Below are 54,680 nucleotides of genomic sequence, written 5' to 3' on the forward strand. Positions count from 1 at the left end.
GGAAAAGCCTGCTCCGGTACGGCGGGAGCCACCGCACCCCCGAGCCGTGCCCGCCGCGCGGCGAGGGCGCCCAGCAGGTGGGTGATCTCGGCCTGCGGCACCCCGGCGCGAATGCAGGCCCGCCGCAGCGGCGCGTCCAGCACGCCGGCCCCGGGCGCGATGCCCCGCACGGCCGGCCCGGCACCGAGCACCGCGGCGAGCACGTTCTCCCGCCGAACCGGCACCGGCGCACCACCGTCACCTCCGTCACCACCGGCCCCGGCGGCAACGGCGGCTTGCCATTGGCGCAGCCGCCGCACGAGCAGGGCGCCCGCGACCGTGAGCCCGGCGAGGACCGCGAGCGTGGCGACCGGCGGGCCGATGTGGCCGCCGGCCAGGCGCGCGCAGGCGAGCACCGCCAGTGTCGCTGCCACGGCCCCGGTCCCGGCCCGTGGCAGCGCCGCGACGGCGATCGGCGCGACGGACGCCGGTGGCCGCACCTGGGCGAGGGTGAACAGCAGCGGCGCGGCGTGCGGCGGCCAGCCCCACGGGCGAGTGAGGACGTCGTCGAGCAGCCGGCCGTACACCGTCCCCCGCGTCATGGCGAGCCCCCGCCACCGGCCCGCGGCGACCGGCCCGGCGTCGCGGTCGCGCTCGGCCAGCAGGGCGGTGGCCACGCCGCGGTCGAGCTGGGCCCGGTACACCAGCGCCGGCTCCCACCCGGGCACCGCCGCGCAGCGGCCCAGCACGGCGCGGGCCACGGCCGGCTCGTCTGCGGCGCCGGCCACCGCGTCGAGGGCGAGCGGATCCCCGCTACGCTCGGCGGCCGCGATGGCCGCCGCCGGGTCGCGCCGCGCGAGGAGGGTCAGCGGCGCCGACCAGGGCCGCCCGGTCGCCGCCATCCGCAGCAGCACCGCCCGGGCGGCGGGCGACGTGCTGGGATCCCTGGGCGACGGGGCCGGGTTGTCGCTCGCCGTGGCCGCGGGGGCGCCGGCGTCCAGTACCGGCAGCAGGGCCAGCAGGCGGGACAGCCAGCGCGCGTCGCGGGCGGCGGGTGCGGTACCGGCGAGGGACTCTATCTCGGTGCGGGCGGCGCGGCGCACGCCGTCGTCGTCGCACGCGCCGGCGGCGAGGGCGGCGCGGAACAGCAGCCGGCGGTCGGCGAGCATGGTGAGGTCGTCGATGATCCGCCAGCGCAGCGGCTCCGGTGCGGCGGCGCAGGCGGCCACGGCGTCGGCGAGCAGGCCCGCGGGCCAGGGCTGCTGGGTGCGCAGGCGGCCGGCGAGCCCGTCCCAGACCCCGTCGTCGACGGGAGCCTCGCGGTGGGGCGGGGCATCCTGGAGTACCACCGCGGGAATGTGAAAACCGGGCACCGGCTCGGCGTGGGAGAGCGTGACGATCGTCGACGCCGGCGCGGCGCGCGCGAGCGGGGCGGGCAGCCCGGCCACGGCCGCCCGGACCGCGCCGCCGGCGTCGTCGAGGCCGGCGAGCAGGACCAGGCACCCGTGCTCGGTGGCCGGCCCGGTGACGGCCCGCAGCACCTCCGCGGCGGTCACCGGCCCTTCGGCCGCGAGGCGCGCCAGGTCGACGAGGACCGGCCGCTGCGCGACGGCCGGGTCGGCGGCGGCCCGCGCCCACGCGGCGCGCAGCAGCCACGGCAGCGGCCCCGGCCCGCCGGTGCCGGGCGCGGTGAGCAGCCACAGCCGCTCGCCGCGGCGGTCCAGCAGCGCGGCCGGGTCGAGGCGCTCGCCGCCCGGGCCGAGCAGCGCCGGCGGCTCGGCCGGATCGCCGCCGTCGGCGGGGTCCGTGTCGAGATGTTCGCGTGCGTGCCGGCGCAGCGTGCGCTCCGCCGCGCGCCGCATCCGGTTCGGCATCGGCCTCTGGCTCCGAACGGTGGGGGACGATTGCACCGTCATGGTCCCGCCCGCCGTCACTGCGCGTAGCCGGTTCGGCGCGCGGTCCATCAATCGGGCGACCGCGGCTCAGCGCCCCTCACCCTCCAGGGTGGCGATGCGGTTCGCGGCGGCGAGCATGTCGTGCGCCACCGGCTGCACGGCCAGCTCGGTGAGCAGCAGGCCCGTCGAGACGCGCTCGGCGACGCCCACTCCCAGATCGCCCGCGCCGTCGCCGACGCCCGGCCGGCGAGCCACACCTGCCGCGTCCCGGCGCCGACGGTGGCAACCGCGCCGGAACTTTTGTGCCCTCCGCGCCGACTATCCTGGTCGTCGCCGTCTCCCGGGAGGATCCGTTCCGTGCTGATTCGCCGTATTCTGGGCGCGCTGTCGGGCGCCGTCGCCGTGACCGCGGCCGTCGTGCTGTGCACCGCCGGTCCCGCCTCCGCCCACGTCGAGATCAAGGCCGACAAGGCCCAGGCGGGCGCGACCGACGTGACGATCACGTTCGACGCGGAAAACGAGTCCTCGAAGGCCTCGATCGTGTCGGTCCGCGTCGCCCTGCCGGCCGGCATCGCCCCGGCCGATGTCGCGTACGTCTCGGGCCCGGCCGGCTGGGCGCTGACCCCGGCCGCGGACGGGTACACGGTCGCCGGCCCGGCGCTGGCCGCGAAGCAGAACGCGAAGTACGCGGTGAAGGTCGCCCAGCTGCCGGCCGACGCCAAGACGCTGTCGTTCAAGACGCTGGTGACGTACAGCGACGGCCGCGTCGACCGGTGGATCGACATCCCGCAGAACGGCGCGCAGTCGGACAACCCGGCGCCGACGCTGACCCTCGCCCCGGCCGCCGCGGCCCCGTCCTCGGACGCCCCGCCGTCCCCGACGCCGGCGGCGACGGCACCGGACTCGCCGACCCCGGCCGCCGCGGCGACCACGGCCGGCGCGACGAGCGGCGACGGCGGCGGCTCGGCCGCGCCGTGGATCATCGGCGCGGTCGTGGTCGTGCTGCTCGCCGGCGGCGCGGGCGCCTGGCGGCTGCGCGGGCGCCGCGGGCCCGCCGCATGACACGCCGCTTGACACCCTGGGCTACATGACATCTGTCACGGGGGTGCGGGTGACGCCATGCAGCCCGCACCGGATCGACCGGCCGCCATGCTGTTCGCATGACGAACGAAGCAGTCCAGCTGACCGCGCTCACGAAGCGGTTCGGTGCGGTGACCGCCGTGGACGGCCTGGACCTCACGATCCGGCGTGGTGAGGTAGTCGCGCTGCTCGGCCCGAACGGGGCGGGCAAGTCGACCACCATCGACATGCTGCTCGGGCTGCAGCGGCCCGACACCGGCGAGGTGCGCCTCTACGGCGACGCGCCGGCGAAGGCCATCGCCCGCGGCGCGGTCGGCGCCCTCATGCAGTCCGGCGGGCTGCTGCCCGACCTGACCGCCGAGGAGACGGTACGCCTGGCCGCCGGCCTGCAGCGCAACCCGCGCCCGGTCGACGAGGTGCTCGAGCGGGCCGGCGTGGCCGAGTTCGCCAAGCAGCGCGTGGCCGGGCTCTCCGGCGGCCAGCAGCAGCGGATCCGCTTCGCGATGGCCCTCGTGGTCGACCCCGACCTGCTGGTCCTCGACGAGCCCACGACCGGCATGGACGTGGAGACCCGGCGCGCCTTCTGGGCGTCGATGCGCGAGGAGACGGCCCGCGGGCGCACGGTCCTCTTCGCCACGCACTACCTGGAGGAGGCCGACGACTACGCCGACCGCATCGTGCTGCTGCGCTCCGGCCGGGTCATCGCCGACGGTACCTCCGCCCAGATCAAGGCCGCGGTGTCCGGCCGCACCATCCGTGCCACGATTCCCGGCGCCGACCTGGCCGGCCTCGCCGCGCTGCCCGGCGTCGAGCGGGTCGAGTCCCGCGGCGACACGGTGCTGCTGCACTGCGACGACTCCGACGCGGCCCTGCGGGCGCTGCTGGCCGCCACGCCCGCCCACGACATCGAGGTCACCAGCCGCAACCTCGAAGACGCCTTCATCGCCCTCACCGTTGCCGGGAGCATCCAGTGAACCCCACGTACATGCGGCTGGAAGCCGTCCGCCTGTTCCGCAACAAGCGCGTCGTGATCTTCTCGACGCTCATGCCGGCGCTGCTCGTGCTCATCATCGGCGGCGTCTCCGTCGGCGGCAACGCCGACGCGAAGAAGTACGTGATGGTCAGCATGGCGCTGTTCGGCGCGATGACGGCCGCGATCTCCAGCGGCGGCACCATCGCCGTGGAGCGCGGCCTCGGCTGGAACCGCACCCTGCGCCTCACGCCCCTGTCCCCGGCCGCGTACGTGCTCAACAAGGTGCTGCTCGCCCTGCTCGTCGGCGTGCTGCCGGTGGTCATCACCTTCCTCGTCGGCGCTGTCGGCCTGCACGTTCGGCTCACCGCCGCCGAGTGGGTGCTGTGCTTCGTCGGCGCGTGGCTGTCGTCGCTGCCGTTCGCGGCGCTGGGCGTGGTCATCGGGTACCTCGCCAAGCCCGACAGCGTCCAGCAGGTCTCCGCGTTGATCAACCTGACCCTGGCCGCGCTCGGCGGGCTGTGGGTGCCGGTCGACCTGATGCCCGACGCGATGCGGTACATCGCGAAGCTGACCCCGTCCTACTGGACCGGCCAGGTCGCGCGCAGCCCGCTCGACAACGGCCACGTCGACGGCCAGGCGATCGCGGTGCTGGCCGGCTGGACCGTGGTGCTCGCGCTCATCGCGCTGCGCCGGTTCCGCGTGGACACGGCTCGCGCCTAAGCCTCGACTACCGTGTTCGACATGCAGCAGGGCCCGCCCGACCGCCGCCAGCGATTCCGGTTCTTCTGGATCTGGGCGGCGGTCTGGCTGTTCTACATGGTGGGCCCGATCATCGACGCCTGGCACCGGCCCGAGCCGCTGCAGCGCGCCACCGGCCTCGCCGCCGCGTTCGCCTTCTGCGCGATCTACATCGCCGGGTTCCTGTCGGTGCGGCAGCACTTCCGCCGCACCAGCCGGTCGCCGGCGCTGAGCGGGGCCCTGCTGCGCCTCGGGACGATGACCGCGCTGGCCGCGGTACTGACGCTGATCGTCGGGGAGTCCGGCCTCACGTCGCTGGTGTACCTGGCGGTCACGGGGGTGTTCACCCTCCCCACCCGGGGCGCGTGGAGCTTCGTGCTGGCCTGCGCGGCGTGCGCGTTCGTGCTGCCGCGCACGGTGCCCGGCTGGGACGTCGACATCGGCCTCCCGTTCGCGGTCATGGTCGCGGCGCTGGCGGTGTGGGGCGTGACCCGCCTCGTGCAGCGCAACGCGCAGCTCGCCGAGGCCCGCGAGGAGATCACCCAGCTGGCCGTCGCCGCCGAGCGCAACCGGTTTGCCCGCGACCTGCACGACCTGCTCGGCCACTCCCTCACTGTGGTGTCGGTGAAGAGCGAGCTGGCGGGCCGGCTGGTGCAGCTCGCCCCGGAGCGCGCCGAGGCCGAGCTCGCCGACATCCAGCGGCTGGTCCGCCAGGCGCTCGCCGACGTGCGCGCCGCCGTGGCCGGGTATCGCGAGATGTCCCTGGCGACCGAGCTCGCCTTGGCGCGCAGCGCACTCGACGCGGCCGGCATCGAGGCCGACGTGCCGGTCACCGGCGAGGAGGTCGACCCGCAGCGGCAGGAGCTGTTCGCCTGGGTGGTCCGCGAGGGCGTCACCAACGTCGTGCGGCACAGCGACGCCAAGCACTGCTGGATCCGCCTCGGCCACGCCACCGTGGAGATCAGCGACGACGGGCGCGGCCCGACCGGCGACGGTCCGGGTGCCGGCCATGGTCTCGACGGCCTGCGCGAGCGTCTCGACGCCGCGGGCGGCGCGCTCAGCGTCGGCCGGCGCGAGGGCGGCGGGTTCCTGCTGCGCGCCACCGCTTCGGCGTCGTGAGCGCGCGCGGTGTCCGGGGTATTCTTGCCCTGCCGTACAGAAGGGACCCCATTGCCTGCTGAGGACGACGGCGGCACCGCCCGGCGGGCACCGGCCAAGTCCGGCTCTGCGGCCGGCAACGCCCGTGACGCGTTACGCGAGGCGATCCTCGCCGGGGCGTACCTGCCCGGCGAGCGGCTCGTCGAGGCCCAGCTGAGCGAGCGGTTCCAGGCCAGCCGGTTCAACGTGCGCATCGCGCTGCAGGACCTGGCCGGCGAGGGCCTGGTCGAGATCCAGCGCAACCGCGGCGCCCAGGTGCGCAAGGTCTCGCTGGACGAGGCGATCGAGATCACCGAGGTGCGGATGGTGCTGGAGGGGCTCGTCGCCGCCCGCGCCGCCACGCTTGTCACCGCCGAGCAGGCCAGCGAGCTCGACGAGATCGGCCTGCTCATGCGCCGGGCCGTGACGGCGGGGGAGTACCGCCGCTACAGCGACCTCAACCAGCGCCTGCACGCGCTGATCCGCGCGATCGCCGGGCACCGCACCGCCGACGGCATCATCGAGACGCTGCGCGGCCAGCTGGTGCGCCACCAGTTCATGCTCTCCCTGCTGCCGGGCCGCCCACAGGTGTCGCTGCCACAGCACGAGGCCGTCATCGCCGCCATCCGCGACCGCGACCCGAAGGCGGCGGAGGACGCGATGCGCGAACACATCGCGAGCGTCATCGAGGCGCTGCGCTCCATCGACGCCCTCGGCGCGCCGGCCCCCTAGCGACCCTTGCCCCGGCAGCCGCGGCACGAGCCGAGCCGCGCGATGCGGGCCGCTGCTGGACATGAGCGTCTCACTCGCGGCCGGTGCGACGCGACTTGGTTTTTCGACTCATCGCGGAGTGAACGTTCTGCTCCTTGTACATGTTGACTCCGTGATCACGGCGAACCCCGCACGCCGGTCGGCGCGGACCGCACGCCCGCGGCCGGGCCGTTTCGTGAGCCGGTGCCGCCGAACGGCGCACACGTTCCAGGCCCTGCGAGCCGCGTCGCCCACCTTGCTCAGGCGATGCTGTACTCCGCGCCCGCACGGGCCTGCCATTGCACGCGGTGGCGGTCTTGCGCGGCGCCCGGTGCCGGGGCCGCGTCGACCGGGGTGCCGGCCGCGTCGCGTACCGAGGTCGGTGGTTCCGGCAGGTCCAGTACCAGCGGGCCGTCCGCGCCGGCGATGATGCGGGCCTCGGCCAGGCGGCGCGCGGACCAGGACACGGCGGCCTCGTGGCCGCCGCGGCAGCGTACGCCGCGGATGTGGCCGGTGTCCCAGCCCGGCGGCAGGGTCTTGAGCAGGGCGACGGCGCCCTCGTGGCTCTGGACCAGCAGCTCGGTGATCCCGGCGACGACGCCCAGGTTGCCGTCGATCTGGAAGATCCAGCCGGTCGGGCGGGCGGCGTCGGGGTGCAGGGTCAGCAGGGAGGGCGAGCAGAGGTCGTCGAGCAGGGCGGCGATCGTGTGGGCCGCCAGGTCGGCGTCGCGCAGGCGGGCGGCCAGGCACAGGATCCACGCGCGGCTCCAGCCGGTGTGGCCGGAGCCGTGGGCGAGCCGGGTCCGCAGGGCGCGGGCCGCGGCGGCGAAGTGCTCGGGGGTACCGGTCTCGGTGATGCGGGTGCCCGGGTACAGGCCGTAGAGGTGGGACAGGTGGCGGTGGCCGGGTTCGCGCGGCGGGCGGTCGTCGTACCACTCCAGCAGGGTGCCGTCGGGGCCGACCTGGACGGGGCGCAGGGCGGCGAGCGCGGCGGCGGCCTCGCGGGCCAGGACGGCGTCGGCCGCATCGCCCCGAGCCGACAGCGCCACGAATCGCGCCAGGACCTCCCGGGCGAGTTCCTGGTCCAGCGCGCAGCCCCACGACGTGGCGGCGTGTCCGGCGGTACCGAAGCGGAAATGGTGCTCCGGCGAGGTCGACGGGCTGAGGACGAGCGCGCCGGCGGGGTCGGGGACCAGCATGTCCAGGGTGAACCGGGCGGCGGCCCGCAGCACCGGCAGGGCCACGCGGCGGCCGAAGTCCGGGCCGGCGCCGTGGTCGAGGTGGTCCCAAACGTGGGCGGACAGCCACAGCAGCGCGGAGGGCCAGTTGGCCCACTGCGGGTCGCCCGGGACCGGGGCGGTGAACCGCCACAGGTCGGTGTTGTGGTGCACGGCGGCGCCGCGGGCGGCGTAGTACCGCGCCGCGGTCCGCTCGCCGGCGGTGGCGAGGTCGCGGGCCAGGGTGAGCAGCGGCTCGTGCAGGCCGGGCGCGCCGGTGCTCTCGGCGGCCCAGTAGTTCATCTGCGCGTTGATGTTGGTGGTCCAGTTGCTGCTCCAGCCGGGGCGCACGTCGGCGTTCCAGATGCCCTGCAGGTTGGCCGGCTGGGTGCCCGGGCGGGAGGACGCGATCAGCAGGTACCGCCCCAGGTGGAACAGCAGCTCGGCGCCGGGTTTGGCCCCGGCGAGCTCCAGGTCGGCGCGGTCGAAGTGGCGGCGGTGCTCGGCGGTGTGCCGGGCGCGCAGCCGGTCGGTCGGGACGGGCAGGGCGCGGGTGACGCGGGCGGCGGCCTCGGCGGCGATGGCGTCGAGGTCGGCGCTCGGGTGCCGGTCCGGGCCCCGGAACCCGGTGGCGGCCGCGGCGATCAGCCGCACCTCGTCGCCGGTGCGGCGGACCGCGACCGCGACGGCGAAGCCCATGCCGGCCGGGACGGTACCGTCGGCGCCCGGCGCGTCGGTGGCGTAGGTGACGGCCGGCTCGCGGTCGACGACGTAGTTGGGCAGCACGTGGGCCGGGGCGCGGCCGGTCCAGACCAGGCAGCCGGCCCGCTCGGCGACGGACACGCCGGGGTGCGGGGTGTGCAGCTCGGGCTCGGCGGTCGCGGCGGGGCCGCCGGTCGCGGAGAGGACGAGGACGCCGTCGGGCGCCGAGACGAACGCGGTCAGGCGCACCGGGCCGTACGCGGTCTCCGCGACGGCCTCGGCGAGGTCCAGCCGGCGGCGGTACCCGGTGACGGCGCACGGCTCGGCGTAGCGCCACTCGAGGCGGCCGAGCGGCTGGTACGACTGGGTCCAGGCGGTGCCCTGCAGCCGCCGGGCGAGCGCCTCGGCCCGCTCGTGGTCGCCGGCGGCGACGGCCTCGCGCAGCTCGGGCAGCAGCCGGGCCGGGGGCGGGCCGCTCTCCTCGAGCGCCGGGTCCGGCGGGCCGCCGGACCACAGCGTGTCGGCGTTGAGGTCCACCAGCTCGACGCCGGGGTTGCCATGGAGCATGGCGCCGAGGCTGCCGTTGCCCAGCGGGAAGCCGTCGTGGAAGTCCCCGGCGGGCTCGGTCAGCTCGATGCGGTACCGCCGGCTCATCGCAGCTCGACCCGGCCGTCGTCGTGGTGCAGCAGGAAGATCCGGTCGCCGCGGCGCACCGCCTCCACGCCCGGCGGCAGCCCGGGCAGGACCGGCCGGACGGCCGCGTCGGCGCACACGCGGTCGAGCAGGCGGCGCAGCGCCTCGGGCTCCGGCAGCGTGGCCACGTACCAGGCGGTGCCGGTGCCGTACCGGTGGCGCAGCACGGCCGGGCGCCCGTCCAGGGTGCCGCCGCGAATCCGCGCGACGACCTGTGCGCCCCGGGCCTCGGTCCACTCGGCCCAGGTGGCCGCGGCGAAGTCGCCGAGCTCGGCGGAGGCGACGTCGAGCCGCTCACCGTCGGGCAGCGGCCAGTGCTCCTCGACGCGCACGCCGAGCAGGTCCTGCCAGGGGCCGGGCCAGCCGCCGGTGAACACCCGCTCGCCGGGGTCGGCGACGCCGCTGAACGGGCCCATGACGAGGGTGCCGCCGGCCTGTACGTAGGCGGTGAGGTTGGCCGCGGCGGCCGCGCTCACCTGGTACAGGTTGGGCACGAGGACCAGCCGGTATCCGCCGAGCGGGCCGTCGGCGCGGGCGAAGTCGCAGGTGACGTTCGCCCGCCACAGCGGCGCGTAGTACTCGGTGAGCCGGTCGACGTAGCGGAACCCGTGGTGCGGCTGATGGTCGAGCTCCACCGCCCGCCAGGCGTCCCAGTCCAGCACGATCGCCACGTCGGCCGGCACGCCCGCGCCGAGCACCCCGGGCACCCCGGGCATCCCGGACAGCTCGGCGAGCTCGCGGCCCAGCGCGCAGATCTCGCGGAACACGCGGGAGTCGTGGCCGGCGTGCGGCACCATCGCGCCGTGCGCCCGCTCCGCGCCCTGCCGGGAGGCCCGCCACTGGAAGTGCAGCACCCCGTCCGCGCCGCGGGCGACGGCCTGCATGGACCACAGCCGGTTGAGGCCGGGCCGCTTGGGCGTGGCCACCGGCCGCCAGCTGGCCGCGCCCGGCGACTGCTCCATGAGCAGCCAGGGGCGCCCGCCGCCGAGGGAGCGCATGACGTCCTTGGACATCGCGGCGCGCATCGCCGCGTCCGGGTCGTTGGGGTCGGGGTAGGTGTCCAGCGACACGAAGTCCTCGGCGGCCGCCCACCTCCAGCCGTCGGTGTGGCGGTAGAAGTCCATGAAGTTGGTGGTGATCGGCACGGCGGGGTTGTGCGCGCGGACCGCGTCGCGCTCGGCGGTGAAGCACTCCAGCAGTACGTCGGAGACGAACCGCTGGTAGTCCAGGTCCTGCAGCGGGTTGCCGACGTACTGCATCCGCCGCGGCGGCAGCACCTCGGCCCAGTCGCCGTAGCGCTGCGACCACACGGCGGTGCCCCAGGCGGCGTTGAGGCCGTCGAGGTCGCCGTAGCGGCGGCTCAGCCAGCCCCGGAACCGCTGGGCGCAGTGGTCGCAGTGGCAGGCGGTGCCGTACTCGTTGCCGATGTGCCACATGCGCAGCGCTGGGTGGTGGGCGTAGCGGGCGGCGAGCGCGTCGCTGACGACTCGGGCGGCCCGCCGGTACGCCGGCGCGCTCGGGCAGTACTGGTTGCGCGAGCCGTAGAGCCGCCGCACCCCGTCCGGCCCCTGCGGCAGGGTGTCCGGGTGCCGATGCCCGAGCCACGGCGGCGGGGACGCGGTGGGCGTCGCCAGCGCCACCCCGATGCCGCCCTCGTCGAGCAGGCCGAGCACGGTGTCGAGCCAGCCGAAGGTGAAGCGGCCCGGCTCCGGCTGCAGGGCCGCCCACGCGAACACGCCGACCGTGACCAGGTTGACCCCGGCCTCGCGCATCAGCCGTACGTCCTCGGCCCACACCTCGGGCGGCCACTGCTCGGGGTTGTAGTCCCCGCCGAACAGCAGCCGCCCCCTGGTGGCGTCCTCCAGCCCCGGCACGCGCCCTCCCTCAGCCCTTGATCGCGCCGATGAGCATGCCCTTGGTGAAGTGGCGCTGCACGAACGGGTAGACGATGAGGATCGGGATGAGCGTGAGGGTGACCACCGCCATCTGCAGCGACAGGTGCGCGATCTCCTGATGGCCGGCGTACTGGCCGGTGCCGGTGGTCCCGGTGCCGGGCATGTTGCCGCCCTGGAGGGTGTACGTGTAGATGATCATCTGTAGCGGCCACTGTTGGTTGTCGGGCAGGTAGAGCAGCGCGTTGAAGAACGAGTTCCAGTAGCCGACCGCGTAGAACAGCGTGATGACCGCGGTGACCGCCCGCGACGTGGGCAGCACCACGGACCACAGGATGCGCCACTCCCCCGCGCCGTCCATCCGGGCGGCGTCGATGAGCTCCGGTGCGGTACTGCTGAAGAAGCCGCGCATCACCAGGATGTTGAACACCGACACCGCGCCGGGCAGGATCAGCGTCCAGTACTGGCCGTACCCGCCCAGCGCGGCCACCACGAGGAACGACGGGATCAGCCCGCCGCTGAAGAACATCGTGACGACCAGGAACATGAGCAGCGTCCGGTGCGCGAACGACCCGCTGCGGGACAGCCCGTACGCGCACAGCACCGTCACCACCATCGACACCGCGGTGCCCACGGCCGTGACCACGAGGCTGACCAGCAGCGAGTGGGTGATGAGCTGGTTGGTGAAGATCTGCCGGTACGCCTCCAGGGTCAGCCCTCGGGGCACGGTGACCAGGCCGCCGGCCTCGTTGATCGCGGCCTGGGTGGAGAAGCTGGTCAGCACGATCGTGTACAGCGGCACAAGGATCACCGCCACGACGGCGACCAGGACGACGCCCTTGGCGGCGCTGCCGGCCGGGGTGGGCGGCTCCTCCCACACGGGGGTGTCCGGGCGTCGGCGCGGCCGGGCGGCCTGCGTGGTGGTCGCGGTCATCTGCGGTACAACCCGTCCTCGCCGAAGGCGTGCGCCAGCTTGTTGGCGGCCAGCACGAGGATCAGCGACAGGATCCCCTTGAACAGGCCGGAGGCGGCGCCGTAGCTGAAGTTGTTGTTGACGACGCCGTAGTAGTAGGCGAACGTGTCGAGCACCTCGGAGGCGTCCCGGCCGACCGCGTTGCGCTGGATGAGCATCTGCTCGAAGCCGACGGTCAGCGCGTTGCCCAGCCGCAGCACCAGCATGAGGACAATCACCCCGCGCATGCCGGGCAGGGTGATGTGCCACAGCCGGCGCCACCGCCCGGCGCCGTCCGCGGCCGCGGCCTCGTACAGGGTCTGGTCGATGGCGGCCAGCGCGGCGAGGAACACGATGATCCCCCAGCCGGCCTCCTTCCACACCGCCTGGGCTGTGACGAGGTACTTGAACGTGTCCGGGTTGGTCATGATGTCCCAGGTGTCCAGGTGGTGGCGGCGCAGCAGCATGTTCAGCGCACCGGCCCCACCGAGCATCTCCTGGAACACGGTGACCACGAGCACCCAGGAGAAGAAGTGCGGCAGGTACACCACCGACTGCACGAACGTGCGCACCTTGGCGCTGGCGACGGCGTTGAGCAGCAGCGCCAGCGCGATCGGCACCGGGAAGTACAGCACGAGCTGCACCGCGCTGATCACCAGGGTGTTCTCCAGCGCGTGCCAGAAGATCGGGTCCTGGAGCAGCCGCGTGAAGTTGTCCAGCCCGACGAGCGGGCTGTACCAGAAGCCGGAGTAGATGTCGTAGCTCTGGAACGCGGTGATCAGCCCGAACATCGGCGCGTAGCTGAACACAGCCAGCAGCGCCACCGCGGGCAGCGTCATGATCAGCAAGGACCGGTCGCGGCTCAGCCGCAGCCGCCACCCCCGGCGGGGGGTGGCGGCCGCGACCGCGCCGGCGGTGGGGGCCGGTGTGGAAGGGGTCACCGGCCCCCCGCGGTCACTTGCCGGTGCCGTACTTGTCACGGATGCCGTCGTAGAACTTGCGCAAGTCGTCGCCGCCCTGCTTGCGCCAGGAGTCGACCGCCTCGGTCCACGCCGAGATCGGCTTGCGGCCGACCTTCACGTCGGCGATGGTGTCCTGCATGGGCCGGGTGAGCGAGGCGAACTGCTGCGGCTCGCTGACGTTCATGCCGTAGAACAGCGGCTTGGTGGTGGCCTTGACCAGCTCCGCCTGCCAGGTGGCGTAGTCCTTGGTCACCTGCGTGTTGCCCGACTGCACGGTGGTGACCGACGGCGGGCAGGCGAGGAACTGGAACGTGGTGGCGACCTCCTTGCTGCCCCGCTCGGTCAGCAGCGGGTTGCCGTCGGTCATCGTGTAGTCGGTGCCCTGCTCGCCGAAGTTGACGGTCAGCCACTCCGCGGAGCCGTACGGCGCGGCCAGGTAGTTGGCGATCGCCAGGCACTCGCGGATCTGCTTGTCCGACAGCTTCTTGTTGAGATAGCTGAACATCGCCGCGCCGTTGCCCAGCGGGATGGCCGGCTGGCCGCCGCCCGCGGCGAACGGCTTGAACGCCTGCCGGTTGTAGGACGGGTTGGCCGCGGAGCCGGACTTGGCGTCGTCGCCGTTCCACGCGCCGGTGCCGTCGACGCACACGGCGACCTTGCCGCTCCAGAAACGCTGCTTGGCGTCCTGGCCGTTGGCGGCGACCGCGTCGGGGTGCATGTAGCCGGCCTTGACCAGCTTGGCGTGCCAGTCCAGCGCCGCGGCGATCTCCTGCGTCTCGTAGCGGTGCACGAGCTTGCCGGAGGCGTCGGTGGTCCACGGGTAGTCGGTCCGCGGGAAGCCGAAGATCTGGCAGATGTAGCCGGCGTTGTCGCCGAACAGGTCGTCGAACGCCCACTGCCCGGCCGTGGCGTTGGTCAGCGCCTTGCCGATGGCCTCGAGGTCCGCGGCGCTCTTGACGTCGGCCGACACGCCGGCCTTGTCGAAGAGGTCCTTGCGGTAGTAGTACGCGCCGGCGATGACCACGTTGGACGAGTAGATCGGCAGCCCGTACAGCTTGCCGTTCCACACGCAGGCGGCCCACGCGTTGGTGGAGATCGCGGCGAGGTTCGGATACTGCTTGATCTTGTCGCCGGCGAGATAGGGGGTGAGGTCGGCGAACTTGGCCTGCACCGCGTCGCCGAAGCTCAGCGCGGAGACGTTCCAGCTCGGGATGTCGATCCAGTCGGGCAGCTTGTCCGAGGCGAGCAGCGGCGCCAGCTTGTCGCCGTAGGTGTTGCCGTCGGCCGGCTGCATCTTCAGGGTGGCGCCGATCTCCTTGTTGACCGCGTCGTAGTACGCGTTGCCGCTGGACGGCGGGATCGCGCCCCACAGCGGCGTCATGCCCACGTACGTCCCGCCGGAGCCGACCGGGCCGGTGACCGTGCGGGGCGGGCTGGCGGGGTAGGACAGGAAGGCCGGGTCGGTCGCGGCGCCGCCGGCCCCGGTGACGACCGGAAAGTCCGGCTTGACCAGGCTGCTGGGCGCATAGTCCGGCAGGACCTTCGACAGGTCGCCCTGGCTGGTCGTGCCGGTATTGTCTTGCTTCGGGCCGCCGCAGGCGTCCAGTAACGGAGCGGCGGCGACGACGGCGATGGAGGCGAGCAGGCCGCGCCGGCTCAGCCCGGTGCTTCCCATGGCGGTACCACCCTTCGGGTGATCGAGGTGCGCGAGTGCCGGATCGGCGGAGTGTCGAAGCGCTTCGAGTGAGAGACGGTAGGACATCGACGAACGCGCTACAAGGACATCGAGGACTCTCGCCGGCGTACCGGGCAATCGGCGGTGTTGCGGATGAAAGTTGCACCGCCGCCCCGGCCGGCCGGCCGAGACGGTTGACAGCCGAGGAACCGGCACCGATCATCGAAGCGCTTCGAAAGCCCCCGACGCGACAGAGGTGAGAACCCGTGACGGACATTGTCGCGGACCTGCTGGACCGGCTCACCACGGCCGAGAAGGTGGCGATGCTCCACCAGGCGCAGCCGGCCGTGCCCCGGCTCGGCCTGGCCGCCTTCCACACCGGCTGCGAGGCGCTGCACGGCGTGGCCTGGCTCGGCCGGGCCACCGTCTTCCCGCAGGCGGTCGGGCTCGGCGCGAGCTGGGACCGGGCGCTGCTGCGAGCTGTCGGCGAGGCGGTCGGCGCCGAGGTGCGCGGGCTGCACCACGACCCGCCGGACGAGGCCTCGCGCGCCTCGCTCAACGTCTGGGCGCCCGTGGTCAACCCGCTGCGCGACCCGCGCTGGGGCCGCAACGAGGAGGGGTACAGCGAGGACCCGTACGCCACCGCGCAGCTCGCCATCGCCTACTGCACCGGCCTGCGCGGCGACCACCCCGACGTGTGGCGCACCACGCCGGTGCTCAAGCACTTCCTCGCCTACAACGTCGAGACCGCGCGGGACGTCGCCGACATCGCCGTGCCCGCCCGGGTGCTGCACGAGTACGAGCTGCCCGCGTTCCTCGGCCCGCTGCGCGCCGGGGTCGCGGCCGGCGTCATGCCCGCGTACAACCTCGTCAACGGGGTGCCCAACCACGTCCACCCGCTCCTGGCCGAGGCCCTGCGAGCCGCCGCGCCCGGCGTCGTGGTGTGCTCCGACGCCTACGCGCCGTCCAACCTCGTCGAGACCGAGCGGTACTTCCCCACCCACGCCGAGTCGCACGCCGCGGCCCTGCGCGCCGGGGTGGACAGCTACACCGACAACGGCACCGACGCCGGCCCCACGATCGCCCGCTTCACCGAGGCCCTGCAGCGCGGCCTGATCACCGAGGCCGACGTCGACGCCGCGGTCGGCCGTATCCTCGCGATGCGCGCCCGCACCGGCGAGTTCGACCGTGACCTCGACCCCGGCCGCGACCCGTACGCCGGCACCCGCCGCGACGTCGTGGCCTGCGACGCGCACGCCCGGCTGGCCGCCCGCGCCGCCCGCGCCGGGGTCGTGCTGCTCAAGAACGACGCCGCCGCCCTGCCGTGGGATCGCCCGCCGCGCGTCGCGGTGATCGGCCACCTCGGCGACCGGGTGCTGCGCGACTGGTACAGCGGGACCCTGCCGTACGCGGTCACCGTCGCCGACGCGCTGCGCGACCGGCTCGGCGGCGACCGGGTGACCGCGGTCGACGGCGTCGACCTGGTCCGGCTGGCGCTGCCCGACGGCCGGCACGTGGTGGTCAACCCGAACGACCGGACCCTGCGCCTCGGCGACGGGCCCGGCGCGGTCCTCGCCCACCAGGACTGGGGCACCAGCGTCCAGTGCCCGGTGCCGGTGCACACGCTGCACGACATCGGCACCGGGCGGTACGTCACCGCCGGCGAGGGGGGCGTCCTGGCCGCCGACGCGCCGACGCCCGACGGCTGGGAGGTGCGCGAGCTGTGGGAGCTGCACCCCGCCGCGCCCGGCGGCTTCCTGCTGTGGTCCAACGCCCTGGCCCGGTACGTGACCGAGGGCCCCGACGGCCGGCTGGCCGCCACCGCGACGGCGCCCGGCGACGCCCTGCGCCTCGACCGCGAGCTCGTGGCCTGCGGCGTGGACGAGGCCGCCGCGGCGGCGCGCGCGGCCGACCGGGTGGTCGTGGTGCTGGGCAACGACCCGCACATCAACGGCCGGGAGACCGTCGACCGGGACGGGCTGGCCCTGCCGGCCGAGCAGGAGCGGCTGCTGCGGGCCGTGCACGAGGCCAACCCCCGCAGCGTGCTCGCCCTGGTCTCCAGCTACCCGTACGCGATCGACTGGGCGCAGCGGCACGTCCCGGCGATCCTGTGGACGTCGCACGCCGGGCAGGAGCTGGGCTCCGCGCTGGCGGACACGCTGCTCGGCACGGCCAACCCGGGCGGCCGGCTGCCGCAGACGTGGTACGGCGCCGGCGCCGAGCTGCCGGACCCGACCGACTACGACATCATCGGATCGGGCTGGACGTACCAGTACCACCGCGGCGAACCGCTCTTCCCGTTCGGCCACGGCCTGTCGTACACCACCTTCGGCTACGGGGACCTCGCGGTGGACCTCGAGGCCGGCCCTGCCGACGGCGGGCTCACCGCCCGGGTCACCGTGACCAACACCGGCGAGCGCGCCGGCGACGAGGTGGTCCAGCTCTACGCCACCCCGCACGACTGGCCGGTGCCGGCCCCGGCCCGCCGGCTGGTCGGCTTCGAACGGGTCACGCTGGCGCCGGGCGAGTCGCGCGAGGTCCGCTTCGAGGTGCCGGCCGCCGCGCTGGCGTACTGGTCCGCCGAGGAGGGCGGCCTCGTCACGCCCGGGTCGGCGTACACGCTCGCCGCCGGCCCGTCCAGCGCCGTGGCCGCCGCGCGGAGCACGGTCACCGTCAGGCGATGACCCCGAGCGCGGTGATGCCGACATCGCCGCCGCACGGCTGGACCGGCGCCGGCCGCAGCGGGATCGGGGCCGAATCCCCCGGCACGCGGATCTCCACCTCGTAGGGGTCGTCGAACCAGTGGCCGCCTGCCCGCGCGCGAGGTTCACGCTGGCTTCATCAGGCCTTCAGACGGCGGGCTCGCCGCCGCATGGCAGGCTCGTGCAGAGCGGACGGCATCCCGCCGACACGAGTGATGAAGCCGCGATATTCTTGACTCACTCCAGAAAAGTGGGCCAGACTCTCACCCGTGCGCACTGCGCTGCCTGCCGGTAGGCGCTGGTGAGGTGCGTCCACGTCGTCCACCGGGGCCTGTGCCCCGCCTCGGCCGCCAGCCGGCCGACCGCTGCATCCGACTGCGAGCCGTAGGAGAGCAACGTGGCAAGTGATAACAACGGCGTCATCTCGGGCGAAGCTCCCGTCCGCCCGCCGCGGGCCCGGTCCAACCGGGACTGGTGGCCGAACCAGCTGGACCTGGGCGTGCTGCACCAGAACCCGCCCGCGGGCGACCCCATGGGCGCGGACTTCGACTACGCCGAGGAGTTCAACTCCCTCGACCTCGCCGCGGTCAAGGCGGACATCAACACGGTGATGACGACGTCGCAGGACTGGTGGCCGGCCGACTACGGCCACTACGGCCCGCTGTTCATCCGGATGGCCTGGCACAGCGCGGGCACCTACCGCATCACCGACGGCCGCGGCGGCGCGGGCTCCGGCGACCAGCGCTTCGCGCCCCTGAACAGCTGGCCGGACAACGCGAGCCTGGACAAGGCGCGGCGGCTGCTGTGGCCGGTCAAGAAGAAGTACGGCAAGAAGATCTCCTGGGCCGACCTGATGGTTCTGGCCGGCAACTGCGCCCTGGAGTCGATGGGCTTCAAGACGTTCGGCTTCGCCGGCGGGCGCGCGGACGTCTGGGAGCCCGAGCACATCAACTGGGGCAACGAGGACACCTGGCTCGGTGACGAGCGCTACAGCGGCGACCGCGAGCTCGCCAAGCCGCTCGCCGCCGTGCAGATGGGCCTCATCTACGTCAACCCGGAGGGGCCGAACGGCAACCCGGACGCGCTGGCCGCGGCCCGGGACATCCGGGAGACCTTCCGCCGCATGGCGATGAACGACGAGGAGACCGTCGCGCTCATCGCCGGCGGGCACACGTTCGGTAAGGCCCACGGCGCGGCCTCGCCCGACGCCAACGTCGGCCCCGAGCCCGAGGCCGCCCCGATCGAAGAGCAGGGCCTGGGCTGGAAGAACGCGCACGGCTCCGGCAAGGGCGGCGACACCATCACCAGCGGCCTGGAGGGCGCGTGGACGCCCACCCCGACCGCCTGGGACAACAGCTTCTTCGAGACGCTGTTCAGCTTCGAGTGGCAGCAGACGACCAGCCCGGCCGGCGCGAAGCAGTGGACCCCGACGGACGCGGCCGCGGCGGACCTGGTGCCCGACGCGCACGACCCGGCGAAGCGCCACGCGCCAATGATGCTCACCACCGACCTCGCGCTGCGCGTGGACCCGATCTACGAGGAGATCTCGCGCCGCTTCTACGAGAACCCGCAGGAGTTCGCCGACGCGTTCGCCAAGGCGTGGTTCAAGCTCACGCACCGCGACATGGGGCCGATCGCGCGGTACCTCGGCCCGGAGGTCCCGGCCGAGCCGCAGCTGTGGCAGGACCCGGTCCCGCCGGTCACGCACGAGCTGATCGGGGCCGACGACGTCGCCGCGCTCAAGGCCACGATCCTCGCCTCCGGACTGTCGGTCTCCGAGCTGGTCGCGGCCGCCTGGGCGTCGGCGTCGACGTTCCGCGGCACCGACAAGCGCGGCGGGGCGAACGGGGCGCGCATCCGCCTCGCGCCGCAGCGGGAGTGGGAGGTCAACGACCCGGCGCAGCTGGCGCGGGTGCTGGGCACCCTGGAGCGGATCCAGCAGGAGTTCAACGCCGGCGGCAAGCAGGTCTCGCTCGCCGACCTGATCGTCCTGGCCGGTTCCGCGGCCGTCGAGCGGGCCGCGCAGGCCGCCGGCGTCGACGTCGAGGTCCCCTTCACGCCGGGCCGCACCGACGCGGCGCAGGAGCAGACCGACGTGGAGTCCTTCGCCGTGCTGGAGCCCACGCACGACGGGTTCCGCAACTACCTCGGCAAGGGCCACCGCCGCCCGACGGAGCAGCTGCTCGTCGACCGGGCCCAGCTGCTGACGCTGAGCGCCCCCGAGATGACCGTGCTGGTGGGCGGCCTGCGGGTGCTCGACGCGAACACCGGGCAGTCGCAGCACGGCGTGTTCACCGCCCGGCCGGGCGTGCTGAGCAACGACTTCTTCGTCAACCTGCTCGAGTTCGGCACCGCGTGGACGCCGACCTCCGACGAGGAGGAGACGTTCGAGGGCCGCGACGCCGCCACGGGCGAGGCGAAGTGGACCGCCACCCGCGCCGACCTGGTGTTCGGCTCCAACTCGGTGCTGCGCGCGCTGGCCGAGGTTTACGCCGGCGACGACGCGAACGAGAAGTTCGTCCGTGACTTCGTCGCCGCGTGGACCAAGGTCATGGACCTCGACCGGTACGACGTCGCCTGATCCGACCGATTCGCCTGATCCGAACGCACGGGGCGGCGGGGGGGGCCCCCCCCCCCCCGCCCCCCCCGCGCCCCCCCCCCCCCCCCCCCCCCCCCCCCCCCCCCCCCCCGCCCCCGTTGTCCGGTCACGACGCGGTCAGGGTGAACGAGAACGTCGCGCCGCAACCGGGCTCGCCGGCGGCCCAGACGCGCCCGCCGTGCCGGTCGATGATGCGCTGTACCGCACCGGATCGTCCCGCGCCACGTTGTGCTCCACGAACCGCACCCGCGAGCGCAGCCGCCCGTCGACCTCGACCCGGTCGCCGGCCGGCTGGAACCACCGCTGCCGGGCCGGCGCGGGCGTCTCGCGCAGCGACCACGGCGAGTACCGCCCGGCCATCGCCTTGCGCAGCGCCCCGCGGTTCACGTCGAGCCCGACGATTGACGGCAAACGCGGCAAATGATCGTTTTGCGACTACCGCCGCGGAACGTTTCCGACCGCGCATCGAAGGCGCCGCGGGCCGGTCAGCGGGTCTTGCCCGCGATGCGCGGGCCCGGCACGCCGTCGACGGCCGTGCACAGGCCGTAGACGCGGGCGTGGTTCGTCCAGCCGTTGACGTGGCCGTGGTTGTTGCTGATCTGCACGCGGCCGTTCGGGTGGTCGACGGCGCAGACCAGGTGGACGTACACGGTGCCGGCGACCTTCGCCAGGACGATGTCGCCCGGCTCGACCTTCGCCGGGTCGGCCGGTGCGACGGTGACCAGGGCGCGGCTGCGGATCAGCGGCACCATCGAGTGGCCGGTCGGGCGGAACTGCACCGTCGCGCCGGCGGCGACCCGCGTGGCCATCAGATCGAGCATTCCCATCGCCGGACAGCGTCACCCGGAGCCGCCCCCGGGCGTGAGCGGTTTACGGGCGGACCGCCTCGGCGGCCGGAGCCGGGTCCGGGGCCGGGGCGGAAGGGGCCCCGGCAGGAGCGGCAGGAGCGGTGGAGGCCGAGGCCGGCGGGCGGCGGCGGTGCAGCAGCAGCGCGGTCAGGCCGCCCGCCAGCAGGCCCCAGAAGGCCGAGCCGATACCCATGATCGTCATGCCCGAGGCGGTCACCACGAACGTGACCACCGCGGCCTCGCGGCCCTCCGGCTCGGTCACCGCCGTCGCCAGGGACGAGCCCAGGGCCGGCAGGAGGGCCAGGCCGGCCACCGCGATCACGAGCAGCGGCGGGGACAGCAGGACCAGGGCCATCGCCAGGGACGCGCCCAGGCCCAGGGCCAGCTGGCCGCTGCCGAGGGCGACCGTGGCGATCCAGCGGCGGCGCGGGTCGGGGTGGGTGTCGGGGCCGGCGGTCAGGGCGGCGGTGATCGCGGCCAGGTTGACGGCGTGGCCGCCGAACGGGGCCGCGGCCGCGCTGGCGAGGCCGGTCGCCACGAGCATGGGGCGCAGCGGGGGCGTGTACCCGTACGTCGCCATCACCGCCATCCCGGGCACGTTTTGCGCCGCCATGGTGACCAGGAACAGCGGCACCGCGATGCTCACCACCACGGAGAGGTTCAGCGTCGGTACGGTCAGCACCGCCGCCGGGCGCAGCTCGGCGCCGGACAGGCCGCCGCCCGGGCCGTGCACCCCGTGCACGGCGATCGCGATCACGGCGGCGAGCAGGGCGCCCGGGACGGCCCACTGCCTGGCGTACCGGAACAGGACGGCCCAGGCCAGGATCACCGGCGTGGCCAGCAGCGGCAGGTCCACCACCGCGCGCACCGGGGCCGTGCAGAGGCTGAGGATGACGCCGGCGAGCATGGCCCCGGCGATGGGGCGCGGGATGGCGGCGATGGCCCGGGCCAGCCAGGGCAAGAGGCCGGCGAGCACCATGAGCGCCGCGCTGACCAGGAACGCGCCCACCGCGGCGGGGAAGCCTCCGGGGACGTGGCCGGTCGCGACCAGCAGGGCCGCGCCCGGGGTCGACCACGCGATCGAGATCGGCATCCGGTACCGCAGGCCGAGGCCGATCGCCGTCGCCGCGATCCCGAGGCACAGGGCGAGCAGCCCGGAGGCGGCCTGGGCGGGCGTGGCGCCCACCGCGCGCAGGCCGGCCAGCACGACGGTGAACGAGCTGGCGTAGCCGACGACGGCGCTGACCAGGCCGGCCAGGATCGGGGGCAGGATCCCGCGGTAGCGCATGGGCGCCTCTCGACGATCGTTCCGTAAACGGAACGCCACAATAACCGGGTGGACGCAGGCGGGACAAGCCGGATCGATCCGGCGGTGGGCGAGCGGCTGCGCCGGCTGCGCGAGGCGCGCGGGGTGTCACTGTCGGCCCTGGCCCGCTCGGCCGGCATCGGCAAGGCGACGCTGTCGGGGCTGGAGCACGGCACCCGCAACCCGACGCTGGAGACGCTCTACGCGGTCGCGGGGGCCCTGGAGGTACCGCTGACGGCTCTTGTCCTTGCCCCCGGGGATCCGCCGGGGGCGGCCGCGGACGTCCGTGGGGCGGCGGTGACCGCGACCCTGCTGGAGGTCTTCGAGGAGCCGGGCGCCACGTTCGAGCTGTTCTGGATGCGCGTACGCCCCGGCGTCGTCCAGCACTCGCCCGCGCACGCGCCGGGGGTGACCGAGCACGTCACCGTCCACCGGGGCGTGCTGCGCGCCGGCCCCGGCGAGGCGCCGCTGGTCGCGCGGGCCGGGGAGCACATCTCCTGGCGGGCCGACGTGCCGCACGTGTACGCCACGGTCGGCCCCGACGAGGTCGTCGCCAACCTGCTGATCCGCTCGCCGCGCTGAGCTACCGCCCGGGCGCCACGAGCTCGGCGATGACCGCGGCCAGTTGCGGCGGCTCCAGCCGGTCGGGCAGCGCGGCCAGGGCGGCTTGCTCCACCCACGCGTGGTCGTGGAGGTTCTGCTGCTCGTCGGGCAGCAGCCCGGTGCGCACCAGCGCGGGCCGCTCGACGTCGAAACGGGCGAGGAAGAACTGCTCCACGCCGACCCACCGGGCGCCGTTCCACCGCTGGTCCCGCCGCACGTCGACAAACCCGTCGAGGATCGCCGCCGGGTCCAGCCCGGTCTCCTCGACGAGCTCCCGCCGCGCCGCGTCCAGCGGCGTCTCGCCCGGATCGATCCCGCCCCCGGGCGGCTCCCAGAGCCACGACCCGTCGGCCGGATCGCGCCAGTGCAGCAGCAGCACCCGCTGCGCCGCGTCGAGACAGACGATCCGCGCGGCCGGCCGGCTTCTGGTCTCCACGGCCCTGACCCTATCCGGTACCGCCAAGCGCCCGGCGGTCAGCCGAAGGCGACGCCGTTGCGGGCCGCGCGCATCGCGTGGGCGCCGTCGACCGGGTCGGCCGAGGTCCGCCAGCACCGCCACCACTCCTCGTCGGGCAGCTCGCCCGCCGCCCGGACGAAGGCGTGCAGCAGCTCCAGCTGCGCGCCGGTGGCGGCCAGGCCGGCAGCGCGCACCAGCGCCTCGATCTCGTGCCGGCGGGCGGTCATCACCATGCCCACCAGGTCGCGGCCGGCGGGGGTGAGGCCGAGCCAGATCGAGCGGCGGTCGTTGTGCCGGTGGAAGCGCTGCACCAGCGACTTGCGCACCAGCCGGTCGCACATCCGGGTCAGCGTCGACGGGGCCACGCCCAGCTCCTTGGCCAGCGCGGCGCTGCGCTGCGGGCCGCCGCCGGCCAGCAGGACCAGCGTGCGGTACTGCGACAGCGTGACGTCCGCATCGACCGCCGCGAGGTTGCGGGCCGCGAGGGCGACCATGACGCGGCTGACCGCCAGCAGCGCCTCGACGAGCGGCTCGGTTGTCACGCGGCAATCGTTGCACGTGCCGCGACACGGTGGGTGGCGTGTACTAAGGTGGGGCGAGAATATTGCATAGGTGCAATAAATGGGGAGCACATGGGCGGCCCGCACGAAGCAGAGGCGCTCGGCCTCGCGCACATCCTGCTGGTCGAGGACGACGCGGGCGACGTCGCGTACACGGTCGACGAGTTCCGGGAGCACCGGCTGCGCAACACGCTGACCGTGCTCGGCGACGGCCTCGAGGCGATCGACTACCTGGAGCGGCGCGGCGCCTACGCGGGCGCGCCGACGCCGGACATCCTGCTGCTCGACCTCAACCTGCCGGGCGTCGACGGGCGGGTCGTGCTCGACCGGGTGCTGGGCAACCCGCGGCTGGCCGATCTGACGGTCGTGGTGCTGACCAGCTCGCCGCTGGAGGAGCAGATGCTGCGCGACTTCGGCGTGCCCTCGCAGTTCTACTTCCGCAAGCCGGTGGACTTCGCCCAGCTGGCCCGGCTCATCCGCAGCGTCGACCGGTTCAGCATCGTGGTGGACCGGGCACTCGACTAACCTCACTGGTCCTGGATCAGGCTCCCGTAGTCGCCCTCGGTCAGCATCTCCTGCGTGAGGGCGCCGTCGGCCCGCGGTATCTCCACCGGGCGGCCGTCCTGCACGAACCGCACCCCCACCACGTCGGCGCGGGCGGAGAGGGTGCACACGATCTGGCCGTACGCCACGATCTCGTCGTTGCGGATCGGGTTGTCCCGGGCCAGCCCGACGATCGCGGTGCCGTTGCGCAACTGCACCCCGGTGATGATGTTGGTGCCGATCAGCGCGCTGTCCAGGCCCTCGTCGCGCTCCTCCGGCGTCGGGCCGGCCATCAGGTCATCGAGCTGCTTCTCCGGCGACGGCGCGGCGGCGACGCGGCGGTCGACGGCGATGAGCTGGTTGTCGCGCACCAGGAACAGCCGCTCGATGGCGGCGCCGGCCGAGGGCGGCGGGCCGCCGATCGGGCCCTCGTACGAGCCGATGACCACGGACGGCTCGATCGGCCGCGGTTCGCGGTCGCTGGGGACCCCGCATCCGCCGAGCAGCAGGCACGCGGCGAGGGCGGCGGCGCACAGCAGGCGGGTCCTCACCGTACTCCCGGAAGCTCGATGCGGAACCGGGCGCCGCCGCCGGGCCGGTCCAGCACCCGCACCCGCCCGCCGTGCGCGGCCACGTGCTGCGCCACGAGGGACAGGCCCAGGCCTGTGCCGGCGTCGTTGCCCCGCGCGCCGGACGAGCGACCCCGGACGAACCGGTCGAAGATGACCTCGCGCTCGGCCGGGTTGACGCCGGGGCCCTCGTCGTCGACCTCGATCACGCCGTCCGGGCCGTGCACCTCGACGCGCACCGCGACCGGCCCGCCACCGTGCGTGACCGCGTTGTCGAGGAGGTTGACCAGGACCTGCTCGATCCGGCGCTGGTCCACGGTCCAGCGCAGCCCCTCGCCGTCGGCACCGGCCCATCCACACCGGACGATGTCGGGCGACAGGCGGCGGCGCTGCACCGCGCGGCGGGCGAGCTCGCCCACATCGACGGGCGCGAGCTGGGCCGGCAGGTCGCCCCGGGAGAGCTCCAGCAGGTCGTCGACGAGCGACTGGAAGCGGGCAAGCTCCGCCACGACCAGCCCGGCCGCGGTCGCGGTGCGCTCGTCGAGCCGGTCCCGGCGCCGCTCCAGCACGCTGGCGGACGCGGCGAGGGTCTGCAGCGGCGAGCGCAGCTCATGGCTGACGTCGGCGGCGAAGCGCCGGTCCCGCTCGATGCGCCGGGACAGCTGGTCGACCATCTCGTTGAACGACGTCGAGAGCCGCTCCAGGTCACGGTCGGTGGCCGGGTCGAGCCGGGCGCTGAGGTCGCCGGCGGTGATCCCCTGCGCGGCGTCGGCGACCGAGCGCAGCGGGCGCAGCACGTAGCGGGTGGCGTACCAGCCCAGGCCCGCCCCGGCCGCGGCGACGGCGGTGGCGACCAGGATCAGCACCCAGCCGAGGGTCCGCAGCGTCTGGTCGAGCTCGCGCAGGTAGTCGATCTCGTACAGCGCCGTCGCGGGCGTCAGCAGGATGCCCACGACCACCGCCGGCACGCCGTCGATGTGCACCCGCTGGATGCCCTGGCCGCTGTCGCTCACGAGGCGCTGGAGGCTCTGCGGTACCGCGGTGGCCGCCCCGCCGTCGGCGTTGCGCGCGTACCAGTGGCCGAGGTGCTGCACGAGCACCCGCCGGTTGCCCCCGGTGTCCAGCGTGCGCAGCATCGCGGCGATGTCGGGCCGCTCGGCGTTGAGCCCGGCGGAGACGACCCGCGAGTCGAAGGTCGCCGAGCGCACGGTCGAGCGCTCCCGGCCGTAGATGAGCGAACTGCGGGTGATCTCGTAGGAGATCAGCGCCATCGACGCCGACAGTGTGAGCGCGCCGGCCGCGAAGCCGGCCACGACCCGGGTCCGCAGCCCCGCCCGCCACCTCCTCATTTCTGCAGCTTGTACCCCATGCCGCGCACGGTCACGAGGTACCGCGGCTGCTTGGAGTCCTGCTCGATCTTCTGCCGCAGCCGCCCGACGTGGACGTCAACCAGCCGCTCGTCCCCGATCTCGTACTCCCACACCCGCTGCAGCAGCTGCTGGCGGCTGAGCACCTGCCCGGGGTGCTCGGCCAGCTCGCACAGCAGCCGGAACTCGGTGCGGGTGACCGCGACGGGCGTGCCCTCGATGCGCACCTCGCCGGCCTCCGGGAGGATCTCCATGGCGCCGAAGACCATGGTGGACATCGCCTGCACGGTGCGGCCCCGGCGGCGCAGGGCGCGCAGGCGGGCCGAGAGCTCCTTCACCGCGACCGGCTTGACCAGATAGTCATCGGCGCCGGCCTCGAGCGCGGCGACGATGTCGTGGGTGTCGTCGCGGGCGCTGATCACCACGATCGGCACGTCGTCGCTGCGGCGCAGCTGCCGGATGCACTCAAACCCGTCGACGCCCGGCAGCATCAGGTCGACCAGCACCGTGTCGGCCGGCTCGTCGCGCTGTGCCACCAGGCCCTCCTCCGCGCTCGCCGCGCCCCGGACGACATACCCCTCGTCCTCCAGCGCGAGCGAGAGCGAGAGCCGGATCCGGTCGTCGTCCTCGATCACCAGCACGCCTGCCATAGCACGCATCATGCCGTCCGACCGGGGCCGGCCACCACCGGGTGGGCCCCCCGGCACCGAATTCATACAAGTGTCACAGTTCCGGGAAAGGTTCTCCACATCGACTCCGAACGCTGGAAACGTCGCCGGAAACGACAGGAGACGTGACATGCACAGCGGCACGACCGACCCGGCCTACCCCACGGTGGAGGTCGTGATCACGGAGGAGCTCGACGCCTCCTCGGTACCGCGGTTCACCGCGCTGCTCAACGAGGCAGCCGACATGCGGCCGGAGCATCTCGTCGTCGACCTGGCCCAGTGCCCGTTCATCGACGCCTCGGCGATCGGCATGCTGCTCGACGTGCACCGCCGGATGTGGACCGCGGGCGGCCGGCTCACGCTGCGCTCCCCCGGCCCGCGGGTGGCTCGGACGCTGCAGCTGGCCCGGGTGGAGCACGTGCTGCTCGTGCAGTGACCCGCCGGGCCGCGCCGAGGACGGATCCATATGTCCCATGGCCCGGACGCGCGCATCGGGGTGCGCGCCCGGCCCGGGTGACGCAACGGCGTACTGTCCGCCCGAGGGACGCAACCGCCTTCGAGGGGGATCGCCGTGAGCGCTGGGCGGCAGCAGGTGAGCCTCGCGCTGGTCGTCGGGGCGCTCGGCGTGGTCTTCGGCGACATCGGGACGAGCCCGATCTACACCCTGCAGACCGTGTTCAACCCGGCCGACCCGCACCCGGTCCCGGTCAGCACCGGCAACGTGTACGGGGTCGTCTCACTCGTGTTCTGGTCCGTGATGATCATCGTCACGGTCACGTACGTGCTGCTCGCGATGCGCGCCGACAACGACGGCGAGGGCGGCATCATGGCGCTGATCACGCTGCTCAAGCGCCTTGGCGCCCGGTCTGGGTCGACAAACGCGGAGCCTCGTCGAGCCAGACCGGGCGTAGGCGGGTCGCGGGGGCGGGTCGCGGCGGTGCTGGCCGGGCTGGGCATCTTCGGCGCCGCACTGTTCTTCGGCGACAGCATGATAACCCCGGCGATCTCCGTGCTGTCCGCGGTGGAGGGCCTCAAGGTCGTCCAGCCGTCGCTCGGTGAGCTCGTCGTGCCGATCACCGCGGTGATCATCGTGGTGCTGTTCCTCGTCCAGCGCCGGGGCACCGCGACGGTCGGCCGGATGTTCGGCCCGGTGATGATCCTGTGGTTCGTCACCATCGGCGCGTCCGGCGTGGCCGGCATCGCCAGGCACCCGTCGATCCTCAAGGCGCTGTCGCCGACGTACGCGGTGGGCTTCCTGGCCGGCCACTTCGGCATCGCGTTCTTCTCCCTCGCCGCCGTCGTGCTCGCGGTGACCGGCGCCGAGGCGCTGTACGCCGACATGGGCCACTTCGGCCGCCGGTCCATCACCCGCGCGTGGCTGTTCCTGGTGTTCCCGGCCTGCGTGCTGAGCTACTTCGGCCAGGGCGCGCTCGTCCTCGACGACCCGTCCAACATCAGCAGCCCGTTCTTCCTGCTCGTGCCGGACTGGGGCCGGCTGCCGCTGGTGCTGCTGGCCACCGCCGCGACCGTCATCGCCTCACAGGCGGTGATCACCGGCGCGTACTCGGTGGCGTCGCAGGCGGCGCAGCTGGGGTACCTGCCCCGGCTGCGGGTCGCGCACACCTCGGAGTCGCAGATCGGCCAGATCTACGTGCCGTGGATCAACTGGACGCTCATGGTCTCCGTGCTCACGCTCGTCTTCGCCTTCCGCAGCTCCGCGGCCCTGGCCTTCGCGTTCGGCATGGCGGTGACCGGGACCATCGCGATCACCACCCTGATGTTCTTCTACATCGCCCGGCGCAAGTGGCACACTCCCCGCTGGCTGCTCGCCGCCGGCGCGTCCGTGCTGCTCCTGGTCGACCTGCTCTTCTTCGCGGCCAACCTGACCAAGCTCATCCACGGCGCCTGGCTGCCGCTGCTCATCGGGATCACCGCGTTCACCGTCCTGACCACCTGGCAGCGGGGCCGCGCGATCGTCACCGCGGAGCGCCGCCGGCAGGAGGGCTCGCTGCGCGAGTTCATCGAGCAGCTGCGCAGCGACCCGTCGCTGACCCGGCAGGTCCCGGGCACCGCGGTCTTCCTCAACCGCGGCAAGGAGACCGCGCCGCTGGCCCTGCGGGCCAACGTGAAGCACAACCACGTGCGCCACGAGCACGTGGTGATCATGTCGCTGGAGACCCAGCCGGTCCCCCGCGTCCCGGTCGAGGAGCGGATCACCGTCGACGACCTCGGCTACGCCGACGACGGCATCATCCACGTCACGGTCCGCTTCGGCTACATGGACACCCCGGACGTGCCGTCGACGCTGCGCCTGCTCGACCCGTCCAGGACCGAGGGCGACACCGACCTCGACCGGGCGTCATATTTCCTGTCGAAGATCCAGCTCCGCCGCGGCGACTCGCCCACGATGGCCCCCTGGCGCAAGCGGCTGTTCATCGCCACGTCGTACATCACCGCCGACGCCGCCGAGCACTTCGGCCTGCCCCGCGACCGGACCGTCATCATGGGCTCGCACATCGACGTGTAGGCACGACATCGACACACCGGCGCGCCGATCTTGAGGTTCACGGGGGCGCTCCGGCCGACGGCCTGAACGTCACGGTCGTGGCGGTCTGCGGCCCCCCTCGCCGCGGCAGAGCGCGTCGCCGAGCTCCGTGCGGTAGTACAGCACCGAGCGGCCGGCGCGGCGGCGGTCGGCCAGGCCCGCCTCGCGCAGCACCCGCAGGTGGCCGCCGGCCGAGCCGAGGGTCTGGCCGGTCAGCGCCACCAGCTGCGTGGTGCTCTTCGGCGCGGCGAGCAGGGTCAGGATCCGGGCGCGGGCCGGGCCGACGAGGCGGGCAAGGGCGTCCGGGGGTACGACATCCGGATCCTGAGCGAGCCAGCCCGTGCACGGATAGACGATCGCGTGCACGTCCCCCGGCTCCTCCCAGGCGACCCAGCCGCGGTAGGCGGTGACGGGGACGAACAGCAGCCGGCTGCCGGTCACGTCGCGGGGCGGATAGTCGTATGCGTTGATCTGCAGCCGCCCGTCGCCGAGCCACCGCATGCCGGGGCGCAGCCTGTCGAGCACGGCCGTCCAGCCGCCGCTGCCCAGCCGTTCGGTGCGGGCCACGATGTCGGCCTCGAACACCCGGCGGCGGCGCGGCCAGCCCGGTCGGATCGTGTGCCGCCACACCCAGTCCAGCAGCTCGACGGCCCGCTCGACGAGCCCGTCGCCGCGCAGGACCGGGGCCAGCGGGCGGTCCAGCGTCTCGAGGATGTCGCGGCGGGCCTGCTCGTCGGTGGTGTCGGCGACCCGGGCAAGCTCGTCGGCGAACCGCGGCGCGTCGCCCCGCGGCGGCCTGACGAGGAAGTCGGCGAGCCAGCCGGGCCGGATCGCGTCGCGCAGGAACGGCAGCGCGAACGGGTCGGCCGCCCAGCGCGCCCGGAACGCCGCCCGATGCTCGGCCAGCCAGTCCCGCTGGCTCGGCGACACGCGGTGCTGCCCGTTGAGCGCGGCGAGGCAGCCGACGGTCTCGGCCATCGGCGACACGACGAACCGCCCGCCGGCCAGCACGTCGGCGTCGATCCGCCAGACACCCATGTTTCGCCTCCACGCGAAAGCTTACGGCGCGGCGGGCGCCGACCCGCAGACTGCCGGTCGTGCGCACCTACCGCGAGCTGTTCGCCACGCCCGAGTTCCCGGCCCTGTTCGCCACCGTCTCCGCCCAGGTCGGGGCCGCCACGGTGAGCGGCATCGCGCTGGCGACCCTCGTCTACGGCGCGACCGGGTCGCCGCTGCTGTCCGCGCTGAGCCTGTTCGGCTCGTCGTTCGCTCAGGTCGTCGGGGCCGCGACGCTGCTGTCCGCGGCCGACCGCGTCCCGCCGCGCGCCGCCCTGGCCGGCCTCGCCGCCTTCACCGGCCTCACCACCGCGTGCCTGGCACTGCCTGGCCTGCCGGTCGCCGCGGTCCTCGCGATCGTGCTGGCCCAGGGCCTGGCCGCGTCGATCGGCGGCGGCGTCCGCTTCGGGCTGCTCGCCGAGACCCTGCCGGCCGACGCCTACCTGCTGGGCCGCTCCCTGCTGAACATGTCCGTCGGCGCCGTGCAGATCGCGGGCTTCGCCGCCGGCGGTGCGCTGCTCGCCGCGTTCTCTCCCGCGGCGGTCCTGCTGGCCGGCGCCGCCCTGAGCCTGCTCGCCGCGCTCGTGGCGCGCCTGGGCCTGACCGCCCGCCCGCCGCGCGCCACGGGCCCGGCGTCGATCCGCGCCACCTGGCTGGGCAACCGCGCCCTGCTGTCCTCACCGGCCCGCCGCGCGGTCTACATTGGACTGTGGGTGCCCAACGGCCTGATCGTGGGCTGCGAGGCGCTGTTCGTGCCATACTCGCCCACGGCCGCCGGCGCCCTCTTCGTGGCCGCCGCGGCCGGCATGCTGGTGGGCGACGCCCTGGCCGGCCGCGCCCTCCCCGCGCGCTGGCGCCGCCCGCTCACCACCCCGGCGCAACTGCTCCTCGCGGTCCCCTACCTGGCGCTCCTCGCGCGCCCGCCACTGCCCGCCGCGCTGGCCCTCGTGGCCGTGGCCTCCGTCGGGTACTGCGGCAGCCTCCTGCTGCAGGACCGCCTCGTCGAGCTGACCCCGCCGGACCTGCGCGGGCAGTCCCTGGGCCTGCACAGCGCGGGCATGTTCACGATGCAGGCGGTCGGCGCGACCCTCGCCGGCGCCGTGGCGCAGGCCGTCTCCCCGGCGACCGCGATGGCGGTCATGGCGGCGGCCTCGATCCTGGTGTCCGCGCTGCTGGCGCCCCGGCTGCGGCGCCCGGCTCAGAACCCGGGCCCGGATCTGACGCGCGCGGTGGCCCCGGATCACCGCAAGGTGGTGGCGGGCGGGACGTCGTAGTACTTCTTGTTGGTCCAGCACCGGTCGGCGTCGGCGTGGTGTGGGACAGCCGCAACCGGGTAGGGCACCACGATGCCAGCCACCCGGTCCGCGCTGAGCTACGACGTCTTCGTCGCGCCGGAAAAGCCGTTCGTCGCCCCGGCACCCGCGGTGGGCGATGCTCCGGCCTGGGATCCGACGACATCGACGTTGATCTTCGGCGCTCGCGATGCCGTGCTCGTGGACCCGCTGATGACCGTGCGCGAGGCCACCGCCCTGGCCGACTGGGTGGCGCTGCACGATCGCCGGCTCACGACCGTCTACATCACGCACGGCCATGGCGACCACTATCTCGGCCTGCCGGTCGTTCTCGATCGCTTCCCGGACGCGCGGGCGGTCGCCGCGCCGGGGACGGTACGGCAGATGCGACAGCCGGACGTCCGGGCGCTGGATGACGACCTCAGGGCGCGGTTCCCCGGCCAGATCGCCGACACGATCCCGCTGCCCGAACCACTCGACTCGCCAGAGATCCGGCTCGAGGGTTCCTCCATCGAGGTGATTGAGACCGGGCACACGGACACCCTCGACACGACCTCGCTGCACGTGCCCGACCTGGACCTGGTCGTCTCCGGCGACGTCGCCTACAACCACTGCCACATGTACGTCGGCGCGACGACGGCTCAAAGCCGGGCCGAATGGATCGCCGCACTCGACCGGCTGGCCGAGCTCAACCCCACTGCCGTCGTCGCCGGGCACAAGGACCCGACCCAGGGCAACCCGCCCGCGGTCCTCGCCGAGTCTCGCGCCTACCTCGAGTACTACGGGCAGCTACGCGACGCGGCCATGCCCGATCAGGAGCTGTTCGACGCCATGGTCAACCGCTACCCAGGCTGGGTCAGCCGCCAGCAGTTCCTGATCCTCGAGGCTGTCGCAAACTGGTAGAACCGCACATATCCGGGCAGGCCCCGAGGCGGGGCGGAGCCCGGTTAGGACAAGGGGCGTAGCTCGTCGACGACCCTGGCCGTGGCCGGGGTCGGGATGCCCAGGCGGGCGCCCGCGTTGAGCACCGAGCCGCCGATCGCGTCCAGTTCCAAGGGGCGGCCCGCCTCGGCGTCGCGCAGCATCGACGACTTCATCGTCGCCGGGATCTGCTCCAGTATGCTCAGGATCGCGGCCGGGTCCGTCTGCGTCCCGTTGGCCCTCGCCACCGCCGCGACCTCCGCCACCACCTGCGTCATGTCGTCGCGGCGGGTCTCGCGGGCGGTGCCGATGCTTGCCCGGGCCGCGGTCGTGATCAGCGCCAGCGGGGCCAGCAGTGCGAGCTTGTCCCACAGCAGCGACGCCTCGCTGTCGCGCACAGTGACGTCGAAGCCCGCCCCGCCCAGCAGCCGCGCCACCACGTCCGATCCGTCGCCGGCCACGTCGATGCCGGAGAACGGGCTGGTGTGCTCGATCCGGCCCGCCGCGACGCGGGTGGACTCGACCCGGATGGAGCCCGCGACGACCCGCGCCGACGGGAAGCGGGCGCGCAGCGTCTCCATATGGTCCACGCCGTTGAGCAGGGGCAGGAGCACGCCGCCGAAGGACGGTGGCACGCGGTCGAGGGCCTCGGACAGCGTGGTGGCCTTGGTCGCGACGACGCACAGCTCCGCCGGGGACGACAGCGCCTCCACGGCCGGTGCCGGTACGCTGAAATCCCCGAACTGCACGCTGTGCACGTTCATGCCGCGCTCGTTCAGCAGCGCGGCAGTCTCGGGACGGGCCACGTAGACGACGTCATGGCCGGCGCGGGTCAGCATCCCGCCGAGGAGCCCGCCGACGCCGCCCGGGCCGACGATCGCAACGTTCGACATTCCCACAACGTATCCCCACGGAAATCGACCGCTCAGGAGAGGGCGATGATGCGCAGGTTCGTGCTCACCGGCGCGCCCGGCGCCGGCAAGACCACCATCGCGCAGGCGCTGCGCGGGCTCGGGCACCTCGTGGTCGACGAGGCGGCCACCGACGTCATCGCGGAGACGCCCGCACTGGAGGCGGACGGGCCCGCGTTCCTGGACCGGATCGTCGCGGTACAGCAGGCCCGGCAGCTCGCGGCGCGCGGGCCGGTGCAGGTGTTCGACCGCTCGCCGGTCTGCACCCTGGCCCTGGCCGTCTACAGTGGACTGACGCCGACCCCGGCGCTGGCAAGGGAGGCGGCGCGGATCGAGCGCGAGCGCACCTACGAGCGGCGGGTACTGTTCGTGCGCCTGATGGGGTTCGTGACCCCGACCGTGGCCCGCCGCATCAGCCTCGCCGAGTCGCAGCGCTTCGAGCGCATCCACGCCGAGGTGTACCGCGACCTCGGCTACGAGCTGATCGAGGTACCACCGGCCCCGCTCGCGCGACGGGTTGCCCAGGTCGCCGGGTTCATCGCCGGAACCGGCTGACCGGATCGGTGTCCCGGGTTTCGGGACGGGCCCGAAGCCCGGGACACCGTGCGGGGTCAGCTGGGTTCGGGGACCCGGAGCTTGATGCAGTGCTTGGGCGGGTTCAGGGCACGGATGGCCCAAGTGCAGGCGGTGCCCCAGGCTGTGCCGGTGACGTTCGTGTTCGGCAGGTTGTCGATGAGGTCGCCCTGGGAGCAGTTGGTCAGGGTCGACGCCGGGGTGGCGTTGAGGATCGTGCCCGAGCCGCAGGTGGGCCCGAAGACCGTCAGCCAGGACTGGATCCAGCGCTGTCCGGCCGGCGAGTCGTCCCACCCGAAGTAGTCGAGGTCGACGTTACCGATGGTGATCCAGGCGCCCCAGTCCTCGCCCGAGTAGCCGTCGTAGTACCTCCAATGCGCGCCGTTGCCCTCGGTGCGGATGAAGTCGTCGGTGTAGGACGAGGGCACGTCGATGACGTTGCAGTTGGTCTTGTTGTTGTGGGCGGTGGAGTCGCGGCACAGCACGGCGGTGATGGCGTTGGTCGACGTGGGCAGGCCGCTGACCTGCACCGTGGTGCCGTTGCCGCAGGCCCAGTGCTCGGTCGTGGCGGCCGCGGTCCACTTGACGTAGGCACACTTGCCGTCGGCCGCGGTGTCGCTGACGTTGAGGACGAAGGCGCGCACACCGAGCGCGTCCCAACCGTTGGCCACCAGCTTCGCGCCCGGCACATCCAGCGTGACCTGGATGCTGGTGCCGCCGGTGTACTTCCAGGAGCCGGACCATCCGGCACCGGAAGGAATGGCCAACGCCGGCTGGGGAGCGATCACCACCGCCGCCGCGACCGTGGCCGCGACGACGAGGACTCGAGTGAATTTCATAGCCAGCGAGTCTGCGCACCGGCGAAATCGGACGCCCGTGATTGTCGTCGTTGCGACGGGCTATGTTTTCGGCATGGTCCAGGCTGTCGAGCGCTTCCCGCCCGCGGTGCTCACCACCGAGCGGCTGGTGCTGCGCCCGTTCACCGCCGCCGACGCCCCCGACGTGCACGAGGCGTGGCAGGACGAGGCGTTCGTGCGCAGCGCGCCGGTCGGATACCCGTACGCGGCGGCGGACCTGCCGACGGCGGTGTCCTGGTGTGCCGGCGGCATCGAGCAGCGGCGCCTGGACGGCAAGGGCGTCGGGTTCGCGCTGCAGCCCCGCGCCGGCGGGCGGCTCGTCGGGCACGTGTCGCTGTTCAACGCCGACTGGACGGCGCGCTCGGCGGAGATGCACTACTGGACGGCGCCGTGGGCGCGCGGCCTCGGCTACGCCGCCGAGGGGGCCGCGGCGGTGGCCCGCTGGGCGCTGACCGAGATCCGCTTCGAGCGCATCCACCTGCAGGCCGACACCCGAAACACCGCGTCGCGGCGGGTCGCCGAGGCGGCCGGGTTCCGGTTCGAGGGCGTGCTACGCAGCCTGGAGCCGACCCGGGCGGGGACCCGGGCCGACATAGCCGTCTACAGCCTCATCCGGGCCGACCTCGAGCCGGCCCGGTAGTCGATCTCCGTTAGGGCTTGCGCGCCAGGCCGCCGTACACCGCGACCTGGGTGTCGGTGGCCGACGCGTCGACGTGGGCGTCCGGGCGCCACTTGGTCACGATCGGCAGGCCCGGCTCGACCAGCTCCAGGCCGGTGAAGAAGCGGGAGATCTCCTCGTGCGAGCGGACCTGCATCGTGACGCCCTGCTTGGCGTAGATCGCCGCGACGCGCTCCCACGCCGCCGCGTCGAAGTCGCCGGTCAGGTGCGACAGCGCGAGGTAGCTGCCGGAGGGCAGGGCGTCGACGAGCCGCTGGACGATCTCGTACGGCCGGTCGGCGTCGCCGACGAAGTGCATGATCGCGATGAGCATGAGCGCCACGGGCCGGTCGAGGTCGATGGCCTCGCGCACCTGCGGCGCGGACAGGATGCGGTCGACGTCACGCAGGTCGGCGTCGACGTATTCGGTGCGCCCCTCCGGCTTGCTGGTCAGCAGGGCACGGGCGTGGGCCAGCACGATCGGGTCGTTGTCGACGTAGACGATCCGCGACTCCGGCGCGACGGCCTGCGCGACCTCGTGCACGTTGGGCGACGTCGGGATGCCCGTGCCGATGTCGAGGAACTGCCGCACGCCGCACTCCGCCGCGAGGTGGTCGACCACGCGCCGCAGGAAGTTGCGGTTTTCCCGGGGTGGGATGCGGCTGTTCGGGTTGGCCTTCAGCCCCGCCTCGCCGGCGGCGCGGTCGACGGGGAAGTTGTCCTTGCCGCCGAGCAGAAAGTCATAGACCCGGGCCGGATGGGGCCGATCGGTCTGCAGGTCGATGGGCGCGTGGGTCGCGTCCGGCTTGGCCTTCATCCACTCGGCGCCTGACATGTCGGCTCTCCGCCCGTTTGTTCCGCCTGGGGTTCCCGTCCGGATCGGATCATATGCCTTCGCCCGGTCAGGCGGGTAACGGCCGGTCCGCGACGACCTGCTTCATGACCAGGGTGGAGTTCAGCCGCTGGATGCCGGGCAGCACCGCCAGCACGTCGTCCTCCAGCTGCTGGTACGCGGCGAGGTCGGCGGTGACGATCCGCAGCAGGTAATCGGGGTCGCCGAAGAGGCGCTGCGCCTGCACGACGTTGGGGATCCGGGCCACGGCCGCCTCGAACGACAGCAGCGTGTCGCGGTCCTCCTGCCGCATGGTGACGAAGACGAGCGCCTGGAAGCGCAGCCCGACGGCGTCGGCGTCGACGACGGCGCGGTACCCGCGGATCGTGCCGTCCCGCTCCAGCTCCCGCAGCCGGCGGTGGCACGGCGAGACGCTCAGCCCGACCCGCGCCGCGAGCTCGGTGACGGTGAGGCGGCCCTCTTCCTGCAGTATCGCAAGAATCTTCCGGTCGATGGCGTCCACGGTGGCAGATTCTTCCACGGCCGGCCCGGAGACGGCCGGAACTTGGCAGCACTTTTCGCGGTTTCGTCGATATGTTGCCGCCATGCCCACGAACTCGCTGGTCGCGTTCTGGCTCCTCGCCGCGCTGCTCATCGCCGTGCCCGGCGCCGACTGGGCGTTCACGCTCGGCGCCGGCCTGCGCGGCCGCTCGGTGCTGCCCGCGGTGGCCGGGCTGGTCGCCGGGTACACCGTGGTGACCGCGGTCGTCGCCGCCGGCGTCGGCGCGCTGGTGGCCGGCTCCCCCGCCGCGATGACCGCGCTGACGGTGGCGGGCGGCGCATACCTGATGTGGCACGGCGGGGCGACGCTGCTGGCCCGGCCCGCCGCCCCGGCCGCCGTCGCGACCGCCCCGCCGGCCACCCCGCCCGCGCCGGGCGGCGGGTGGGCCGTGTTCCGCCGGGGTGTCGGCGTCAGCGGCCTCAACCCGAAGGGCCTGCTGATGTTCCTGGCCCTGCTGCCCCAGTTCACCGACCCGCGGGGGAGCTGGCCGGTGGCGGTGCAGCTGGCCGCCCTGGGCCTGACGTTCGTCGCGACGTGCGCCGCGTTCTACACCGCGCTGGGCACCGCCGCCCGCACCCTGCTGGCGGCCCGGCCGCGCGCGGCGGGGACGGTGACCCGCGCCGCCGGCGCCGCGATGCTCCTGCTCGGCGCCGTGCTCCTGGTGGACCGCCTCGTCGGCTGACGGCCACGCCTCACACCGGCGCGAGCACGGCGGTGCGCAAGATGGCGAGCGCGGCGCGGCCGGCGAGCAGGGCGGCGGCGGTCAGCGGCTCGGCCATTACGCCGATGCCGCGATGCACGCCGCGCCCCCTCGCCGGGCCGTCCCGTCGCCGGGTTCAACCGTCCCGGGCCCGTCCGCGTTGCGGGGCCGGGGCGTCTACTTCGCCGCGTCGGTCTTGCGGGACGCGGGCCGGGTCGTCCCGGTGGAGGGGCGCCTGGCCTGCTCGCTGCCCTCCTCGCCCTCCATGAGCTGCAGGATCCGCGGGGCGAGCGCGGCGGCCAGGGACGGGGCGAGCGCGTCGGCGAGCGCGCTGGCGAGCGCCTCGGTGAGCAGCACCCGCTCCAGCAGCGGCGTGCCGGGCGCGATGCGGGGCGCGATCCCCATCATGGATTCGAGGAGGCCGCCGGCACCGGCGCGGCCGCGGCCGGTGATGCCGGTCGTGCGTCCGGCGTCGCTGAGGATGTCGTGAATCAGGTCGTCGATGAGGGAGTCCAAGGGCTGTGATCCCTCGTGTTCGTGTGGTGTTTCGGCCGGCATGGCGTGCTCCTTCCCGCGCTGGTCGGCGGCCCGCCCCGCCGGTCGGCGGTGGGGCGGGCCCTGGTCGGGGACCGCCGGCGCCCCGGGTCCGGGCCGCCGGTCCGGTCGAACGTCAGCGGCGGGAGAGCATCGCCGCGAGCAGCAGCGGGCGCTCGACCATGCTCTCGCCCTCTTCGCCGCGGCGCTTCGCCAGCGCGGCCAGGAGCAGCGGGTGCTCGATCATGCTCTCGCCCTCTTCGCCGCGGCGCTTGGCCAGCGCGGCCAGGAGCAGCGGGTGCTCGATCATGCTCTCGCCCTCCTCCTCGCGGCGGCGCATGAGCATCGCCAGCAGGAGCGGGTGTTCGATGCCCGTGCCGCGGCGGCCGCGGCGCCGGGCGAGCATGGCGAGCAGGAGCGGGTGCTCGATCATGCTCTCGCCCTCCTCCTCGCGGCGGCGCCGGGCGAGCATGGCGAGGAGCAGCGGGTGCTCGATCATGCTCTCGCCCTCCTCCTCGCGGCGGCGCCGGGCGAGCATGGCGAGCATCAGCGGGTGCTCGAAGATGCTTTCGCCCTCCTCGCGGCGCGACATGAGCGCTGCGAGCAGGAGTGGGTGTTCGATGCCCGTCTCGCGCTCGGCGGTTTCCTGGCGCTCGGCGGTTGCACTGGTCACGGAAATCTCCCTCGGTTGGGCGGTCCGGTCCGGTCCGGCGCCTGCGGGTAGGTCGTCAGGCCGCCGGACCGGGTTTACGCGCCAACCTTGGCGAGCGGGTGCATGATCCGTCGTCACCTGGGTCGCGTGAGTTCACACGCCCCAGCGCACCAGGATCCGCTCGGGCTGCTGCGGGTGGACCAGCACCGTGACCCGCTGGCCGACGCCGGCCTGGGCCGAGGCGTTCAGCGGGAGCAAGACATCGCGGGTGACCGGGTACGGCGGGCGCCCGCCGGCCTCCACGAGCAGGCTGAGGCGGACCATCGGCTGCATGTTCACCCGGGTGCCGGTGTCGGCGAGCCCGATGATCGTCGCCTCGCCCGGCACGCCGGTGCGCAGCAGCTCGAGGTCCTCGGTCTGCGCCTGCATCGTCTGCTGCGCCTGCTGCATCTGGGCCATGCCGGCGCGCATCTGGGCGGCCGGGTCGTAGTTCGCGCTGATCTCGTTCGCCTGCCGCTGCAGGCGGCGCAGGTCGCCGAAGAGGCCCATGCCGGTCAGACCTGGCCGTACAGGTTGCCGTAGTGCACGGCGAGCTGGGTGTCGCCGCGCATGCGGACCGGCCAGCCGGCCGCGGCCTGCTGCCACGCGTCGGCGGCGATGCCGAAGGACTGCGCCTTGGCCACGACGCCGTCGGCGGCGAGGCCCTCCTGCGCGGCGGCCTTCGAGACGCGGGCGTACATCGCCAGGTCGACGCCGGCGATCGGGGCCAAGCGCGGGTCGTCGGCGGCCATGCCGGTCGCGACCGGCGCGCCGAAGGCGTTGGCGGCGTTGTAGCCGCTCATGCCGTACGCGGCCTGGGTCTGCGCGGCGTAGGCCTGCGCGGCGGCGGCGGTCTGCTGCGCCTGCGCGATCATGTCGGGCGCCTGCGCGGCGACGTTGCGGAGGTCCTTCATCTGCTTGAACAGGCCCATGTGGTACCAGTACTCCCTCTGGTTCGACGTTCGTCGTCACTTGACGCTCAGTGACGTTAGGGCCCCGGTTCACCGCGCAGCGTCGGGAAAATGATCGACGTGGTGTCACCAAAACGCACCCGGGAGCGACGGGGATCCGCCCGGGGCGGGCCGGGCGGATCCCCTTGCGTTCGTCCCGGGCCGGCTCAGCAGCCGATGCGGGACGCCCCGATCGCCACGTCGTCGAACCACAGGGTGTCGTCGCCGACGCCGTAGCTCTCCCAGCCCAGGCGCAGGTCGGTCACCTGCGGGCGCCAGGTCGTGGCCAGCCACTGCTGGTCGATGTCCGGGGTCGGGACGCCGTCCACCGTCAGGCCCGGGATCGCCGCGCCGTTGAGCCAGGTCGACAGGAGGCCGCGGCCGTCGACCATGAACTCGACGCAGTTCCAGGTGTTCGTGGGCAGCGGGCGGCTCTGCGCCACCCCGGCCGGGCTCTGCGCCGGCAGCGTGGCGTCGTTGGACTCGCGGTTCCACTGCAGGGCGCTGTTCTGGCCGCCCAGGCGCAGGTCCTTGCCGGCGTCGGCGTTGTCGCGCAGCGCCGCGAACGCGACGTGCGCGGCCGGCAGGGCGGTGCTGTGCCGGACGTAGAACCGGGCGTACCACACCGAACCGAGGCCGCTGAGATCCTTGGTCGGCTTCACGAGCACGTGGTTGCAGTACCCGGCCTTGCCGTCGATGCGCACCGATTTGCTGCCGCTGTGCGCGACCGTGGTGTCCACCGTGGCCGTGCCGGTGCCCTGGCAGTCCCGGTAGGACAGACCCCAGGCCCCGGATACGGTACTGCCGGTCTGGCTCTCGAACCCGTCGCAGAACGCGGCGCCGTTGCACCCGGTCGCCGGCGGCTGGCTCGTGCTCGTGCTCGGGCTGGGGCTGGTGTTCGGGGTGCCCGACGGGCTCGACGACGGCGGCGGGTTACCGCCCGCGGCCGTGCAGGTCACCGCGGGCGCGGTGCCCGCGGTGCCGTTGGCGAGCAGGCCGAAGGACGTGCTGCCGCCGCCGGGCACGGTGGCGTTGTAGTCCACGTTCTTCGCGGTCACCGCCGTGCCGGACTGGGTGATCGTGGCGTTCCAGCCCTGGCTGACGGTCTGCCCGCCGGTGTAGTTCCAGCCGACCGTCCAGCCGGTGATCGCCGCGGTGCCGGGGTTGCTCACCTTGATGTCGGCCTGGAAGCCGCCCTGCCAGCTGCTGGTCACGGTGTACGTGGCCGTGCAGCCGCCGCCTGTGCCGCCGGTCTTCGAGGGCGACGCGGACGCGGACGGGCCCGACGAGGGGCCGCTCGACGGGCCGGTCGACGGGCCGCTCGAAGGGCCGGTCGAGGGGTTGCCGCTGATGCCGGTCACCTCGCCGTGGCCGCCGTCGAAGACCACGTCGGAGCAGCCGTAGAAGGTCTCCTGGCTGTCCGAGCGCGCCCACACCGAGTAGATGAGGTGCCGGCCGGACTTGGCCGAGGGCAGCTTCCCGCTCCAGTAGTAGTGCCCGTCGACGGTGCCCGGCGAGCCGACCATCGACGGGTTGGTGACCTGCAGGAACGGCGTGGACTCGAGGTCCGACCAGGCCATGGGCCGGGTCGGGTCGAAGCCGTCCTTGGTGACGTACAGCGAGAACGTGCCCGGGTGGGCCGCCCAGTTGCTGTAGTCGAACTCCATGGTCGAGCCGGCGGTCAGGTGCGTGACCGGCCAGTCGTTGCGGGCCAGGTCGAAGCCCGAGAAGTCGTACACGGTCGCCGCCGCGCTGCACAGCTTGCCGTCCGGGATGAACCCGGCGGTGCGCCCGGCACCGTCCGAGCGCAGCATCGCGAACCAGTTGTACAGCGAGTTCGGTCCGCTCTGCGCGACGGCCGCGGCGCAGGCGGGGTTCTTCGGCACGATCTGGCCGGTGGAGGTCAGCGCGTCCTTCCAGCACAGGTACGTGCGGCTGCCCGGCTGCATCATCGCACCGTGGGCCGACGCCGGGGTCGCCAGCGCCACCACGGCGCCGGTGCCGGCCAGCGCCGCGGCAAACCACAGCGCGAGCCTTCGTCTCCGGTTCATCCTCGCTCTCCTGTCAGCATCGACAACTGTCATTGCTGCGGATTGAAGGTGGCTGACCAGCGGATTGACAACGGCGGACGGATTACCGGGCGCGGGTGCAGGCAAATGCGATGAAAGATTCATCACCAGGCGCTAGGCACCGGTTGTCCACCTCGATAGGCTTCCGTCGCCCACTGCGCCTTTTGTCCCCCTCATTTCAGTGGAGTTTCGATGGCTACGTCCGCGCCGTTGCGCATCGCTGTGATCGGATCGGGCATCGGCGGCCTCACCGCCGCGATCGCCCTGCAGGCCAAGGGTTTCGAGGTCGACGTCTACGAGCAGGCGAGCGAGCTGCGGGAGATCGGCGCCGCGGTGGCCCTCGGCGGCAACGGCATGCGGGTGGTGGACGCGCTCGGCCTCGGCCAGGCCGTCCGAGACGCGGCCTCCAACTTGCAGCGCATCGAATTCCATCACTGGAATTCCGGCGACATCTTCTACGAGCACCCGATGGGCGACTGGTACGACCAGCGCTTCGGCGGCCCGTTCCTCGGCATCCACCGCGCCGACCTCCACCAGGTGCTGCTCGCCGGATACGACGGGAAGCCGCAACTGGGCCGCCGGTGCGTGGCCGTGCACGAGTCTCCGGACGGCGTCGAGGTCGAGTTCGCCGACGGCACGAAGGCGCAGGCCGACATCGTCGTGGGGGCCGACGGGCTGCGCTCCGCGGTGCGCCAGCACGTGACCGGCCCCGACGAGGCTGTCTTCTCGGGTATGACCTGCTTCCGCGGCCTGGTCCCGGTCGACAAGGTGCCCGGCGGCGACAAGTTCGGCCTCACGTTCTTCCTCGGCCCCGGCCGGCACCTGGTGGTCTATCCGGTCCGCGGCGGCGAGCTCATCAACTTCGTCGCCTACGTGCCCGACGCCGAGTGGACCCTCGAGTCGTGGTCGGCCAGGTGCGAGCCGGCCGAGGCGGTCGCCGCCTTCGCCGGCTGGAACGACACGGTGACCACGATGCTCGGCAACGTCGAGGAGACCGGCCGCTGGGCCCTCTACGACCGCGAGCCGCTGCGCCAGTGGAGCACCGGCCGGGTGACGCTGCTGGGCGACGCCGCGCACCCGATGCTGCCGCATGCCGGGCAGGGCAGCAACCAGGCCGTCGAGGACGCGGGCGCGCTCGCCGAGTATCTGTCCACCGACGGGATGAGCGTCGCCGACGCGCTGCAGCGCTACGAGCACCTGCGCAAGGCCCGGACCCGGAAGATCCAGATGGGTTCGCGCGGCAACGCGGCGTGCTTCCAGCTGCCCGACGGCCCCGCCGCCGACGAACGCAACGCGCGACTGGTCTCCCTGCCGGACAATGTGGCGTGGACCCACGGCTACGACATCTACGCGGACATCCGGGAGGCGCAGTAGCGGTGCCCCTGCCGCAGTGTCCCCCGGGGCTCGACCCCGGCCGGCTGCTCGCCCAACTCCCCGCCCAGCTGCACGGCTGGGCGGGATCGGCGCCGATGCGGGAGCTCGTCGCCGCGTTCGGCGGCGACCTGCCCGAGGCGGACACCGGCGCGCTGCTCGGCTGGCTCGACGAGTTCTCCGACGATCACTGGAACTTCCGCGGCCGCCTCGGCGGCGCCGAGCGCGACCGGGTCCGGGTCGACCTGCCCGAGCGCCTGGCCGCCGCGGCGCTGGTGGCCGCGGCGGAGCTGGGCCTGGCCGGCACCGGCGAATCGCCGCACCACGAATACGCGCACCTGCTCGTCCTGGGCGGCATGGCCCGCGCCTGCCTGCAGCGCACCGAGCACGCCGCCCGGCTGGCCGCGGCGCTGCGCGTCGGCGCGGTCGCGGCGCTGGGCAGCCGGCGCCCGCTCGGCGCCGAGGAGCGCACCCTGCTCGACCGGCTCGGCCTGGGCGGCTGCGAGACGGAGGCCGACGCCCTCGCGGCCGGTGTGCGGGCCGCGTTCGGCGACCGGCCGGTCGACGTGCTCGCCGCGCCGCCGCGCGGGCCCGGTGCGCCGCGGCCGAACACCGCCGACACCTACGCGTTCTGGGCGGCCCGGGCCCGGCCGCGGCCGGAGGAGCGGATCCTGGTGGTGACGTCGCCGATCTACGTGCCGTTCCAGCACTGCGACGCGATCCGGGTGCTCGGGCTGCGGTACCGCTGCGGCATCGACACCGTCGGGTTCGATCCGCGGCTGGCCAGAACGCCCCAGCCGCCCGGTGCCGCCGGCGCCGACCGCTACCTGCAGGAGATCCGCTCCGCGATCCGCGCCGCGCGCGCCCTGCACGCGGCATGCACCGCAGAGACCGGGGAGCCCGGGGAGACCGGGGAGCCCGGGGAGACCGGGGAGGTGGTCTGAGATGCCGCTCGCCGCCGTCGTCGACGCCCTGGCCCGGCGCGCGCCGATGCCGGCCGCGGCGGTGAGCGTCTTCGACCGCGAGCGGGTCCTCGCCGCGGCGGTGCACGGGATCGCGGACCTGACCACCGGGCGGCCGGCCACGGCGGACTGCTGGTGGGACCTGGCCAGCCTGACGAAGGTGCTCGTCACGCTGCCCGAGGTGCTGGCGCTGCCGGTGCCGCGGGACCGGCCGGTCGGCGCGTTCTGGCCGCGCGCGGCGGGGCGGCCCGCCGGCGGCGCGACCCTCGAGGACCTGCTCGCGCACCGCTCGGGGTTGCCGGCCGACGCGCCGTTCTACCGGGAGCTGCGCGGCGCCGCGATCGTGGACGCGGCGCTGGGCACGCCGCGCACCGAGCCCGGGCCGGTGTACAGCGACCTGGGGTACATCATCCTGGGCGCCCTCGTGGAGGACCTGACCGGCCGGTCGCTCGCGGACCTGGCCGTGAGCCGGACCGGGCTGCGGATGGGCGGGCCGGTCGCGCCCGCGGTGGCGACCGAGCGCTGCCCGTGGCGGGGCCGGCTCATCGTCGGCGAGGTCCACGACGAGAACGCGTCGGCGATGGGCGGCGCGGCCGGGCACGCCGGCGCGTTCGGCACCCTGGCCCTGGTCACCGCGGCCGCCCGGCCGTGGCTCGGCGCCACACCGCCGTGCCTGGCCGACAACGGCGCCGGGGAGCGGTTCGCGGCCGGCTGGTGGCTGCACCCCACCCGCGGGATCGGCGGGCCGCGCGCCGGCGCCGACGGGTTCGGCGCGTCCGGGTTCGTCGGCAACCGGATCTGGTTCGAGCCGGGCCGCGGCTACGGCGTGGTGATCCTCGGCAACCGCGTCCACCCGGTGCGCGGCGACCGCGCCCCGTTCGCCGCGTGGTGCGACGAGCTGCTCACCGCGATCGCCGCGGAATTTCCCGGCCGGACCGTCTAGCTGCGGCGCACCTACGGGTACGGTCCGGGTTCTGCCCGGATGTCCGGAACGCGACAGGCGGCGACGCTCGTGGCATGACCACTTCGCCCCTCCTGCGCGCCGGGGCCCTCGCGGCGCCGGTCCTGCTCTTCGGCTACGGCTCGCTCCGCCTCATCGACGGCCTCGACGGTCACCGTGACAAGGGCGGGCTGCTGTGGAACGCCGGCCATGTCATGTTCTTCGCGGCCATGCTGCTGCTGGGCGCCGTGGTGGTCGGCGTGCGCCGGCTGCTGCGCTGCGACGACTTCGGCAACCGCCTGGCCGCCAACCTCGCCACCGTCGCGGCCCTGGCCGGCACCGCCGCGTTTCTGTGGGTGATCGCCGGGGATCTGTCCTCGTCGTTCGCCGTCGCCGCCCCGCTGCCGGACCCGGTGCAGGTCGCCGGCCCGGCCCTGTTCCAGCTCGGCATGCTGGTGCTGCTGGTCCAGCTGGCCCGCGCCCGGCGCCTGCCGGCCTGGAGCCCGGTCGCGGTGCTGTTCGCGTTCCTGATGATCGCGGTCAACCTCGACCTGATCCCGCTGGCCGCGATCCTGCTCTTCGCCGGCCTGCTCCCCCTCGCCGGCGGCCGCCTACCGCGCCCCCGCGCGGTCTAGAGCCTCTCCTGCAAAGCGCTTGTAGAAGAAGCTGCAGTCCTCCAGGGTGCCGGCCGGGTCCGCGGCATAGTCCGGGACGATGCCGTACCTCGTCCAGCCCGACGTCTCGTACAGCCGCTCGGCCGGGCTGCCCGTCGCCGTGTCGAGCAGCAGCAGGGTCGCACCGGCCCCGGCGGCGGCGCGCTCGGCGGTGTCCAGCAGGGCCCGGCCCAGGCCTCGGCCGCGGGCGAGGCTGTGCACCATGAGCTTGAGCACCTCGCCGCGGTGGCGGCCGTTGGGCTTGCCCTCCAGGGCCAGGCTCACGGTGCCGACCACGCCGGCGCCGTCCTCGGCGATCCAGACGCTGAGGCTGCCGTCGCGCACGGCCGGCTCGCGGGTGCGCCACCACGCGGCCGCGTCGCACGCGCCGAACGGGTCGCGGAAGCCGACGGAGGCGCCGTGCGCGACGGCGTCGGCGAGCACCGCGGCGAGGTTGTCGACCTGCCCGGCGTACGAGCCGGGGGACAGACGGGTGATCGTGGGCAACGGTGGCTCCCTCAGGGCAGGACGATGAGTAGGACGTAGCGCACGGGCCCCGGCCCGGGGTTGACGAACCGGGACGGGCCCCACAGCCGGTACCGCAGGCAGTCCCCCGGCCGCACCGCGTGCACGGCGCCGCCGACGGTGAGCTCGACGGCGCCGTCGAGGACCCACAGGTGGTGCTCCAGCCCGGCGACCGGCGGCTCCTCGTAGGTGATGTCGGCGCCCGGCTCGAGGACGGCCTCGACGACCTCGCCGCGCAGGCCCGGGTGCGGCGGCGACACCGAGCGGCGGGTGAATCCGGTCTCCCGGTCCCGCCACACCGGCTGCCGCCCGGCCCGCACCAGCTGCGGCGGCTCCGGCTCGACCTCGGCGAGCAGCCGCGACATCGGCCGGCCGTAGGCGGCGCAGAGCTTGCCCAGCAGCGCCGCGGTCGGGCTGATCTCGCCGCGCTCCAGCCGCGAGAGCGTCGAGCGGCTCACGTCGGCGCGCTGCGCGAGCTCCTCCAGCGACCAGCCGCGCTCCAGCCGCAGCTCGGCCAGGCGACCGGCGAGCCGGGCCTCGAGCAGGTCCGAATCGTTTCCCATATCCGGGACGATATCCCAGATCTGGGAAGCTTTCCATGATGAGCCGGTCGCTCTTAATTGGTTGCCTAAAGGCTTTAGGGAGCCGTACGGTCCGAAACGTGCAACCGCTGACCGAAACCGACATCCGCGCCGCCTTCATCAACTGCTCGCGCGGCGAGGCGCAGCGCGCCCACGTCCCGCGTGACCTGGCCGAACGCCCATGGGCGGACCTCGACTTCCTGGGCTGGCGCGACCCGGGCGCGCCGGACCGGGCCTACCTGGCCGCGGAGCACGCCGGAGGGCTCGCGGCCGTCTCGCTGCGCGTCGCCGAGCAGCGCGGCCGCCGCTTCCAGCACCGCGGGATGTGCTCGCTGTGCCTGACCACGCATCCGGGCAGCGGCGTGTCGCTGATGACCGGCCGCCGCGGCGGCAAGGCGGGGCGCAACGGCGACTCCGTCGGCGTGTACCTCTGCTCCGACCTCGCCTGCCCGCTGTACGTGCGGGGCCTGCGCCGCCCCGGCGCCGGCGGCCGGCTCGACGAGACGCTCACCGTCGAGGAGCAGATCGCCCGGCTGGAGGGGAAGCTGTCGGCTTTCCTGGACCGGCTCGTCGGCGACGCGACGCTGGTGGTGCCCGCACCACAGCCCGGATCGAACCTGCACGACTGACTCGGGCCCGGGGGTTCGCCGATGCTCGACGCATGACGAACCCCCACCCCTACGCCGCGCCGTCCAGGCTGCCGGCGCTGCAGTCCGGCGCCGGCATCGCCCGGCTCACCGGCGCCATGGCCGGCTCAGCCCTGGCCGACCTCGCCGCCGGCCTGCTCGGCTGAGCCCGCCGCCCGCCGGCCGGCCTCGCTGAGTGATTCACAGGTTTCCTCAGGCTGGTCACAACCGGCGGGGGGAGGCTGAGCCGCATGGCAGTAGCGGGAGCATCGAGAATCGTGCGCTGGTACGCCTACGCGGGGTGTCTGACGGTCGTTCCGTTCGTCGGGTACGGGTTTCGGCTGCCGTGGTACGGCACGGCGGTCGTGCTCGGCGGGGCGCTCGCCGCGTGGGCCCTGATGATGACGCTGATCCGGCCCACCGCGGTGCGGCTGCCGCTGCCCGGGGTGTGGGCGGCCGCGGGGCTGCTGGCGGTGTACGGCACCGCGAGCCTCATGCTGCAGGGCACGATCAGCCCGGGCGCGCTCGCCGCAGGCGGCTACGGGTGGGCGCTCGCCGTCGCCGCGCTGTCGTATCAGCGCCGGTACAGCGCGGCGGTGCGCTCCGCCGCCGCGGCGACCATGTCCCGCAGCTCCGGCGGGGCCACGATCTCCGCCTCCGGGCCCAGGGCGAGCAGCTGGGTGTAGGCGACGGGCACCGACTCCACCGGCAGCTCGACGGTGACCCAGCCGTCCGCGCCCGGCGGGCCGGCGCCCTCGGCCGCGACCCGGTAGGCGACCGCCTCGACGGCGAAGCGCAGCAGGCGCAGGCCGGCCGGGCTGAGCCGCACCGTGACCGTCTCGGCCAGCAGGGCGCGCTCGAACTCGGCGGCCCGCCGCGACCAGAACGACGCCAGGTCGAAGCCCTCGTCGCGGCCGAAGCGCTCGTCGGTGGCCGTCGCCGCGCGGACCCGGTCCACGCGGTAGGTGCGCTCCTCGGCGCCGACGCGGCCCACGAGGTACCAGACCCCGTTCTTGAGGACAAGGCCGAGCGGCTCGACGGTGCGGGTCACCTCGCCGGCCCGCCCGGCGTAGGTCAGCGCGACGACGCGGTCCTCCCACACGGCCCGGGCGAGCTCGGCCAGCCGCGGCGGCGGCTCGGCGTCGCGGAACCAGCCCGGCGCGTCGAGGTGGAAGCGCTGCCGGGCGCGCGCCGACGCCTCGCGCAACGAGTCCGGCAGCGCGGCGGCGACCTTCAGCTGCGCCGCGGCGAGGGCCTCGCCGAGGCCCATGTCCCGCGCCGGGCCGGGCAGCCCCGACAGGAACAGCGCCTCGGCCTCGGCCCGGCTGAGCCCGTTGAGCCGGGTGCGGTAGCCGTCGAGCAGCCGGTACCCGCCGGCCCGGCCCTGCTCCGCGTAGACGGGCACGCCCGCGGCGGACAGGGCCAGGATGTCGCGGTAGATCGTGCGCTCGGAGACCTCGAGCTGCTCGGCCAGCTCGGCGGCCGTGCGCGGGCCGCCGGCCTGCAGCAGCAGCACGAGCGAGATGAGCCGGGAGACGCGCACCGGACTAACGGTAGCCCTCGGTGCCGCCCGCGCGGCCGGCCGCGACCACCTCGGCCTCATAGCGCCACCAGTCGGGGCGGCTGCCGTCGGCGTCGGTGAAGCCGTACTCCTTCGCCAGCCCCGCGCTGGACAGCGAGGCGCCGTTCCAGCGCGCCACGTGCGGGTCGGCGGCCAGCGCGGCGACGGCGCGCCCGACGTACACCGGCGTCTCCGACATCGCGAAGTGCGGGTCCTTCGCCGCGCCGTCGCGCCAGCCGGCCTCGGTGACGCCGAAGTGCTCGAGCATCAGCTCGGAGCGCAGCCAGCCGGGCGTGAGCGCGACCGCGGTGCCGCCGAACGACCTGAGCTCCTCGGACAGCGCGAACGCCATGCGCAGCACGGACGCCTTGGCCAGGTCGTAGAAGAACGAGACGCGGTACCGCCGGTCGTTGTACTCCGCCGTGCCGTCGGTCATCTCCACCACCAGCCCGCCCGGGTTGCGGATCAGCAGCGGCAGCGCGGCGTGGCTGGTGACGATGTGCGTGTCGATCGCCAGGCGCAGGATGTGCAGGCCGACCTCGAGGTCGTCCTCCCACAGCTTCTTGTCCCAGCTGAACAGCCCCTCGGCGCCCCAGATGTCGTTGACGAGCACGTCGAGGCGCCCATGCTCGGCGTCGATGCGCTCCACGACGCCGCGCACCTGCGCCGGGTCGAGGTGGTCGGCGCCGATCGCGATGCCGACGCCGCCCGCGGCCGTGACCATCTCGGCGGTCTCCTCGATGGTCTCCGGCCGGTTCATCTCGGAGCGGCGCGAGCGGGTGGTCCGTCCGGTGGCGTACACGGTCGCGCCCGCGGCGCCGAGCTGCACGGCGATCTGCCGCCCGGCGCCGCGAGTGGCGCCGGCGACGAGCGCGACCCGCCCGGCGAGCGAGCCGGGCGCGGCGCCGGGGATTCCGGTGAGTGCTGGGTTCATGCGGGTCACGGTGCCAGGAAAACCTGACAGGGTACGTCGGTGTTTCCGCCCACCCTGAATCTGTCCACAAGGGACACCGCTGCGGCTCGCTCCGGACGGGCTACCTCCTACGCTGCGGGACGCCCGCCGAACCGCCACGGGTGAACCCGGGCTCGCGACGCCGACACGTCGCAGCGCACCGCAGCACGTCACGGGGCGGCACCGTCTCGTCCTGGCCCGGCGCGGTCCCGGCCACGCCCTGGACTGGCACCGACCGGCCGCCGCTCGCCGGCCGCGCCTCTCAGCGACCGCCGGCACAGCCCCGCAGCGCCGTGCAGTCGCGCTGCTGCCCAATCGCCCGCGCGCCGACCGAACGCCGTCGCGTCACGCAGCTACCTGAGCACCGCCCCCTTGCACGCAACCGCGTAGGCGTTGTCCCGTCACGCAATCGCCCGCGCGGCGGCCCGAGGGTGTGGCGTCCGCCGACGGCCCAGCGCTGGCGAGTGGGTAACCGCGAGCCGCCAAGCCCGAGGGGTCACCCGGGTGGCCACTCGTTCAGGACGTGTAATCGGATCAGGGCCGCGTGGGAGAGCGGCTTCGTCAGGTCGGACACGTCGCCGTTGGTCGTGTAGTCGAGCAGGGCGACCGGGCCGGCGGTGGCCAGGGCGCGCAGCTGGGTCAGCTCGGCGCCGAGGTGACGGTCGAGGACGAAACGGTAGGCCGGCAGGTAGATGCGCCGGCGCGCGGTCTCGTAGTCGAGCAGGTCCGTGCCGTCGAGGCCGGCGCGGTGGCCGCGGACCGGGCCGAAGCGGCGCACCGTGCGCTTCAGGCCGGTCATGCGCGTCGCGGTCAGCAGGTCGCGGTCGACGCCGGCGGTGTCGAACACCTTCAGAGCCTGCCAGATCGCCTCGACGGAGGTGCCGACCGCGCCCGGGCTCAGCGGCACGGGGATGCCGCCGTGCGGATAGAACGGGCTGCAACGCACCCACGGGTGTGGGCCGCGGGAGGTCACGTCGATGACGGTGGCAACCGAACCGGCGGCGCGGCTGCGGTGGTGCACGACCCGGATGTCCATGGCTGGCATCTTGCCCGAGGGGTACGACAGTTTTCGGTTTGCGCAGGGTGGGTACGCCGTGGACGCGACGAAGGAGGAAGATGTGCCGCAGCAGGAGATGCGCCTGCAGTTCTCGCTGGAGCTGCCGCGCGACGCCGCTTTGGTCCGTGATGCGCGGCGGACCCTCGACGGGGCCCTCGCGGGCGCCGGCGTGGCCCAGGACTGTCGCGACGACATCCGGCTCGCGCTCACCGAGGCCTGCGGAAACGTGGTGTCGCACGCAAGCCTCGCCAGCCGCTACCACATCGAGGTCACGGTCGACGAGAGCGAGTGCGTGATCGAGGTCACCGACGACGGCGGCGGCTTCGACCCGGCGCTGGTGCCGGCGGTGGACGCGCAGGAGCCGGCGCACGAGCCGGCCCGGCTGCGCGAGAACGGCCGCGGCCTGCACGTTCTCGCCGCCGTGGTGGAGCGCCTGGACGTGGTTTCGGTGGAGGACACCGGCACGCTCGTGCGGTTCAGCAAGCACCTGACATGGGACCCGTCCGGACGAGAGTAATCGGCCGTTCGGACGTATGCTTACCCGGACGAACGTACGATGCCGGGCACCTTCACGCAGTGGACATCGAGAGAAAGGGCGGGACGCCGATGCAGGTCACCTCGACGGTCGACGGACTGCGCGCCGTGGTCACGGCGAGCGGGGAGCTGGACGTCGCGACCGCGCCTGAGCTGCGGGCATACCTGCACAAGCTGGTCGATGACGGCGCATCGACGCTGGTGATCGACCTGAGCGACGTCGGCTTCCTCGACTCCACCACGCTGGGTGTGCTGATCAGCGCGCACAAGCGCCTCGCGGAGTCCGGCGGCGTCGTCGAGCTGGTAATCCCCCACGCGCGGCTGCTGCGCATCTTCCAGATCACCGGCCTGGACCGAGTGTTCACCATCCACCAGTCACCGACCGAGGCCGCCGTCCAGTGACGGGCGGCCGTAGGCGGCGTTGAGCACCTGCATCGCCGCGCCGGCCGCGATCACGTCGCCGCCCAGCGCCGACACGGACACGGTCACCGTGAGCCAGTCGGCGCGGGGCACCTGCAGGCGTACCGCCGAGGCCACCTCCTCGACGTAGACGTCATGGTGGCGCAGGAGGTCCGCGCCCGCCAGCACCACGTGGCCGACGTCGGTGGTCTGCAACAGGTTGACCACTCCGACGCCGAGCAGCCGCGCCGCGAGCGGCACGTCCCCGCCGTCCACCGCCCGGTCGTGCAGCACCTCCAGGCAGCCGCGCCGCCCGCACACGCACCGCGGGCCGTCGAACTGCACGACCGTGTGCCCGAACTCGCCGGCGTTGGTGTGCGTGCCGCGATAGGCCGCGCCGCCGAGCCAAAGGCCGGCGCCGATGCCGGACTCGACCATGATGAGGACGCCGTCGCGGAAGTCGCCGCCGCGGCGCCATGCCTCCGCCGTGACGCCCGCGGTCACGTCTTTGTCCAGGTGTACCGGCATCAGCAGGCGCTTCGCGGCGAGCTCCCGCAACGGAACGTCATGCCAGTGCCGCAGCCGGTGCGCGTCGCGGACGATGCCGTTGGCGTGGTCGAGCGGCCCGACCATGCCGATGCCGATGCCGAGGAGCCGCGCCGGGTCCACGGGCCGGCGCCGCAGCAGCGCCTCGCGCGCCGCGTCCACCCGCGACAGCAGCTGCTCGGGCGTGAAGTCGTCCGGCAGCGATACCACCTCACCGGCCACCACCTCGCCGAGCAGGTCGGTGAGCACCAGCCGGACGCGGGTGCGGGCAACGTGCACGCCGATGGCGTACCGGCTCGAGGGCACGATCCGGTAGATCGTGGCCGGCTTGCCCACACCCCGGCGGCGCACGCCGGCCGGCTCGATCAGCCCGTCGCCGGCGAGCCGCGCGAGCACCTTCGACACCGCCTGCGGGGTGAGGCCGGTCGCGGCGGCGATCGACGAGCGGTCGAACTGCGGTGCGGTCCGGGCGAGGCCCACCACGAGCGCGTCGTTGTACCCGCGCAGATATCCGAGGCCGGCGCCGGGCGTGTCCATGACCACAATCCTATAACGCAACGCTGTTGCTAAACTGGCCGGCATGGAGGACCTCACCGCGGTTCGCCGCTGGACCGCGCTGCTGGCCCTGTCCCTGGGCGGCTTCGGCATCGGACTGACCGAGTTCGTGGCCATGGGGCTGCTGCCGGACATCTCCGAGGATTTACTGCCGCAGCTGTACGCCCATTCGCCCGCGAAGGCCGTCGCGCACGGTGGTTGGATGATCACCGCGTACGCGCTCGGGGTGGTCGTGGGCGCTCCCACGATCGCGGCGCTGACCGCGCGACTGCCCCGCAAGACGCTGGTCGTGGGCCTGCTGGGGCTCTTCACATTCGGTACCGTCGCATCGGCTCTTGCTCCTGGCTTCTGGCTGGTCCTCGTCGCACGCTTCGTGGCCGCCCTGCCACACGGCGCCTACTTCGGCGCCGCCGGGCTCGTCGCGGCGTCGATCATCGGCCCCGGCAGCCAGGCCAAGGGGTTCGCCGCCGTGCTCGGCGGCCTGACCGCGGCGAACGTGTTCGGCGTGCCCCTCATCACGCGGCTGGGCCAGGCCGCGAGCTGGCGGGTCGCATACCTCGCGATCGCCGCGATGTTCGCCCTCACGCTCGTGTTCGTCGCGCTCACCGTGCCGAGGACCCCCGCCGACCCGGCCGGCTCGCCGCGCGCCGAGCTGCGCGCGTTCCGCAGCCCGCAGGTGTGGCTGGTCGCGATCACCGCCGCGGTCGGCTTCGGCGGGTTCTTCGCCATCGACAGCTACATCGCGCCGGTCACCACGCACGTCGCGCACCTGTCCGAGGGCGCGGTACCGTGGGTGCTCGTCGCGGTGGGCCTCGGCATGACCGTCGGTAACGCCCTCGGCGGCTGGGCCTCCGACCGCAACCTGCGCCGCAGCCTGCTGAGCGGGTTCGTCATCTTCATCGCGAGCATGGCCGCGTTCGCGATCCTCGCCCACAACCGTTACACGCTGTTCGCGGGCGCCTTCCTCATCGGCGCCGCGGGGCTGTTCCTGGGCCCGGCGATGCAGTCGCGCCTGATCGGCGTGGCGCCGGGCGCGCAGCTGATGGGCGCGGCGGTGAACCAGTCGGCGATGAACATCGCCAACAGTCTCGGCGCCGCGCTGGGCGGCCTGGTCATCGCCGCCGGCTGGGGATACGTCGCGCCGAGCTGGGTCGGGGTGGCGCTGGGCGTCGCCGGGTTCGCGCTGGCCGGAGCGAGCTTCGCGCTGGAGTCCCGCTCATCGCGACGACGGGACCGCACAGCGCGCGACGCGGACCTGGCCCCGGTCGGCTGACGCACCGATCTTTTTTGACGAACGCGTTCGGTCGGGCTTGTTATCGCGTCCAGTAACGAACGCGTTCGGTCGGGCGGAACGGGCCCAGCACGAGGCCGCGGTTGGCGCCGCCGCGGATCGCGAACTG

At 73.8% G+C, this 54,680-nt stretch carries 58 protein-coding genes and 1 pseudogene (2 of these 59 running past the window's edge); 26 read left to right on the plus strand and 33 right to left on the minus strand.

Translation table 11 applies throughout. The annotated features are described in order from the left end of the window. On the minus strand, window positions 1-1,853 hold the 5' portion of the coding sequence (locus ACGFI8_RS24270) for a hypothetical protein (RefSeq protein WP_392808149.1). The gene continues 34 nt to the left of window position 1, outside the view; only the first 1,853 of its 1,887 coding nucleotides appear in the window; the start codon lies at window positions 1,851-1,853; the stop codon falls past the left edge of the window. A 108-nt stretch (window positions 1,854-1,961) separates the two neighbouring features. After that, on the minus strand, window positions 1,962-2,129 hold the full coding sequence (locus ACGFI8_RS24275; protein WP_392808150.1) for a hypothetical protein: 168 nt from the start codon (window positions 2,127-2,129) through the stop codon (window positions 1,962-1,964). A 102-nt stretch (window positions 2,130-2,231) separates the two neighbouring features. On the opposite strand from ACGFI8_RS24275, the gene ACGFI8_RS24280 reads away from it, so the two are divergent. From ACGFI8_RS24280 to ACGFI8_RS24300, 5 genes are all read left to right on the plus strand, one after another. After that, complete coding sequence (locus ACGFI8_RS24280) at window positions 2,232-2,936, plus strand: DUF1775 domain-containing protein (protein WP_392808152.1); 705 nt, start codon at window positions 2,232-2,234, stop codon at window positions 2,934-2,936. 98 nt (window positions 2,937-3,034) lie between these two features. After that, the gene (locus ACGFI8_RS24285) at window positions 3,035-3,928 is read left to right on the plus strand and encodes an ABC transporter ATP-binding protein (protein ID WP_392808153.1); all 894 of its coding nucleotides are present in this window, start codon (window positions 3,035-3,037) and stop codon (window positions 3,926-3,928) included. Beyond that, window positions 3,925-4,647, plus strand: coding sequence for an ABC transporter permease (locus tag ACGFI8_RS24290; protein ID WP_392808155.1), 723 nt, complete (start codon window positions 3,925-3,927; stop codon window positions 4,645-4,647). Before ACGFI8_RS24285 ends, ACGFI8_RS24290 begins: the two co-directional genes overlap by 4 nt. 21 nt (window positions 4,648-4,668) lie before the next feature. Next, the gene (locus ACGFI8_RS24295; RefSeq protein ID WP_392808157.1) at window positions 4,669-5,784 is read left to right on the plus strand and encodes a sensor histidine kinase; all 1,116 of its coding nucleotides are present in this window, start codon (window positions 4,669-4,671) and stop codon (window positions 5,782-5,784) included. 51 nt (window positions 5,785-5,835) lie between these two features. Then, the gene (locus tag ACGFI8_RS24300) at window positions 5,836-6,534 is read left to right on the plus strand and encodes a GntR family transcriptional regulator (RefSeq protein ID WP_392808159.1); all 699 of its coding nucleotides are present in this window, start codon (window positions 5,836-5,838) and stop codon (window positions 6,532-6,534) included. Between the two features lie 278 nt (window positions 6,535-6,812). On the opposite strand, the gene ACGFI8_RS24305 is transcribed toward ACGFI8_RS24300, so the two are convergent. From ACGFI8_RS24305 to ACGFI8_RS24325, 5 genes are read right to left on the minus strand one after another with little or no spacing between them, the layout of a single operon-like run. Further along, a complete protein-coding gene (locus ACGFI8_RS24305) occupies window positions 6,813-9,125 on the minus strand; it encodes a glycoside hydrolase N-terminal domain-containing protein (protein ID WP_392808160.1) in 2,313 nt (770 codons plus the stop codon). Then, window positions 9,122-11,038, minus strand: coding sequence for a beta-galactosidase (locus tag ACGFI8_RS24310; protein WP_392808162.1), 1,917 nt, complete (start codon window positions 11,036-11,038; stop codon window positions 9,122-9,124). The genes ACGFI8_RS24305 and ACGFI8_RS24310 overlap by 4 nt, the downstream gene beginning before the upstream one ends. Window positions 11,039-11,048: 10 nt before the next feature. Continuing rightward, a complete protein-coding gene (locus ACGFI8_RS24315; protein WP_392808163.1) occupies window positions 11,049-11,990 on the minus strand; it encodes a carbohydrate ABC transporter permease in 942 nt (313 codons plus the stop codon). Then, window positions 11,987-12,949, minus strand: coding sequence for an ABC transporter permease (locus ACGFI8_RS24320; RefSeq protein WP_392808165.1), 963 nt, complete (start codon window positions 12,947-12,949; stop codon window positions 11,987-11,989). Before ACGFI8_RS24320 ends, ACGFI8_RS24315 begins: the two co-directional genes overlap by 4 nt. Window positions 12,950-12,962: 13 nt before the next feature. Then, complete coding sequence (locus tag ACGFI8_RS24325; protein WP_392808166.1) at window positions 12,963-14,645, minus strand: extracellular solute-binding protein; 1,683 nt, start codon at window positions 14,643-14,645, stop codon at window positions 12,963-12,965. Between the two features lie 266 nt (window positions 14,646-14,911). On the opposite strand from ACGFI8_RS24325, the gene ACGFI8_RS24330 reads away from it, so the two are divergent. Beyond that, window positions 14,912-17,329, plus strand: a complete 2,418-nt coding sequence (locus tag ACGFI8_RS24330; RefSeq protein WP_392808167.1) for a glycoside hydrolase family 3 C-terminal domain-containing protein — start codon at window positions 14,912-14,914, stop codon at window positions 17,327-17,329. Window positions 17,330-17,744: 415 nt separating this feature from the next. After that, on the plus strand, window positions 17,745-19,928 hold the full coding sequence (katG, locus tag ACGFI8_RS24335) for a catalase/peroxidase HPI (protein WP_392808168.1): 2,184 nt from the start codon (window positions 17,745-17,747) through the stop codon (window positions 19,926-19,928). 135 nt (window positions 19,929-20,063) lie between these two features. On the opposite strand, the gene ACGFI8_RS24340 is transcribed toward katG, so the two are convergent. From ACGFI8_RS24340 to ACGFI8_RS24350, 3 genes are all read right to left on the minus strand, one after another. Continuing rightward, a complete protein-coding gene (locus ACGFI8_RS24340) occupies window positions 20,064-20,357 on the minus strand; it encodes a CheR family methyltransferase (RefSeq protein WP_392808170.1) in 294 nt (97 codons plus the stop codon). 74 nt (window positions 20,358-20,431) lie between these two features. Next, a complete protein-coding gene (locus ACGFI8_RS24345; RefSeq protein ID WP_392808172.1) occupies window positions 20,432-20,773 on the minus strand; it encodes a S24 family peptidase in 342 nt (113 codons plus the stop codon). A 43-nt stretch (window positions 20,774-20,816) separates the two neighbouring features. After that, a complete protein-coding gene (locus ACGFI8_RS24350; protein ID WP_392808174.1) occupies window positions 20,817-22,082 on the minus strand; it encodes a benzoate/H(+) symporter BenE family transporter in 1,266 nt (421 codons plus the stop codon). A 48-nt stretch (window positions 22,083-22,130) separates the two neighbouring features. Here ACGFI8_RS24350 and ACGFI8_RS24355 point away from each other — a divergent pair, with 48 nt between their 5' ends. After that, a complete protein-coding gene (locus ACGFI8_RS24355) occupies window positions 22,131-22,682 on the plus strand; it encodes a helix-turn-helix domain-containing protein (RefSeq protein ID WP_392808175.1) in 552 nt (183 codons plus the stop codon). 1 nt (window position 22,683) lies between these two features. Here the strand turns inward: ACGFI8_RS24355 and ACGFI8_RS24360 are convergent, their stop codons facing one another. Together ACGFI8_RS24360 and ACGFI8_RS24365 are read right to left on the minus strand one after the other, a co-directional pair. After that, window positions 22,684-23,139 carry an NUDIX hydrolase gene (locus ACGFI8_RS24360; protein WP_392808176.1) on the minus strand — a complete coding sequence of 152 codons (456 nt, stop codon included), beginning with the start codon at window positions 23,137-23,139 and terminating at the stop codon, window positions 22,684-22,686. Window positions 23,140-23,177: 38 nt separating this feature from the next. Continuing rightward, window positions 23,178-23,654: a MarR family transcriptional regulator gene (locus tag ACGFI8_RS24365; RefSeq protein WP_392808314.1), complete on the minus strand. Its 477-nt coding sequence runs from the start codon at window positions 23,652-23,654 to the stop codon at window positions 23,178-23,180. Between the two features lie 138 nt (window positions 23,655-23,792). On the opposite strand from ACGFI8_RS24365, the gene ACGFI8_RS24370 reads away from it, so the two are divergent. Next, window positions 23,793-24,245, plus strand: coding sequence for a response regulator (locus tag ACGFI8_RS24370; protein ID WP_392808178.1), 453 nt, complete (start codon window positions 23,793-23,795; stop codon window positions 24,243-24,245). A 2-nt stretch (window positions 24,246-24,247) separates the two neighbouring features. On the opposite strand, the gene ACGFI8_RS24375 is transcribed toward ACGFI8_RS24370, so the two are convergent. The 3 genes from ACGFI8_RS24375 to ACGFI8_RS24385 are packed head-to-tail and all read right to left on the minus strand — an operon-like array spanning window position 24,248 to window position 26,849. Continuing rightward, window positions 24,248-24,814: a GerMN domain-containing protein gene (locus ACGFI8_RS24375; RefSeq protein WP_392808179.1), complete on the minus strand. Its 567-nt coding sequence runs from the start codon at window positions 24,812-24,814 to the stop codon at window positions 24,248-24,250. Further along, window positions 24,811-26,181, minus strand: a complete 1,371-nt coding sequence (locus ACGFI8_RS24380; RefSeq protein ID WP_392808180.1) for an ATP-binding protein — start codon at window positions 26,179-26,181, stop codon at window positions 24,811-24,813. The genes ACGFI8_RS24375 and ACGFI8_RS24380 overlap by 4 nt, the downstream gene beginning before the upstream one ends. Next, complete coding sequence (locus tag ACGFI8_RS24385; RefSeq protein ID WP_392808181.1) at window positions 26,178-26,849, minus strand: response regulator transcription factor; 672 nt, start codon at window positions 26,847-26,849, stop codon at window positions 26,178-26,180. Before ACGFI8_RS24385 ends, ACGFI8_RS24380 begins: the two co-directional genes overlap by 4 nt. Window positions 26,850-26,997: 148 nt before the next feature. On the opposite strand from ACGFI8_RS24385, the gene ACGFI8_RS24390 reads away from it, so the two are divergent. Beyond that, a complete protein-coding gene (locus ACGFI8_RS24390) occupies window positions 26,998-27,303 on the plus strand; it encodes an STAS domain-containing protein (RefSeq protein WP_392808182.1) in 306 nt (101 codons plus the stop codon). Window positions 27,304-27,438: 135 nt separating this feature from the next. Beyond that, window positions 27,439-29,394 carry a potassium transporter Kup gene (locus ACGFI8_RS24395; protein ID WP_392808183.1) on the plus strand — a complete coding sequence of 652 codons (1,956 nt, stop codon included), beginning with the start codon at window positions 27,439-27,441 and terminating at the stop codon, window positions 29,392-29,394. Window positions 29,395-29,463: 69 nt separating this feature from the next. Here the strand turns inward: ACGFI8_RS24395 and ACGFI8_RS24400 are convergent, their stop codons facing one another. After that, the gene (locus ACGFI8_RS24400) at window positions 29,464-30,450 is read right to left on the minus strand and encodes an ArsR/SmtB family transcription factor (protein ID WP_392808184.1); all 987 of its coding nucleotides are present in this window, start codon (window positions 30,448-30,450) and stop codon (window positions 29,464-29,466) included. 59 nt (window positions 30,451-30,509) lie between these two features. Between ACGFI8_RS24400 and ACGFI8_RS24405 the strand changes: the two genes are divergently transcribed. Both ACGFI8_RS24405 and ACGFI8_RS24410 read left to right on the plus strand, forming a co-directional pair. After that, entirely contained in the window at window positions 30,510-31,742 is a 1,233-nt protein-coding gene (locus ACGFI8_RS24405; protein ID WP_392808185.1) for an MFS transporter, read from the plus strand. Window positions 31,743-31,814: 72 nt separating this feature from the next. Beyond that, window positions 31,815-32,663, plus strand: a complete 849-nt coding sequence (locus tag ACGFI8_RS24410) for an MBL fold metallo-hydrolase (protein WP_392808187.1) — start codon at window positions 31,815-31,817, stop codon at window positions 32,661-32,663. A gap of 44 nt (window positions 32,664-32,707) precedes the next feature. Here ACGFI8_RS24410 and ACGFI8_RS24415 read toward each other — a convergent pair whose 3' ends face one another. Then, window positions 32,708-33,574, minus strand: a complete 867-nt coding sequence (locus tag ACGFI8_RS24415; protein ID WP_392808189.1) for a ketopantoate reductase family protein — start codon at window positions 33,572-33,574, stop codon at window positions 32,708-32,710. Window positions 33,575-33,619: 45 nt separating this feature from the next. On the opposite strand from ACGFI8_RS24415, the gene ACGFI8_RS24420 reads away from it, so the two are divergent. Beyond that, window positions 33,620-34,147 carry an AAA family ATPase gene (locus tag ACGFI8_RS24420; protein WP_392808190.1) on the plus strand — a complete coding sequence of 176 codons (528 nt, stop codon included), beginning with the start codon at window positions 33,620-33,622 and terminating at the stop codon, window positions 34,145-34,147. A 56-nt stretch (window positions 34,148-34,203) separates the two neighbouring features. On the opposite strand, the gene ACGFI8_RS24425 is transcribed toward ACGFI8_RS24420, so the two are convergent. Next, the gene (locus ACGFI8_RS24425; protein WP_392808192.1) at window positions 34,204-35,004 is read right to left on the minus strand and encodes a hypothetical protein; all 801 of its coding nucleotides are present in this window, start codon (window positions 35,002-35,004) and stop codon (window positions 34,204-34,206) included. Between the two features lie 73 nt (window positions 35,005-35,077). On the opposite strand from ACGFI8_RS24425, the gene ACGFI8_RS24430 reads away from it, so the two are divergent. Further along, window positions 35,078-35,662, plus strand: coding sequence for a GNAT family N-acetyltransferase (locus ACGFI8_RS24430; RefSeq protein WP_392808194.1), 585 nt, complete (start codon window positions 35,078-35,080; stop codon window positions 35,660-35,662). A gap of 10 nt (window positions 35,663-35,672) precedes the next feature. Here the strand turns inward: ACGFI8_RS24430 and ACGFI8_RS24435 are convergent, their stop codons facing one another. After that, on the minus strand, window positions 35,673-36,515 hold the full coding sequence (locus ACGFI8_RS24435) for an SAM-dependent methyltransferase (RefSeq protein ID WP_392808196.1): 843 nt from the start codon (window positions 36,513-36,515) through the stop codon (window positions 35,673-35,675). 67 nt (window positions 36,516-36,582) lie between these two features. Next, window positions 36,583-37,035 carry an Lrp/AsnC family transcriptional regulator gene (locus ACGFI8_RS24440; RefSeq protein WP_392808198.1) on the minus strand — a complete coding sequence of 151 codons (453 nt, stop codon included), beginning with the start codon at window positions 37,033-37,035 and terminating at the stop codon, window positions 36,583-36,585. Between the two features lie 82 nt (window positions 37,036-37,117). Here ACGFI8_RS24440 and ACGFI8_RS24445 point away from each other — a divergent pair, with 82 nt between their 5' ends. Then, window positions 37,118-37,756: a LysE family translocator gene (locus ACGFI8_RS24445; protein ID WP_392808200.1), complete on the plus strand. Its 639-nt coding sequence runs from the start codon at window positions 37,118-37,120 to the stop codon at window positions 37,754-37,756. A gap of 195 nt (window positions 37,757-37,951) precedes the next feature. Here ACGFI8_RS24445 and ACGFI8_RS24450 read toward each other — a convergent pair whose 3' ends face one another. From ACGFI8_RS24450 to ACGFI8_RS24475, 6 genes and pseudogenes are all read right to left on the minus strand, one after another. Then, on the minus strand, window positions 37,952-38,290 hold the full coding sequence (locus ACGFI8_RS24450; protein WP_392808202.1) for a hypothetical protein: 339 nt from the start codon (window positions 38,288-38,290) through the stop codon (window positions 37,952-37,954). 154 nt (window positions 38,291-38,444) lie between these two features. Further along, entirely contained in the window at window positions 38,445-38,981 is a 537-nt protein-coding gene (locus ACGFI8_RS24455) for a hypothetical protein (protein WP_392808204.1), read from the minus strand. A 132-nt stretch (window positions 38,982-39,113) separates the two neighbouring features. Continuing rightward, window positions 39,114-39,509, minus strand: coding sequence for a hypothetical protein (locus tag ACGFI8_RS24460; RefSeq protein WP_392808205.1), 396 nt, complete (start codon window positions 39,507-39,509; stop codon window positions 39,114-39,116). A gap of 5 nt (window positions 39,510-39,514) precedes the next feature. Continuing rightward, window positions 39,515-39,931 (minus strand): hypothetical protein, encoded by a 417-nt coding sequence (locus ACGFI8_RS24465; protein WP_392808206.1) that lies wholly within the window; start codon window positions 39,929-39,931, stop codon window positions 39,515-39,517. A gap of 185 nt (window positions 39,932-40,116) precedes the next feature. Next, window positions 40,117-40,908 carry a hypothetical protein gene (locus tag ACGFI8_RS24470; RefSeq protein WP_392808316.1) on the minus strand — a complete coding sequence of 264 codons (792 nt, stop codon included), beginning with the start codon at window positions 40,906-40,908 and terminating at the stop codon, window positions 40,117-40,119. Beyond that, a pseudogene (locus tag ACGFI8_RS24475) lies at window positions 40,897-42,000 on the minus strand (lytic polysaccharide monooxygenase); the annotation flags it as partial. The gene ACGFI8_RS24470 and the pseudogene ACGFI8_RS24475, both read right to left, overlap by 12 nt. Window positions 42,001-42,210: 210 nt before the next feature. Here ACGFI8_RS24475 and ACGFI8_RS24480 point away from each other — a divergent pair. The 4 genes from ACGFI8_RS24480 to ACGFI8_RS24495 all read left to right on the plus strand — a co-directional run bounded on the left by ACGFI8_RS24480 (window position 42,211) and on the right by ACGFI8_RS24495 (window position 45,926). After that, window positions 42,211-43,392, plus strand: a complete 1,182-nt coding sequence (locus ACGFI8_RS24480; protein WP_392808208.1) for an FAD-dependent monooxygenase — start codon at window positions 42,211-42,213, stop codon at window positions 43,390-43,392. A 2-nt stretch (window positions 43,393-43,394) separates the two neighbouring features. Further along, entirely contained in the window at window positions 43,395-44,333 is a 939-nt protein-coding gene (locus ACGFI8_RS24485; protein ID WP_392808210.1) for a hypothetical protein, read from the plus strand. Window position 44,334: 1 nt separating this feature from the next. Next, entirely contained in the window at window positions 44,335-45,294 is a 960-nt protein-coding gene (locus ACGFI8_RS24490; RefSeq protein WP_392808212.1) for a serine hydrolase domain-containing protein, read from the plus strand. Window positions 45,295-45,368: 74 nt separating this feature from the next. Next, window positions 45,369-45,926 carry a hypothetical protein gene (locus tag ACGFI8_RS24495; RefSeq protein ID WP_392808213.1) on the plus strand — a complete coding sequence of 186 codons (558 nt, stop codon included), beginning with the start codon at window positions 45,369-45,371 and terminating at the stop codon, window positions 45,924-45,926. Here the strand turns inward: ACGFI8_RS24495 and ACGFI8_RS24500 are convergent. Together ACGFI8_RS24500 and ACGFI8_RS24505 are read right to left on the minus strand one after the other, a co-directional pair. Next, window positions 45,903-46,451: a GNAT family N-acetyltransferase gene (locus tag ACGFI8_RS24500; protein WP_392808215.1), complete on the minus strand. Its 549-nt coding sequence runs from the start codon at window positions 46,449-46,451 to the stop codon at window positions 45,903-45,905. The genes ACGFI8_RS24495 and ACGFI8_RS24500 overlap by 24 nt on opposite strands. 11 nt (window positions 46,452-46,462) lie before the next feature. Next, window positions 46,463-47,032, minus strand: coding sequence for a helix-turn-helix domain-containing protein (locus ACGFI8_RS24505; RefSeq protein ID WP_392808217.1), 570 nt, complete (start codon window positions 47,030-47,032; stop codon window positions 46,463-46,465). 98 nt (window positions 47,033-47,130) lie between these two features. Between ACGFI8_RS24505 and ACGFI8_RS24510 the strand changes: the two genes are divergently transcribed. The 3 genes from ACGFI8_RS24510 to ACGFI8_RS24520 all read left to right on the plus strand — a co-directional run bounded on the left by ACGFI8_RS24510 (window position 47,131) and on the right by ACGFI8_RS24520 (window position 48,362). Then, complete coding sequence (locus ACGFI8_RS24510) at window positions 47,131-47,679, plus strand: FBP domain-containing protein (protein WP_392808219.1); 549 nt, start codon at window positions 47,131-47,133, stop codon at window positions 47,677-47,679. Window positions 47,680-47,711: 32 nt separating this feature from the next. Continuing rightward, entirely contained in the window at window positions 47,712-47,843 is a 132-nt protein-coding gene (locus ACGFI8_RS24515; protein ID WP_392808220.1) for a hypothetical protein, read from the plus strand. Window positions 47,844-47,927: 84 nt separating this feature from the next. Further along, window positions 47,928-48,362 carry a hypothetical protein gene (locus ACGFI8_RS24520; RefSeq protein ID WP_392808222.1) on the plus strand — a complete coding sequence of 145 codons (435 nt, stop codon included), beginning with the start codon at window positions 47,928-47,930 and terminating at the stop codon, window positions 48,360-48,362. Here ACGFI8_RS24520 and ACGFI8_RS24525 read toward each other — a convergent pair. The 3 genes from ACGFI8_RS24525 to ACGFI8_RS24535 form a co-directional block, all read right to left on the minus strand. Further along, window positions 48,251-49,219, minus strand: a complete 969-nt coding sequence (locus ACGFI8_RS24525) for a helix-turn-helix transcriptional regulator (RefSeq protein WP_392808223.1) — start codon at window positions 49,217-49,219, stop codon at window positions 48,251-48,253. The two genes, ACGFI8_RS24520 and ACGFI8_RS24525, sit on opposite strands and share 112 nt — an antisense overlap. 4 nt (window positions 49,220-49,223) lie before the next feature. Beyond that, the gene (locus ACGFI8_RS24530) at window positions 49,224-50,171 is read right to left on the minus strand and encodes an SDR family oxidoreductase (RefSeq protein ID WP_392808225.1); all 948 of its coding nucleotides are present in this window, start codon (window positions 50,169-50,171) and stop codon (window positions 49,224-49,226) included. Between the two features lie 514 nt (window positions 50,172-50,685). Further along, entirely contained in the window at window positions 50,686-51,225 is a 540-nt protein-coding gene (locus ACGFI8_RS24535; RefSeq protein WP_392808227.1) for a DUF6939 family protein, read from the minus strand. Between the two features lie 58 nt (window positions 51,226-51,283). On the opposite strand from ACGFI8_RS24535, the gene ACGFI8_RS24540 reads away from it, so the two are divergent. Together ACGFI8_RS24540 and ACGFI8_RS24545 are read left to right on the plus strand one after the other, a co-directional pair. Next, window positions 51,284-51,763 carry an ATP-binding protein gene (locus ACGFI8_RS24540; protein ID WP_392808229.1) on the plus strand — a complete coding sequence of 160 codons (480 nt, stop codon included), beginning with the start codon at window positions 51,284-51,286 and terminating at the stop codon, window positions 51,761-51,763. A gap of 89 nt (window positions 51,764-51,852) precedes the next feature. Further along, entirely contained in the window at window positions 51,853-52,182 is a 330-nt protein-coding gene (locus ACGFI8_RS24545; protein ID WP_392808318.1) for an STAS domain-containing protein, read from the plus strand. Here the strand turns inward: ACGFI8_RS24545 and ACGFI8_RS24550 are convergent. Continuing rightward, window positions 52,156-53,262, minus strand: a complete 1,107-nt coding sequence (locus tag ACGFI8_RS24550) for an ROK family protein (RefSeq protein ID WP_392808230.1) — start codon at window positions 53,260-53,262, stop codon at window positions 52,156-52,158. The genes ACGFI8_RS24545 and ACGFI8_RS24550 overlap by 27 nt on opposite strands. A 43-nt stretch (window positions 53,263-53,305) precedes the next feature. Between ACGFI8_RS24550 and ACGFI8_RS24555 the strand changes: the two genes are divergently transcribed. Further along, window positions 53,306-54,553, plus strand: a complete 1,248-nt coding sequence (locus ACGFI8_RS24555; RefSeq protein ID WP_392808231.1) for an MFS transporter — start codon at window positions 53,306-53,308, stop codon at window positions 54,551-54,553. A 40-nt stretch (window positions 54,554-54,593) separates the two neighbouring features. Here the strand turns inward: ACGFI8_RS24555 and ACGFI8_RS24560 are convergent, their stop codons facing one another. Next, on the minus strand, window positions 54,594-54,680 hold the 3' portion of the coding sequence (locus ACGFI8_RS24560) for a hypothetical protein (protein ID WP_392808232.1). The gene runs 1,017 nt beyond the window's last position; only the last 87 of its 1,104 coding nucleotides appear in the window; its start codon lies beyond the right edge, outside the window; its stop codon occupies window positions 54,594-54,596.

It is taken from the genome of Dactylosporangium sp. NPDC048998, from assembly GCF_043197855.1.
Lineage (GTDB): Bacteria > Actinomycetota > Actinomycetes > Mycobacteriales > Micromonosporaceae > Dactylosporangium.

Coding starts and splice junctions, on each gene's coding strand:
- ACGFI8_RS24285 (WP_392808153.1), top strand. CDS start 3,035: ATGACGAACGAAGCAGTCCAGCTGACCGCGCTCACGAAGCGGTTCGGT.
- ACGFI8_RS24295 (WP_392808157.1), top strand. CDS start 4,669: ATGCAGCAGGGCCCGCCCGACCGCCGCCAGCGATTCCGGTTCTTCTGG.
- ACGFI8_RS24305 (WP_392808160.1), bottom strand. CDS start 9,125: ATGAGCCGGCGGTACCGCATCGAGCTGACCGAGCCCGCCGGGGACTTC.
- ACGFI8_RS24315 (WP_392808163.1), bottom strand. CDS start 11,990: ATGACCGCGACCACCACGCAGGCCGCCCGGCCGCGCCGACGCCCGGAC.
- ACGFI8_RS24325 (WP_392808166.1), bottom strand. CDS start 14,645: ATGGGAAGCACCGGGCTGAGCCGGCGCGGCCTGCTCGCCTCCATCGCC.
- ACGFI8_RS24345 (WP_392808172.1), bottom strand. CDS start 20,773: ATGGGAATGCTCGATCTGATGGCCACGCGGGTCGCCGCCGGCGCGACG.
- ACGFI8_RS24350 (WP_392808174.1), bottom strand. CDS start 22,082: ATGCGCTACCGCGGGATCCTGCCCCCGATCCTGGCCGGCCTGGTCAGC.
- ACGFI8_RS24365 (WP_392808314.1), bottom strand. CDS start 23,654: ATGGTCGCCCTCGCGGCCCGCAACCTCGCGGCGGTCGATGCGGACGTC.
- ACGFI8_RS24370 (WP_392808178.1), top strand. CDS start 23,793: ATGGGCGGCCCGCACGAAGCAGAGGCGCTCGGCCTCGCGCACATCCTG.
- ACGFI8_RS24380 (WP_392808180.1), bottom strand. CDS start 26,181: ATGAGGAGGTGGCGGGCGGGGCTGCGGACCCGGGTCGTGGCCGGCTTC.
- ACGFI8_RS24385 (WP_392808181.1), bottom strand. CDS start 26,849: ATGGCAGGCGTGCTGGTGATCGAGGACGACGACCGGATCCGGCTCTCG.
- ACGFI8_RS24390 (WP_392808182.1), top strand. CDS start 26,998: ATGCACAGCGGCACGACCGACCCGGCCTACCCCACGGTGGAGGTCGTG.
- ACGFI8_RS24400 (WP_392808184.1), bottom strand. CDS start 30,450: ATGGGTGTCTGGCGGATCGACGCCGACGTGCTGGCCGGCGGGCGGTTC.
- ACGFI8_RS24410 (WP_392808187.1), top strand. CDS start 31,815: ATGCCAGCCACCCGGTCCGCGCTGAGCTACGACGTCTTCGTCGCGCCG.
- ACGFI8_RS24415 (WP_392808189.1), bottom strand. CDS start 33,574: ATGTCGAACGTTGCGATCGTCGGCCCGGGCGGCGTCGGCGGGCTCCTC.
- ACGFI8_RS24420 (WP_392808190.1), top strand. CDS start 33,620: ATGATGCGCAGGTTCGTGCTCACCGGCGCGCCCGGCGCCGGCAAGACC.
- ACGFI8_RS24425 (WP_392808192.1), bottom strand. CDS start 35,004: ATGAAATTCACTCGAGTCCTCGTCGTCGCGGCCACGGTCGCGGCGGCG.
- ACGFI8_RS24430 (WP_392808194.1), top strand. CDS start 35,078: ATGGTCCAGGCTGTCGAGCGCTTCCCGCCCGCGGTGCTCACCACCGAG.
- ACGFI8_RS24435 (WP_392808196.1), bottom strand. CDS start 36,515: ATGTCAGGCGCCGAGTGGATGAAGGCCAAGCCGGACGCGACCCACGCG.
- ACGFI8_RS24445 (WP_392808200.1), top strand. CDS start 37,118: ATGCCCACGAACTCGCTGGTCGCGTTCTGGCTCCTCGCCGCGCTGCTC.
- ACGFI8_RS24460 (WP_392808205.1), bottom strand. CDS start 39,509: ATGGGCCTCTTCGGCGACCTGCGCCGCCTGCAGCGGCAGGCGAACGAG.
- ACGFI8_RS24465 (WP_392808206.1), bottom strand. CDS start 39,931: ATGGGCCTGTTCAAGCAGATGAAGGACCTCCGCAACGTCGCCGCGCAG.
- ACGFI8_RS24480 (WP_392808208.1), top strand. CDS start 42,211: ATGGCTACGTCCGCGCCGTTGCGCATCGCTGTGATCGGATCGGGCATC.
- ACGFI8_RS24490 (WP_392808212.1), top strand. CDS start 44,335: ATGCCGCTCGCCGCCGTCGTCGACGCCCTGGCCCGGCGCGCGCCGATG.
- ACGFI8_RS24495 (WP_392808213.1), top strand. CDS start 45,369: ATGACCACTTCGCCCCTCCTGCGCGCCGGGGCCCTCGCGGCGCCGGTC.
- ACGFI8_RS24505 (WP_392808217.1), bottom strand. CDS start 47,032: ATGGGAAACGATTCGGACCTGCTCGAGGCCCGGCTCGCCGGTCGCCTG.
- ACGFI8_RS24515 (WP_392808220.1), top strand. CDS start 47,712: ATGACGAACCCCCACCCCTACGCCGCGCCGTCCAGGCTGCCGGCGCTG.
- ACGFI8_RS24520 (WP_392808222.1), top strand. CDS start 47,928: ATGGCAGTAGCGGGAGCATCGAGAATCGTGCGCTGGTACGCCTACGCG.
- ACGFI8_RS24530 (WP_392808225.1), bottom strand. CDS start 50,171: ATGAACCCAGCACTCACCGGAATCCCCGGCGCCGCGCCCGGCTCGCTC.
- ACGFI8_RS24535 (WP_392808227.1), bottom strand. CDS start 51,225: ATGGACATCCGGGTCGTGCACCACCGCAGCCGCGCCGCCGGTTCGGTT.
- ACGFI8_RS24545 (WP_392808318.1), top strand. CDS start 51,853: ATGCAGGTCACCTCGACGGTCGACGGACTGCGCGCCGTGGTCACGGCG.
- ACGFI8_RS24550 (WP_392808230.1), bottom strand. CDS start 53,262: ATGGACACGCCCGGCGCCGGCCTCGGATATCTGCGCGGGTACAACGAC.
- ACGFI8_RS24555 (WP_392808231.1), top strand. CDS start 53,306: ATGGAGGACCTCACCGCGGTTCGCCGCTGGACCGCGCTGCTGGCCCTG.